The sequence below is a fragment of the Aquabacterium sp. genome, from assembly GCF_036279655.1.
In the GTDB taxonomy this organism is placed as follows: domain Bacteria; phylum Pseudomonadota; class Gammaproteobacteria; order Burkholderiales; family Burkholderiaceae_C; genus Aquabacterium.
In genome coordinates this window covers 1-57,084 of record NZ_DASUIT010000156.1, presented here as the reverse complement: position 1 = coordinate 57,084, position 57,084 = coordinate 1, and the positions used below count along the sequence as shown (strand labels likewise).

Annotated in this window: 51 protein-coding genes and 1 pseudogene (1 of these 52 only partly in view); 33 read left to right on the top strand and 19 right to left on the bottom strand. The window is 63.4% G+C overall.

Features of this window, described 5'->3' with window-relative positions; genetic code table 11:
• Positions 1–1,050, bottom strand: the 5' portion of a protein-coding gene (gene xseA / locus VFW84_RS16745; RefSeq protein ID WP_329681605.1) for an exodeoxyribonuclease VII large subunit. Its footprint begins 249 nt before the window's first position; 1,050 of the gene's 1,299 nt are visible here — the first part of the coding sequence; its start codon is at positions 1,048–1,050; its stop codon lies beyond the left edge, outside the window.
• Positions 1,051–1,511: 461 nt separating this feature from the next.
• Here xseA and VFW84_RS16740 point away from each other — a divergent pair, with 461 nt between their 5' ends.
• The 13 genes from VFW84_RS16740 (at position 1,512) to trhA (ending at position 17,575) form a co-directional block, all read left to right on the top strand.
• Positions 1,512–2,150, top strand: coding sequence for a MotA/TolQ/ExbB proton channel family protein (locus VFW84_RS16740; RefSeq protein ID WP_329681604.1), 639 nt, complete (start codon positions 1,512–1,514; stop codon positions 2,148–2,150).
• Between the two features lie 23 nt (positions 2,151–2,173).
• Complete coding sequence (locus VFW84_RS16735) at positions 2,174–2,665, top strand: biopolymer transporter ExbD (RefSeq protein ID WP_329681617.1); 492 nt, start codon at positions 2,174–2,176, stop codon at positions 2,663–2,665.
• 21 nt (positions 2,666–2,686) lie between these two features.
• The gene (gene lpxK / locus VFW84_RS16730) at positions 2,687–3,838 is read left to right on the top strand and encodes a tetraacyldisaccharide 4'-kinase (protein WP_329681603.1); all 1,152 of its coding nucleotides are present in this window, start codon (positions 2,687–2,689) and stop codon (positions 3,836–3,838) included.
• Positions 3,823–4,023: a Trm112 family protein gene (locus tag VFW84_RS16725; RefSeq protein ID WP_329681602.1), complete on the top strand. Its 201-nt coding sequence runs from the start codon at positions 3,823–3,825 to the stop codon at positions 4,021–4,023. Before lpxK ends, VFW84_RS16725 begins: the two co-directional genes overlap by 16 nt.
• Before the next feature lie 17 nt (positions 4,024–4,040).
• Positions 4,041–4,793, top strand: coding sequence for a 3-deoxy-manno-octulosonate cytidylyltransferase (gene kdsB, locus VFW84_RS16720; protein ID WP_329681616.1), 753 nt, complete (start codon positions 4,041–4,043; stop codon positions 4,791–4,793).
• Between the two features lie 121 nt (positions 4,794–4,914).
• A complete protein-coding gene (gene adk, locus VFW84_RS16715; RefSeq protein WP_329681601.1) occupies positions 4,915–5,571 on the top strand; it encodes an adenylate kinase in 657 nt (218 codons plus the stop codon).
• A 79-nt stretch (positions 5,572–5,650) separates the two neighbouring features.
• The gene (gene dnaG / locus VFW84_RS16710) at positions 5,651–7,804 is read left to right on the top strand and encodes a DNA primase (protein WP_329681600.1); all 2,154 of its coding nucleotides are present in this window, start codon (positions 5,651–5,653) and stop codon (positions 7,802–7,804) included.
• Between the two features lie 119 nt (positions 7,805–7,923).
• Positions 7,924–10,134: an RNA polymerase sigma factor RpoD gene (gene rpoD / locus VFW84_RS16705; RefSeq protein WP_329681599.1), complete on the top strand. Its 2,211-nt coding sequence runs from the start codon at positions 7,924–7,926 to the stop codon at positions 10,132–10,134.
• 68 nt (positions 10,135–10,202) lie between these two features.
• Positions 10,203–11,015, top strand: coding sequence for a lipase family protein (locus tag VFW84_RS16700; protein ID WP_329681598.1), 813 nt, complete (start codon positions 10,203–10,205; stop codon positions 11,013–11,015).
• 52 nt (positions 11,016–11,067) lie between these two features.
• Positions 11,068–12,000: an adenylate/guanylate cyclase domain-containing protein gene (locus VFW84_RS16695; RefSeq protein ID WP_329681597.1), complete on the top strand. Its 933-nt coding sequence runs from the start codon at positions 11,068–11,070 to the stop codon at positions 11,998–12,000.
• 66 nt (positions 12,001–12,066) lie between these two features.
• Positions 12,067–15,738, top strand: coding sequence for a PAS domain S-box protein (locus VFW84_RS16690; protein ID WP_329681596.1), 3,672 nt, complete (start codon positions 12,067–12,069; stop codon positions 15,736–15,738).
• Between the two features lie 23 nt (positions 15,739–15,761).
• Positions 15,762–16,859 carry a ferrochelatase gene (hemH, locus tag VFW84_RS16685; protein WP_329681595.1) on the top strand — a complete coding sequence of 366 codons (1,098 nt, stop codon included), beginning with the start codon at positions 15,762–15,764 and terminating at the stop codon, positions 16,857–16,859.
• Positions 16,860–16,900: 41 nt separating this feature from the next.
• Positions 16,901–17,575: a PAQR family membrane homeostasis protein TrhA gene (gene trhA, locus VFW84_RS16680; RefSeq protein WP_329681594.1), complete on the top strand. Its 675-nt coding sequence runs from the start codon at positions 16,901–16,903 to the stop codon at positions 17,573–17,575.
• Between the two features lie 7 nt (positions 17,576–17,582).
• On the opposite strand, the gene rmuC is transcribed toward trhA, so the two are convergent.
• From rmuC to VFW84_RS16650, 6 genes are all read right to left on the bottom strand, one after another.
• Positions 17,583–19,070, bottom strand: coding sequence for a DNA recombination protein RmuC (rmuC, locus tag VFW84_RS16675; protein ID WP_329681593.1), 1,488 nt, complete (start codon positions 19,068–19,070; stop codon positions 17,583–17,585).
• An 84-nt stretch (positions 19,071–19,154) separates the two neighbouring features.
• A complete protein-coding gene (locus VFW84_RS16670) occupies positions 19,155–19,799 on the bottom strand; it encodes a CoA transferase subunit B (protein ID WP_329681592.1) in 645 nt (214 codons plus the stop codon).
• A 2-nt stretch (positions 19,800–19,801) separates the two neighbouring features.
• Positions 19,802–20,509: a CoA transferase subunit A gene (locus tag VFW84_RS16665; RefSeq protein ID WP_329681591.1), complete on the bottom strand. Its 708-nt coding sequence runs from the start codon at positions 20,507–20,509 to the stop codon at positions 19,802–19,804.
• A gap of 164 nt (positions 20,510–20,673) precedes the next feature.
• Complete coding sequence (locus VFW84_RS16660) at positions 20,674–21,144, bottom strand: thioesterase family protein (RefSeq protein WP_329681590.1); 471 nt, start codon at positions 21,142–21,144, stop codon at positions 20,674–20,676.
• An 89-nt stretch (positions 21,145–21,233) separates the two neighbouring features.
• Positions 21,234–22,019, bottom strand: coding sequence for an SDR family oxidoreductase (locus tag VFW84_RS16655; protein ID WP_329681589.1), 786 nt, complete (start codon positions 22,017–22,019; stop codon positions 21,234–21,236).
• A gap of 115 nt (positions 22,020–22,134) precedes the next feature.
• On the bottom strand, positions 22,135–24,378 hold the full coding sequence (locus VFW84_RS16650) for a heavy metal translocating P-type ATPase (protein ID WP_414639032.1): 2,244 nt from the start codon (positions 24,376–24,378) through the stop codon (positions 22,135–22,137).
• Positions 24,379–24,610: 232 nt separating this feature from the next.
• Here VFW84_RS16650 and VFW84_RS16645 point away from each other — a divergent pair, with 232 nt between their 5' ends.
• On the top strand, positions 24,611–26,296 hold the full coding sequence (locus tag VFW84_RS16645) for an electron transfer flavoprotein-ubiquinone oxidoreductase (protein WP_329681588.1): 1,686 nt from the start codon (positions 24,611–24,613) through the stop codon (positions 26,294–26,296).
• Between the two features lie 68 nt (positions 26,297–26,364).
• Positions 26,365–27,522: a ketoacyl-ACP synthase III gene (locus VFW84_RS16640; RefSeq protein ID WP_329681614.1), complete on the top strand. Its 1,158-nt coding sequence runs from the start codon at positions 26,365–26,367 to the stop codon at positions 27,520–27,522.
• 13 nt (positions 27,523–27,535) lie between these two features.
• On the opposite strand, the gene tadA is transcribed toward VFW84_RS16640, so the two are convergent.
• Positions 27,536–28,126 carry a tRNA adenosine(34) deaminase TadA gene (gene tadA, locus VFW84_RS16635; RefSeq protein WP_329681587.1) on the bottom strand — a complete coding sequence of 197 codons (591 nt, stop codon included), beginning with the start codon at positions 28,124–28,126 and terminating at the stop codon, positions 27,536–27,538.
• 188 nt (positions 28,127–28,314) lie between these two features.
• Here tadA and VFW84_RS16630 point away from each other — a divergent pair, with 188 nt between their 5' ends.
• A complete protein-coding gene (locus tag VFW84_RS16630) occupies positions 28,315–30,519 on the top strand; it encodes a PAS domain S-box protein (protein WP_329681586.1) in 2,205 nt (734 codons plus the stop codon).
• 11 nt (positions 30,520–30,530) lie between these two features.
• Here VFW84_RS16630 and VFW84_RS16625 read toward each other — a convergent pair whose 3' ends face one another.
• Together VFW84_RS16625 and VFW84_RS16620 are read right to left on the bottom strand one after the other, a co-directional pair.
• Positions 30,531–31,502: a fumarylacetoacetate hydrolase family protein gene (locus VFW84_RS16625; protein ID WP_329681613.1), complete on the bottom strand. Its 972-nt coding sequence runs from the start codon at positions 31,500–31,502 to the stop codon at positions 30,531–30,533.
• Positions 31,503–31,682: 180 nt separating this feature from the next.
• Positions 31,683–32,375 (bottom strand): TetR/AcrR family transcriptional regulator, encoded by a 693-nt coding sequence (locus tag VFW84_RS16620; protein WP_329681585.1) that lies wholly within the window; start codon positions 32,373–32,375, stop codon positions 31,683–31,685.
• A gap of 210 nt (positions 32,376–32,585) precedes the next feature.
• Between VFW84_RS16620 and VFW84_RS16615 the strand changes: the two genes are divergently transcribed.
• From VFW84_RS16615 to VFW84_RS16600, 4 genes are all read left to right on the top strand, one after another.
• Complete coding sequence (locus VFW84_RS16615; RefSeq protein ID WP_329681584.1) at positions 32,586–33,635, top strand: VOC family protein; 1,050 nt, start codon at positions 32,586–32,588, stop codon at positions 33,633–33,635.
• Positions 33,636–33,830: 195 nt separating this feature from the next.
• Entirely contained in the window at positions 33,831–34,646 is an 816-nt protein-coding gene (locus tag VFW84_RS16610; protein WP_329681583.1) for a fumarylacetoacetate hydrolase family protein, read from the top strand.
• On the top strand, positions 34,643–35,680 hold the full coding sequence (locus tag VFW84_RS16605; RefSeq protein ID WP_329681582.1) for an alcohol dehydrogenase catalytic domain-containing protein: 1,038 nt from the start codon (positions 34,643–34,645) through the stop codon (positions 35,678–35,680). Before VFW84_RS16610 ends, VFW84_RS16605 begins: the two co-directional genes overlap by 4 nt.
• Before the next feature lie 18 nt (positions 35,681–35,698).
• Positions 35,699–37,321 carry a bifunctional 3-(3-hydroxy-phenyl)propionate/3-hydroxycinnamic acid hydroxylase gene (locus VFW84_RS16600; RefSeq protein ID WP_329681581.1) on the top strand — a complete coding sequence of 541 codons (1,623 nt, stop codon included), beginning with the start codon at positions 35,699–35,701 and terminating at the stop codon, positions 37,319–37,321.
• Positions 37,322–37,429: 108 nt separating this feature from the next.
• On the opposite strand, the gene VFW84_RS16595 is transcribed toward VFW84_RS16600, so the two are convergent.
• Positions 37,430–37,591: a DUF1328 domain-containing protein gene (locus VFW84_RS16595; protein ID WP_329681580.1), complete on the bottom strand. Its 162-nt coding sequence runs from the start codon at positions 37,589–37,591 to the stop codon at positions 37,430–37,432.
• A 193-nt stretch (positions 37,592–37,784) separates the two neighbouring features.
• Between VFW84_RS16595 and VFW84_RS16590 the strand changes: the two genes are divergently transcribed.
• Positions 37,785–38,420, top strand: coding sequence for a response regulator transcription factor (locus VFW84_RS16590; RefSeq protein ID WP_329681579.1), 636 nt, complete (start codon positions 37,785–37,787; stop codon positions 38,418–38,420).
• Here VFW84_RS16590 and VFW84_RS16585 read toward each other — a convergent pair.
• A complete protein-coding gene (locus VFW84_RS16585) occupies positions 38,398–40,269 on the bottom strand; it encodes an AI-2E family transporter (protein ID WP_329681578.1) in 1,872 nt (623 codons plus the stop codon). The genes VFW84_RS16590 and VFW84_RS16585 overlap by 23 nt on opposite strands.
• A 205-nt stretch (positions 40,270–40,474) precedes the next feature.
• On the opposite strand from VFW84_RS16585, the gene VFW84_RS16580 reads away from it, so the two are divergent.
• From VFW84_RS16580 to VFW84_RS16555, 6 genes are all read left to right on the top strand, one after another.
• Complete coding sequence (locus VFW84_RS16580) at positions 40,475–41,233, top strand: OmpA family protein (RefSeq protein WP_329681577.1); 759 nt, start codon at positions 40,475–40,477, stop codon at positions 41,231–41,233.
• Positions 41,234–41,315: 82 nt separating this feature from the next.
• Positions 41,316–41,498: a glycine zipper 2TM domain-containing protein gene (locus VFW84_RS16575; protein WP_414639034.1), complete on the top strand. Its 183-nt coding sequence runs from the start codon at positions 41,316–41,318 to the stop codon at positions 41,496–41,498.
• Positions 41,499–41,508: 10 nt separating this feature from the next.
• Positions 41,509–41,736: a hypothetical protein gene (locus VFW84_RS16570; protein WP_329681575.1), complete on the top strand. Its 228-nt coding sequence runs from the start codon at positions 41,509–41,511 to the stop codon at positions 41,734–41,736.
• Positions 41,737–41,834: 98 nt separating this feature from the next.
• Positions 41,835–42,122 (top strand): BON domain-containing protein, encoded by a 288-nt coding sequence (locus tag VFW84_RS16565; protein WP_329681574.1) that lies wholly within the window; start codon positions 41,835–41,837, stop codon positions 42,120–42,122.
• Between the two features lie 99 nt (positions 42,123–42,221).
• Positions 42,222–42,632 carry a response regulator gene (locus VFW84_RS16560; RefSeq protein WP_329681573.1) on the top strand — a complete coding sequence of 137 codons (411 nt, stop codon included), beginning with the start codon at positions 42,222–42,224 and terminating at the stop codon, positions 42,630–42,632.
• A 24-nt stretch (positions 42,633–42,656) separates the two neighbouring features.
• Positions 42,657–44,108: a CHASE3 domain-containing protein gene (locus VFW84_RS16555; protein WP_329681572.1), complete on the top strand. Its 1,452-nt coding sequence runs from the start codon at positions 42,657–42,659 to the stop codon at positions 44,106–44,108.
• 15 nt (positions 44,109–44,123) lie between these two features.
• Here VFW84_RS16555 and VFW84_RS16550 read toward each other — a convergent pair whose 3' ends face one another.
• Positions 44,124–44,678, bottom strand: a complete 555-nt coding sequence (locus VFW84_RS16550) for a hypothetical protein (RefSeq protein ID WP_414639031.1) — start codon at positions 44,676–44,678, stop codon at positions 44,124–44,126.
• 349 nt (positions 44,679–45,027) lie between these two features.
• On the opposite strand from VFW84_RS16550, the gene VFW84_RS16545 reads away from it, so the two are divergent.
• Complete coding sequence (locus tag VFW84_RS16545; RefSeq protein ID WP_329681570.1) at positions 45,028–45,618, top strand: luciferase family protein; 591 nt, start codon at positions 45,028–45,030, stop codon at positions 45,616–45,618.
• A complete protein-coding gene (locus tag VFW84_RS16540; protein WP_329681569.1) occupies positions 45,615–46,805 on the top strand; it encodes a serine hydrolase in 1,191 nt (396 codons plus the stop codon). Before VFW84_RS16545 ends, VFW84_RS16540 begins: the two co-directional genes overlap by 4 nt.
• A gap of 19 nt (positions 46,806–46,824) precedes the next feature.
• Here VFW84_RS16540 and VFW84_RS16535 read toward each other — a convergent pair whose 3' ends face one another.
• From VFW84_RS16535 to VFW84_RS16515, 5 genes are read right to left on the bottom strand one after another with little or no spacing between them, the layout of a single operon-like run.
• Positions 46,825–47,601: an SDR family NAD(P)-dependent oxidoreductase gene (locus VFW84_RS16535; RefSeq protein WP_329681568.1), complete on the bottom strand. Its 777-nt coding sequence runs from the start codon at positions 47,599–47,601 to the stop codon at positions 46,825–46,827.
• Positions 47,602–47,626: 25 nt separating this feature from the next.
• Complete coding sequence (locus tag VFW84_RS16530) at positions 47,627–48,823, bottom strand: acetyl-CoA C-acyltransferase (RefSeq protein WP_329681567.1); 1,197 nt, start codon at positions 48,821–48,823, stop codon at positions 47,627–47,629.
• Between the two features lie 34 nt (positions 48,824–48,857).
• Entirely contained in the window at positions 48,858–51,926 is a 3,069-nt protein-coding gene (locus VFW84_RS16525) for an efflux RND transporter permease subunit (protein WP_329681566.1), read from the bottom strand.
• Positions 51,926–53,038 carry an efflux RND transporter periplasmic adaptor subunit gene (locus VFW84_RS16520; RefSeq protein ID WP_329681565.1) on the bottom strand — a complete coding sequence of 371 codons (1,113 nt, stop codon included), beginning with the start codon at positions 53,036–53,038 and terminating at the stop codon, positions 51,926–51,928. The genes VFW84_RS16525 and VFW84_RS16520 overlap by 1 nt, the downstream gene beginning before the upstream one ends.
• Positions 53,035–54,507: a TolC family protein gene (locus VFW84_RS16515; protein ID WP_329681564.1), complete on the bottom strand. Its 1,473-nt coding sequence runs from the start codon at positions 54,505–54,507 to the stop codon at positions 53,035–53,037. The genes VFW84_RS16520 and VFW84_RS16515 overlap by 4 nt, the downstream gene beginning before the upstream one ends.
• On the opposite strand from VFW84_RS16515, the gene VFW84_RS16510 reads away from it, so the two are divergent.
• The 4 genes and pseudogenes from VFW84_RS16510 to VFW84_RS16500 all read left to right on the top strand — a co-directional run bounded on the left by VFW84_RS16510 (position 54,425) and on the right by VFW84_RS16500 (position 56,442).
• Positions 54,425–54,670, top strand: coding sequence for a hypothetical protein (locus tag VFW84_RS16510; protein ID WP_329681619.1), 246 nt, complete (start codon positions 54,425–54,427; stop codon positions 54,668–54,670). The genes VFW84_RS16515 and VFW84_RS16510 overlap by 83 nt on opposite strands.
• Positions 54,624–54,755: pseudogene (locus tag VFW84_RS17520) on the top strand (hypothetical protein); the annotation flags it as partial. The gene VFW84_RS16510 and the pseudogene VFW84_RS17520, both read left to right, overlap by 47 nt.
• A gap of 60 nt (positions 54,756–54,815) precedes the next feature.
• Entirely contained in the window at positions 54,816–55,244 is a 429-nt protein-coding gene (locus VFW84_RS16505; RefSeq protein WP_329681563.1) for a TetR-like C-terminal domain-containing protein, read from the top strand.
• Between the two features lie 163 nt (positions 55,245–55,407).
• Positions 55,408–56,442 (top strand): putative solute-binding protein, encoded by a 1,035-nt coding sequence (locus VFW84_RS16500; RefSeq protein ID WP_329681562.1) that lies wholly within the window; start codon positions 55,408–55,410, stop codon positions 56,440–56,442.
• A 22-nt stretch (positions 56,443–56,464) separates the two neighbouring features.
• On the opposite strand, the gene VFW84_RS16495 is transcribed toward VFW84_RS16500, so the two are convergent.
• Positions 56,465–57,040, bottom strand: a complete 576-nt coding sequence (locus VFW84_RS16495; RefSeq protein ID WP_329681561.1) for a TetR/AcrR family transcriptional regulator — start codon at positions 57,038–57,040, stop codon at positions 56,465–56,467.
• Between the last annotated feature and the right edge of the window lie 44 nt (positions 57,041–57,084).

Sequence of the window (57,084 nt, the reverse complement as noted above, 5' to 3'; positions counted from 1 at the left end):
CCAGGGTGCCAGGCTGTGTCGCATGGACACCACGCGCTCACGCAAGCTGGCATGGAGCCGTGCCTCCAGCGACCCCATGCGCTGGCGATGGACATGCAGCACCTGCCCTGGGCGTGACAGGCGCATGCCCAGTTGGTCCAGCCTCTGCGCATGCTGGTCCAGACGTTGTCGCAAACGCCAGCGCAGGGTCGCGGCCCAGGTGTCGAGATCGACCAGGGCTTCGTCGCGAGACTGCGCTACCAGCTCCGCCGCCGCCGTGGGGGTGGGCGCGCGCAGATCGGCCGCCAGGTCGGCCAGGGTGACATCGGTTTCATGCCCCACACCGCAGACCACGGGCACGGGGCAGGCCACCACGGCACGCACCACGCGCTCGTCGTTGAAGGCCCAGAGGTCTTCCAGCGAGCCACCGCCCCGACACAGGATCACGGCGTCCAGGCCCTGCCCTTGGACCTGCCCCTGCCGATGAAGCCATGCCGCACCGGCGAGGGCATCCACAATCTGGGGCGGCGCCTCGGCGCCCTGCACCGCGCAGGGCACGATCAGCACCTCGACATGGGGTGCTCGGCGTCGGAGGGCGGTCACCACGTCACGCAGCGCCGCTGCAGCCAGGGACGTGACCACCGCCACACGACGCGGAAAGGCCGGGATCTCGCGTTTGCGGCCCTCATCGAACAGGCCGGCGGCTTCCAGGCGTGCTTTCAGGCGCAGGAACTGCTCGTACAAGGCGCCGGCACCGGCGCGCTGCAGCCCGTCGACCACCAGTTGCAACTCGCCTCGGGCCTCGTAGACCGACAGCTGCCCGCGCGCCTCGACCAGCTGCCCCTCGCTGACGGGGAAGTCCACCTGCGAGAGCGCCCGGCGGAACATGGCGCAGCGCAGGCTGCCTTGCCCCAGTTCGTCCTTGAGCGTGAAGTAGCCATGTCCACTGGCCGCACGAGTGAAGCCGCTGATCTCCCCCCGCACCACCACCATGCCGTAGCGGGCGGACAAGGTGTCGCCCACCGCCTGCACCAGGGCCGAGACCCCCCAGACGCGACTGGCAGTACTCATGAACCCCTCCTGAGCGTCGATTCAAACACCTCTGATCCGGCGCCAGGCCGCATCGTTGCTGGCTTGTTGTGTCCACAAGCGCGCAGACACAGGGGCGCCAGGAGGATCCCTCTGCTGCAAAGCCTTGATGTCGTCATAAGTTATTGATTTTATTGAATAAAAAACTGCTCAAAAATTAGGCAATCTAGGAAATGGCCCGTTTTTTCGGGGGGCGGCATCGTCGTCCACCAGGTTTCCCACAAAGTTATCCACAGGAACGGTGGATGACTCATCGGTCACAGCCTGGCCATGTCCGGTGATCTCACCGAGAGAAAACCCTAGGTTCATGCTGCGGTGCGTCGAGACCCGGGTGGAGCTGGTTTCGACGTGATAATGCCGTGTTCCGGACGGCGTGCCCATCGCACTGACCGCTCGGCAAGCCCCTTCGATTTCGCCCTTGCTCAGACCCCCGGGAGAGACTGTTGCTGTCGATCTTACAAGCCGCTGGTTGGCCCATTATTCCTTTGCTGGTGTGCTCGGTGATCGCACTGGCCCTGATCATCGAGCGGGCCCTGAGCCTGCGCGCTGCGCGGGTGGCACCGCCCCGACTGGTCGATGAGGTCGTGTCGGTGATGCGCACGTCCATGCCCTCGCAGGACACCATCGCCAAGCTGGCCGACAACTCCACCCTGGGCATGGTGCTGGCCCATGGACTGCAGGCCGCCACCGAAGCCCGCTCCAGCGAGCAGCATCTGCGCGGTGCCCTGGAGTCGGCGGGGCGTCAGGCCGTGTTCGTGCTGGAGCGCAATCTCAACGCCCTGGGCACCATCGCCACGGCAGCGCCGCTGCTGGGCTTGCTGGGCACCGTGATCGGCATGATCGAGATCTTCGGCGCCTCGGGGGCCTCGGGTTCCGGCAGCGCGGGCGCCAGCCCGCAGGATCTGGCCCACGGCATCTCTGTGGCGCTCTACAACACTGCTTTCGGTCTGATGGTAGCCATCCCTTCCCTGGTGGCGCACCGCCATTTCCGCAGCCGGGTCGACGCCTTCATCCTGCAGATGGAGCAGGCCGCTGACCGCATCGTGCCGCACCTGCTGCGCCTGACCAACAACCGGCGTTGAGCCGCCAGGATGCGCCCATGCCGATGAATTTTCGCCACCGCCGCAGCGAAGAGCCCGAGATCAACCTCATCCCCTTCATCGATGTGCTGCTGGTGATCCTGATCTTCGTGATGCTGACCACCAGTTACTCGAAGTTCACCGAACTCAAGATCAACCTGCCCAAGGCCAACGCGCAAGCCGCCAAGGCCCGACCCAAAGAGCTGGTGGTGCTGGTCACCTCCGACGGGCGCTACATGCTCAACCAGCAGATGGTCGATGGCCGCAGCGTGGAGTTGCTGGCGGCGGCCCTGTCGCGCCAGGCCGGTGCGGCCAAGGACTCGGTGGTGGTGGTCAGCGCAGACGCTGCGGCCACGCATCAGAGCGTGATCAATGTGATGGACGCCGCGCGCCGTGTCGGCCTGTCGCAGTTGACCTTTGCCACGCAAGGACAACAGCAGGGCGATGCCGGAGCAGAGGCCAGCGACGGTGGTCCCGCTCAAAGCGCGCCCGCTGGCGATGCGGCCACCCAGCCTTGACCCACGCCTCGCCAGACCGCCATGCCCTCCTCTCGTGCGGCTGACTGGCTGACCCGGCAGTGGCGCCACATCGGCGTGGCGGCGGTGCTACTGTGGCCCCTGCATCTTCTGATGCTCGCCCTGGCCTGGGCCCGGCGTCTGGGGTTTCAGCGAGGGTGCCTGACCTCCCAGGCTGTGCCGGTGCCTGTCGTGGTGGTCGGCAACCGTGTGGTCGGCGGTGCAGGCAAGACCCCCACGGTGCTGGCGCTGATCGAGCATCTGCGCCAGCAAGGCTGGACACCCGGCGTTCTGTCGCGGGGCTATGGCCGCCAGCAGCCCCCTGATGGCCAGCGCGACAAGGCCGCAGCCTTGATTCTTGACGAACATCACCAGTCGGCCCTGAGCGCCCGGGACGTCGGTGACGAGCCCTGGTTGATCTGGCGCCGCACCCGGGCACCCATGGCCGTGGCCTCTCGTCGCGCAGTGGCCGGACGCGCCCTTGTGGCAGCGCACCCGGAGATCGACATCCTGGTCTGTGATGATGGCCTGCAGCACCTCGCACTGGCACGGCAGATCGAGATCGTCGTCTTTGACGAGCGCGGTGCTGGCAATGGCCTGCTCTTGCCGGCAGGCCCCTTGCGAGAGCCCATCAACACCGCCCCCGGCCCTGGCTGCACTGAGCCGGCACTGGTGCTCTACAACGCGGATCGCCCCAGCACCGCCCTGGCCGGTCATGTCGCCCACAAGCTGCTGCTGCCGCCACGGCCGCTGTCCCTCTGGTGGTCAGAGGACCGCCCCGCTCCGGAATCCGCCGCCCCAGACATCCGTGCGCTGCGCGCGGCATCGGCCCAAGACTGCTGGGCCCTGGCCGGCATCGCACAGCCGGAGCGCTTTTTCCAGCCTTTGCGGGCCATGGGTCTGAGCTTCACCCCCTGCCCCCTGCCCGACCATGATGCGCTGGACCCCCTCCCCTGGCCTGAGGGCTTGCGCCATGTCATCATGACCGAGAAGGATGCGGTCAAACTCTCGCCGGACCGGCTGGCTCGGCAGCGCCCGGGCACACAGGTGTGGGTCGCCCCGCTGGCGTTCACCCCTGTCCCAGGTTTCTGGCAGGATCTCGATGCGCGGCTGGCACCGCTGCGCCCTCACACTCATCACCCCAAAGATACCCCCACCCCATGGACACCCGATTGATCGAACTTCTGGTCTGCCCCATCTGCAAAGGCCCGCTGCACCGCAGCGATGAGGGTCATGCCCTGGTGTGCAAGGCCGACAAGCTGGCCTTCCCGATCCGTGACGGCATCCCCATCATGCTGGAGAGCGAGGCCTTGCCCCTGGAGCCCACCGAGCCGCCGCCTTCCCCGCTCGCCGCGGTCTGACCTCAGGGGACATGCGCATGCGCTTTTCCGTGCTGATTCCGGCGCGACTGGCCTCCAGTCGCCTGCCCAACAAGCCACTGGCCGACATCGGCGGGCGTCCCATGATCGTTCGTGTGGCCCGTCAGGCGGCGCTCAGCCAGGCCACACAAGTGGTCGTTGCCGCAGACGATGCCGCCATCGTGCAAGCCTGCGAGGCGCATGGCGTGCAGGCCGTGCTGACACGATCGGACCACGCCACCGGCTCGGATCGTCTGGCCGAAGCCTGCGAACTGCTGGGCCTGGACGGCGATGACCTGGTCGTCAATGTGCAGGGCGACGAGCCGCTGATCGATCCGGTATTGATCGACGAATGCGCCGCCATGCTGGCCCATCATCAGGACTGCGTCATGAGCACCGCAGCCCATTCGATCGAATCCCCCGATGATCTGGCCAACCCCAATGTGGTGAAAGTGGTTCTCGACGCCCGTCAGCGGGCGATGTACTTCTCGCGCGCGCCCATCCCGTGGTGGCGTGATGCGCCACAGCGAGGGGCTCTGCATCCGGACGCCTCGCCCTTGAGGCACATCGGCCTGTATGGCTACCGCGCATCGTTCTTGCGTGCCTTCCCGTCGCTGGCGGCCAGTCCACTGGAAGCCATCGAATCGCTGGAGCAACTGCGTGTGCTGTGGCATGGCCACCGCATTGCCGTGCACATCAGCCCCGAGGCCCCTGGCGTCGGGGTGGATACACCGGAGGATCTGGCGCGGGTGCGTGCACTGTTTGGCGCCTGATGCACCAAGCCGGGGCAACCCTGGTCAGTTGGCTGGACGCGCGTGCTATCCTCACGCGCTTGTTGATGGATGGCACGGCGCCTGCAGGCCCGCCCGAATCCATCGGATACCGAGGAACCACATGAAATTGATCCTGTTGGGCGCACCCGGCGCCGGTAAGGGCACACAAGCCGCCTTCCTGTGTCAGAAGTACGGCATCCCCCAGATTTCCACCGGCGACATGCTGCGCGCCGCCATCAAGGCCGGCACCGAAATGGGCCTGGCTGCCAAGAAGGTGATGGACGCTGGCGCCCTGGTCAGCGATGACATCATCATCGGTCTGGTCAAGGAGCGCATCGCCCAGCCCGATTGCGCCAATGGTTTTCTGTTCGACGGTTTTCCCCGCACCATCCCTCAGGCCGATGCCATGAAGGCTGCCGGCGTCAAGATCGACGTCGTGCTGGAAATCGACGTGCCCGATTCGTCCATCATCGAGCGCATGAGCGGTCGTCGCGTGCACGTGGCCTCGGGCCGCACCTACCACGTCAAGTTCAACCCCCCCAAGGTGGAAGGCAAGGACGACGTCACGGGTGAGGATCTGATCCAGCGCGATGACGACCAGGAAGACACCGTGCGCAAGCGCCTGGAGGTCTACCACCAGCAGACCCGCCCCCTGGTGGACTACTACAGCCAGTGGGCCGCCACCGGCGACGCAGCCGCCCCGGCCTGCCGCAAGATCAGCGGCCTGGGCACCGTGGACGAAATCACCACCCGCGCTCTGCAGGCCCTGGGCCAGTAAGCGCGGACGTCGGCCCATGCCGACCCTGGCCAGGCAGCCCCGCAGCGACGGGGCTGTTTTCTTTTGTATTCTCTGAGCCGTGATCCCTTCGTCGTTCATTCAGGACCTGCTGGCGCGCACCGACGTGGTTGACATCGTCGGTCGCCATGTCACGCTCAAAAAGGCCGGAATCAACTACAAGGGTCTGTGTCCCTTTCACGGCGAAAAATCTCCCAGCTTCGTCGTCAGCCCGAGCCGGCAGACCTATCACTGCTTCGGCTGCGGGGTGCACGGCAATGCGCTGGGCTTCCTGATGGAGCACGCCGGCCTGGGCTTTGTCGAGGCGGTGAAGGATCTGGCCCAGATCCAGGGCATGCAGGTACCCGAAGACGATGCCCGCCCGGAAGACCGGGAAAAGGCCAAGGCGCAGCGCGAGAAGCAGCAATCCATCACCGATGTGCTGGGCAAAGCCACCCAGCACTGGCGTGGCCAGCTCAAGCACAGCCCTCGGGCGGTCAACTACCTCAAGGGGCGCGGACTGAGCGGCGAGATCGCGGCACGTTTTGCGCTGGGCTATGCCCCCGAGGGCTGGAAGGGCCTGGCCAGCGTCTTCCCAAAATACGACGACCCCTTGCTGGTCGAAGCCGGACTGGTGATCGTGCCCGACGACACCCCGGCGGGCAACGAGGCCGAAGCCCGGCGCTACGACCGCTTCCGCGACCGCATCATGTTCCCCATCCGCTCGGTCCAGGGAGAGGTCATCGGCTTTGGCGGCCGGGTGCTGGACAAGGGTGAGCCCAAGTACCTCAACTCGCCCGAGACGCCGGTCTTCATCAAGGGGCGCGAGCTCTACGGCTTGTATGAAGCCCGCACCGCCCTGCGCAACAAGGGCTATGTGATCGTGACCGAGGGCTATATGGACGTCGTGGCCCTGGCGCAATGGGGCTATGCCAACGCCGTGGCCACCTTGGGCACCGCCTGTACAGCGGACCATGTGCACAAGCTGTTCCGCTTCACGGAACAGGTGGTCTTCAGCTTCGACGGCGATGCCGCCGGTCGCCGTGCTGCCGGTCGCGCGCTGGAAGCCTCGCTGCCCCATGCCACCGACACGCGTCGCATCACCTTTCTGTTCCTGCCAGCCGAGCACGATCCGGACAGCTACATCCGCGAGTTTGGCGCCGAGGCCTTTGAAGCCTGCGTCAAGCAGGCCGTGCCCCTGTCAAGGCAGTTGATCCTGCACGCCGCCCATGACTGCGATCTGGAAACTGCCGAAGGCCGCGTCAAGCTGCTGGCGCAGGCGCTCCCCCTGCTGGCGCAGATGCCCGATGGCGCCCTGCGCGATCAGATCGCCGAGGATCTGGCCCAGCAGGCTCGCGCGTCGGTGGACGATGTGCGCCGACGGCTGTCCCAGTGGGGGCAGGATGGTGGCGGACGGGGGGCGCGCCGCACTGGCAGTGCCGGCCATGGCGGTGGGCACGATCACCCTGACGGCGGGCCGCCCGACCTGGATGACGCCAATCAGGCTGCCTATGACAGCTATGCAGCGGCCGACTACGGACACGGCGACAGCCCAGGCCAGTCTGGCGGCGGCTGGCAAGGCGGCGGGGGACGCGGGCCGCGTCGTGATGGCCAAGGTGCCTGGCAAGGCAAAGGGCGCTCTGACTGGGGCGGTGGCAAGGGCCGCTGGCGACGTGATGGGGGTGGCTGGGACCGCCAGGCTCGCCCGCCCCAACGCCCCCTACCCCAGGCCGCACGCCCTCTGGAGCGCGCCGCTTGGCTGCTGCTGCACCGCAGTGACTTATGGGAGCAATTGCCCCCCGAGATCCATGATCTGCTGTGCGAGCAACCCATGCCCCTGGGCGCCTTCTTCAGTTGGCTCGATCGTTTGATCACCGACCAGGGCCCCCTGGCCGCACCGGCTTTGCTGGCCCAGTTGAGCGGCCAAGCCACCGAGGGCAGCGACGAGCACGCCATCGCGCCCTGGGCAGGCGCCGAAGGGGGGCGCGATGAAGCCCTCAGCGCACTGGCGCAACGATTGACCCATTTCCACGACGTGGTGGCCGACACCTTGTCCGTGGACGATCTGGTGGCCCTGATTCGTCCACTGCAGCTGCAGGCGCTGCGGGACGAGCTGGAGCTGCTGCTGCAATCAGGCGAGCTGTCCGAGGCCGCAGAGGCCCGAAAGTTCGAACTGATCCGACTCACCAATGCCCTCAAGCTGGAAATCACGCGATTGCGCCCCATCTCGGGGTGATCGGGTGACATTCAGCGCTCTCCACCTTGGGCCATCGCGTCATTTTTTTGACGCTATGGCCCGCTTGAAGGATAATGGAGAGTTCTATAGAGAACTGCCACTTCTTTCGAAGGATCCGCATGACCGCGAAGAAAACCGCGAAGACTGCTTTGGCCGATGCCGACGTGACTGAAACCAAAACGAAAAAGGCCAGCGCACCGCGTGGGGCCAAGGCGCAAGCCGCTGACACCGAGGCAACCACCGAGCCCAAGAAGCGCGGTCGCAAGCCCAAGGCCGCTGCCACGGCCACCGCGAAAGAAACCAAGAAGGCGTCTTTTGAAGAAGACGACATTGGTGACATCGAGGCCGATCTCGAAGGTGAGGTCGAGGCTGTCGAAGCTGAAGATTCCGGTGAGGACAAGCCCAAAGCCAAGCCTTTGCGCATGAAGGTCTCTCGCGCCAAGGAGCGCGCGCTGATGCGCGAGTTCGGCATCGACGAGACCGCCCTGTCCGAAGAAGAAGTCAACAAGCGCCGCCAGGAGCTCAAGACCCTGATCAAGATGGGCAAGACCCGTGGTTTCCTGACGCATCAGGAAATCAACGACCACTTGCCTGAAAAGCTCGTCGAGGCCGAAATCCTCGAGGCCATCATCTCCATGTTGAACGACATGGGTGTGGCGGTCTACGAGCAGGCTCCCGATGCCGCCACGCTGCTGATCTCCGGCAGCGCGCAGTCGACCGCCACCGAAGAAGAAGCCGAAGAAGCCGCGGAAGCCGCGCTGTCGACGGTGGATTCCGAGTTCGGCCGCACCACCGACCCCGTCCGCATGTACATGCGTGAAATGGGCTCGGTCGAGCTGCTGACCCGTGAGGGCGAAATCGAAATCGCCAAGCGCATCGAAGGCGGCCTGCAGGCCATGATGCTGGCCATCTCGGCCTCGCCCACCACCATCGCCGAGATCCTGTCCCTGGCAGACAAGATCCGTGCTGGTGAGATGACCATCTCCGAAGTGGTCGATGGTTTCGTCTCCGAGAGCGAAGCCGACGACTACGTGGCCGAAGAAGACTTCGACGAATTCGACGAAGAGGACGACGACGACGGCAACGGTGGCTCCAAGGCCCTGACCAAGAAGCTCGAAGAACTCAAGAACGTCGCGCTCGAGAAGTTCGACAACCTACGCACGCACTTCGAGAAGATGGCCAAGTCCTTCGAGAAGGACGGCTACAAGTCGGCCTCCTACAACAAGGCCCAGAGCGCCATCAGCGACGACCTGATGACCATCCGCTTCACGGTCAAGACCATTGAGCGCCTGTGCGATGTGCTGCGTTCGCAGGTGGATGACGTGCGTCGCTACGAGCGCGAACTGCGCAAGATCGTGGTCGACAAGTGCGGCATGCCTCAAGAGCAGTTCATCAAGACCTTCCCGCCCAATGTGCTCAACCGCGAGTGGGCCGTCAAGGAATCTCAGGCCGGCAAGAACTACAGCGCCGTCATGGGTCGCAGCCTGCCCGCCATCCAGGAGTTGCAGCAAAAGCTGATCGACCTGCAGGCCAAGGCCGTCGTGCCCATTGAAGATCTCAAGGAGATCAACAAGCGCATGAACGAGGGCGAAAAGGCCTCGCGCGACGCCAAGAAGGAGATGATCGAGGCCAACCTGCGTCTGGTCATCTCGATCGCCAAGAAGTACACCAACCGCGGTCTGCAGTTCCTGGATCTGATCCAGGAAGGCAACATCGGCCTGATGAAGGCGGTGGACAAGTTTGAATACCGCCGCGGCTACAAGTTCTCGACCTACGCGACCTGGTGGATCCGTCAGGCCATCACGCGCTCGATCGCCGATCAGGCCCGCACCATCCGCATCCCGGTTCACATGATCGAGACGATCAACAAGATGAACCGCATCTCGCGTCAGCACCTGCAGGAATTCGGTTTCGAACCCGATGCCCCCACGCTGGCCGCCAAGATGGAGATGCCCGAGGACAAGATCCGCAAGATCATGAAGATCGCCAAGGAGCCGATCTCGATGGAAACACCCATCGGGGACGACGACGACAGCCACCTGGGCGATTTCATCGAGGACACCAACAACACCGCTCCGATCGAGGCTGCCATGCAGGCCGGTCTGCGCGATGTCGTCAAGGACATCCTCGACAGCCTCACCCCCCGCGAAGCCAAGGTGCTGCGCATGCGTTTCGGCATTGAAATGTCCACGGACCACACGCTGGAAGAAGTCGGCAAGCAGTTCGACGTCACCCGCGAGCGCATCCGCCAGATCGAAGCCAAGGCCATCCGCAAGCTCAAGCACCCCAGCCGGTCGGACAAGCTGCGCACGTATCTGGACAATCTGTGAGGCCTGCTCGCCTCGCGCCTTGACCCCCAGCCCAGCCCTCGTGCTGGGCTTTTTCTTGCCCTCCGATCATGCACACCACCTGGTCCGACCTGCTCCGTCCCGGCGATGCCTCTGATTTTTTCAAGCGCCAGGCCATGCCTGCGTTTGACCCCGGCACAGCCGACTTTATCCCTGGCAATGCCTTGTGGCTGGCAGAACTCAGCCGCATCATCTATCGCCGCGACGTGCAGGAGCAGCGTGTCCCGCCCCATCCGCAGCGCAGCCGCTTTCTGGACGAAGTGGGGTTGAGAACCCTCGGCTTTTACGCCTGCGCACGGGTCGGCGCACAGGCCATGCTGGTTCAGTCTGATGTCCTGCCGACTTACGCCGCACTGGTTTTCAGGGGCACCGAACAGGACCCCAGAGACCTGATCACCGATCTGGACGTGGGCCTGGCCACCCTTTCGCGCCGATCCGTGGGCGTTCATCGCGGTTTCCAGCGCGCGCTGGACTCGATCTGGCCCAACATCGAGGCCCGCCTGCGCACCCTGACCTGTCCGGTGTTCTACACCGGGCACAGCCTGGGCGCCGCCATGGCCATCCTGGCCGCAGTCCGCCGCGCGCCTCGCGCCGTGTACGCCTTCGGCGCCCCCAGGGTCGGCAACGCGCTCTTTGCCGCACAGACCACAGACCTGACCATTCACCGCGTGGTGCACGGAGCAGACCTCGTCACGGCCCTGCCCCCGACGCTCCTGGGCTACCGCCATGTGGGAAGCCGTCACCTCCTGCCCGCCCAGACGATCCCTCAGGCGCCGCTTTCGCTCAGGTGGCGGCAGCCGCCCCGTCGGCTGGCAGACCATGCACCCATCCACTACGTCGACGCCCTGGACAAAAGCCCCTAAATCCAGGCATTTTTTCACGATGCATGGCCACGATTGACGACAAGATAGGCGCATGAGCACGAACAAGCACCGGGCCATCATGTTTGCCGACCTGCGAGGCAGTACGGCCCTGTACCTGCGCCTGGGCAACACCGAAGCCGCGACCGTCGTCACCCACAGCCTGACCATGCTCGGGCAGATCATCGCCCGCGGGGGCGGCACCGTGGTCAAGACCCTGGGTGACGGGCTGATGGCGGTCTTTGACGACCCCGAGCGTGCGGTGGAATCGGCCGCCGGCCTGCATGACTCGCTGGTGCGCATCGCCCCGATCCCCGACCCTCCGGCCAAAGCCCCAGCCCTCAAGCTCAAGGTGGCCCTGGCCTGGGGTGAAACCGTCGATGTCGATGGCGATGTCTTTGGCGATGCCGTGAATGTGGCGGCGCGCGTGCTGGATCTGGCCGGTGACAACGAGACCCTGGCCACCGGCCCTCTGGTCAACGAATTGCCCACCGATCAGCAGGAGCGCTTTCGCAGCCTGGATCGCATGCATCTGCGCGGTCGCGCCGAACCCGTGGCCGTGCTGCGCATGGAGAGCGTGCGCTTCGGCAACACCGTCTCCACCATGGAAATGACCTCGCCGGGCACCGAACTGCCCGATGGCATCCGCCTGCGCAGTGACAACCTGGAGCGCGTGTTCTCATCTTCGCAGATGCCGGTCGTCCTGGGGCGCAGCCCTCAGGCCTCCTTTTGCGTGGGCGACAGCCGTGTCTCGCGCTCGCATGCCCGCATCGAGGGGCACAGCGGACACTTCTACCTGGTCGATCTGAGCTACAACGGATCCTATGTGCAGTTCGAGCACGATGGTCAGGTGCTGGCCCTGCGCCGCAGCACCTGCACCCTGCACGGCAGCGGGGTCATCAGCCTGGGTTCGCCACCGCAGGACCCCCAATCCACCCGCATCCACTTCGAAGTGCTCAATTTCAGTGACACCATGCCTCAGTGGTGACCCCGACAGACCATTCGCCCGGGGTGCGCTAGAGTCTGCAAACCTCTCAGGCGATGTGCCTGCGCCATGAACACCGCCGCTCCCTCTTTCAGCGAAGCTGAACGCCTGGCCCTGCTGACCGCCACCCGGTTGCTGGACGCCGACCCGCCACCGGCGCTGGACGCACTGGTGCGGGCGGCCGCGCGTCAGTCGGGCTGTCCGGCCGCGCAACTCAATCTGATCGATGCCCACCGGGTCTTTGCCCTGGCTCGCCACGGCCAGCCGCAACGCCATTTCAGCCGGGAGGGCTCCTGGTGTGACCAGACCATCCTGAGTCGCAGGCCCATGGTCGTCTCTGGCGAGCCGGTCTATCCCTCCAATGACGAACCGAGCACAGCCGCATCGACATGGCGCTTTTATGCCGGTGTTCCCATCCTCGTGGATGACCTGGCCCTGGGCACGATCTGCGTGCTCGATCAACACCCCAGGGACGATGGCTCCGACATGATCGCCGGGCTGCAGGATCTGGCGGAGGCAGCCGCAGGACTGATCCAGGCCCAACTGAACGAGCACCGCCACCGTCGCCAGGAGGCCCGCATCCGAACGGCCAGCCTGACCGGCTCCGACTGGCTGTGGGAAACCGATCAGCACGGGCGCATTCAATGGGTGTCGGCCAGCCTGATCCAGCACACCGGGCTGGACCCGATGGCCGAAGTCGGCCTGCAGGCCCGTGACATCTACACCCCTCGCAACGACGAGACCCGCGTCAGTTGGGAGCGTTTCCAGCAGGCACGGGAGCGGCGCGAGCCTTTCAGCGATGCCATCGCCGATCGCATGACGCCCAGGGGTCGCATCTCGGTGAGCATCAGCGGCACGCCGGTGTTCAACAGCCGTGGGCAGTTCATGGGCTACCGCGGCTCCAGCCGCAACATCACCCGCCAACTGGCCCTGGAGCGCCAGACGCGCTATCAGGACATGCTGATGCGCCAGGCCTTCGATGCCATCCAGGGCGGCATCATGATTTCAGACCCGGATGGGCGAATCGTGCTGGCCAACCGGCGCTGGAGCGAGCACACCGGCATCCAGGACATCGCCCTGGCGCCCAGTTGGCCCGAACTGGTCAGGCAGTTGATCTGGCAAGGGCTGTACCCCGAGGCTCAGGGACGTGAAGAAGAATTTTTCCAATGGCGCATGCAGCTGGTCGAGCAGGATCACCCCGTGCCCATGCGCCTGCGTGATGCCGTCGTGCTGACCCGCGATCATCGGCTGCCCGATGGCAGCACCCTGCACTTTTCCACCGACATCAGCCGCAGCCAGCACGAGGCGGTCACCTTGCAGGACGCTCTGCAGGCGGACCTGACCCTGGGTCTGCTCGTGCTGGACGCCCGCGCCGAAGGGCACCCCCCCGTGTATCTCAACGCTGGGGCGGAACACATGCTCAAGGCCTCCAGAGAAGAGTTGCTGGGGCAGGCCATGGTGACGGCGCTGGGGAGGCTGCACGCCGACGAGGCAGCCCTGGATCAGATCCGTCAGGCCCTGGATGCCCGCAAACCGGCCGTGGTCCTGCTGGCCACCCACACCCAGCAAGGAGGCGCACGCACGCTGGAGTTGCGCCTGACCCCCTTGCGCAATGCTCAGGACGAACTGGTCCACACCATGGGGCTGCTGCAGGACGTGACCGAACGCGAAGCCGCCGCCGACAAGCTGCGCTTCAGCGAGGAGCTGTATCGCTGCGTGGCCGCCACCATCAGTGATGGCCTGCTGGTGGTCCAGCTCGATGGACGCCTGGTGGCCATGAACCCGGCCGGTGCGCGCATCCTGGACATGTCGCGTGCCCAGGCTCACGATTTATGTGGGCAGGAGCTGCGCATCGAGCTGCTGCAGGATGACCTGAGTGCCCCGCTGCCTCAAGCCCAGTGGCCCTGGTGGCACACCATCCAGAGCGGACAACGCGTGAACAATCAGGTCTACCCGGTGCGACGCGTTGACGGCGATCTGAGCTGGATCCAGCTGTCCTGCCACCCCCTGACCATCAACTCGGAGAGCACCCCATTCGCCGTGGTGGCCACCTTCCGGGACATCACGCAAGAGCGCGCCGCAGCGCAAGCCCTGGCTCGATCCGAAGAACGCTGGAAATTCGCACTGGAAGGCGCCGGTGACGGGGTCTGGGACTGGTCTGCAGGCCAAGGCGTGGTCTTTCACTCCAGCCGCTGGGCCATCATGCTGGGCTATGACGACCAGGCCACCCAGGAAGAGCTGGGCGACTGGATCGAGCGCATCCACCCTGAGGACCGCCGACCGGCGCTGCACACTTTCAACGAATACAGCCATGTGGGCGAAGGCATCCTGCAAGTCGAGATGCGCGTGCGCCATCGCCTGGGACACTACATCTGGGTGCTCGCCCGCGGCAAGGTGGTCCGCCGTGATGAAGAAGGCCGCCCGCTGCGCGTGGTGGGCACGCATTCCGACATCACGCTGCTCAAGGAGGCCGAGCGGGCCCAGCACGACAAGCGCTCGGCCGAGCTGGCCAACAAGGCCAAGACCGACTTTCTGTCGCGCATGAGCCACGAGATCCGCACACCGCTCAATGCCGTGCGTGGTTTTGCGCAACTGCTGGACCAAAGGCTCGACCCCGAGCTGGTCCCGGATGCGGCGGATTACGTCCGCCAGATCCTGATCAGCAGCGAGTTGCTCAGCGATCTGGTCAACGATGTGCTGGACCTGCAGCAGATCGAAAGCGGCGCCATCACCTTGCAACGAGAGACCGTGTTCATTGCTGACATGGTGCGGCAGTGCGCCACCATGCTGGCCCCCTTGTGCTCACGCTACCAGATCACGCTGCAGACGCAGATCGCCACAGGCTGTCGCCTCCTGGGCGACCGGCGTCGTCTCTCGCAGGTCACCTCCAACCTGGTGTCCAACGCCATCAAGTACAACCGTCCGGGCGGCTCGGTGCGGATCTCAGCCCACCATGCCGACGATCAGTCGCTGGTCCTGCGTGTCGAGGACACGGGCATCGGCATGGCACCTGAGCAACTGGCGCGACTCTTTCAACCCTTCGAGAGGCTTGGACGCGACACTTCCTCTATCGAAGGCACCGGACTGGGCCTTATCATCACGAAATCGCTCGTTGAAGCCATGGGAGGGCGTTTGGACATCCACAGTCAGCCTGGCGTTGGAACCCGCATCACGGTCACCTTGCCCGATCACGAGGCATCGTCGGCCATGGCGCGCGCCATGCAGACACAGGACGGACATGCCGGCGCGGTCGTCAACGAGACCCACCATCTCACCCCACCTCACACTGCGGCTGCTGTTTTGCCCACGTCCTCCTCCCTGCCCTCCGCCTCTCCCGAGCCCTGTACCGAGCACGCGCCCTTGCGGGTGATGTATGTCGAAGACAACCGCATCAATGCTTTGCTCTTCGAAGAGGCCCTCCGCCCTTATGCCGAATTGCTGCTCGAAGTGGCCGAGGATGGCCAGACGGCCATGACGGTGGCCCGCAGCCACCAACCCGATGTGCTGGTCATCGACGCCCATCTGCCGGGCATGACCGGCTTCGAGGTGCTTCGAGCCCTGCGCACCGTGCCCGGGCTGGAACAGGTCCCTGCCTACATGTGCTCGGCCGACGCCTTGCCCGAGGACATCAAGCGCGCCAACAACGAAGGCTTCGTCGGCTATTGGACAAAACCCATCGACATTCAGATGATCACCTCTGAACTGTGTCGACTGGCACAACAAGGGCGTGCAGCGAGCTGATTTGAGGGCCACAATGCGGCCCCATGAGCTTTGCCAAAGAACCTGCCTTCGATCACCAGCAACGCCCGCTCACCGGCGTGCTGATCGTCAATCTGGGCACCCCTGATGCCCCGACACCCGCGGCGCTGCGCCGCTATCTGGGGCAATTCCTCAGCGATCCCCGGGTCGTCGAGATCCCCGCCGTGGTCTGGAAGCTCATCCTGCACGGCATCATCCTGCGAGTGCGCCCGGCCAAGTCGGCCCAGAAATACGCCAGCATCTGGACCCCCGAGGGCTCGCCCCTGCGCGTCTGGACCGACAAGCTGGGCACCCTGCTGCAAGGCTATCTGGGCGAGCGTGGCCACCGCCTGAGCGTTCGCTGGGCCATGCGTTACGGCCAACCCTCGATTGCCTCGCAACTCGACGCGCTCAAGGCCGAAGGCGCGACCCGCATCCTGATCGTGCCGCTCTACCCCCAGTACAGCGGAGCCACCACCGCCAGCGTGATGGACGAGGTCTTCGCCTGGGGGCGTCAGGTGCGCAACCTGCCCGAGCTGCGCTATGTGAAGCATTTCCACGATGATGCTCGCTACATCGATGCCCTGGTGGAGAGCGTGCGCAGCTACTGGCAGCGTGAGGGCCGTGGTGATCAGTTGCTCATGAGCTTTCACGGCATGCCCGAGCGCACCCTGCACCTGGGCGACCCCTACCACTGCGAATGCCACAAGACCGCGCGCCTGCTGGCCGAGCGTCTGGGCCTGACGCGTGAGCAGTACCAGGTGAGCTTTCAGAGCCGCTTTGGCAAGGCCAAATGGCTGGAGCCCTACACCGAGCCCACCCTGATCAAGATGGGCCAGTCGGGCGTGGGCCGCGTGGATGTGATCTGCCCGGCATTTGTCTGCGACTGCATCGAGACGCTGGAAGAAATCGCCATGGAGGGCAAACAGGCCTTCCTGAGCCACGGCGGCAAGGAGTTTCACTACATTCCCTGCCTGAACGACCGTCCGCAGTGGGTCAGCGCCCTGGCTGCGCTGTGCGAGCAGCATCTGCAAGGCTGGCCGACGCGGGTCGAGCAACAAGCGACCCAGGATCAATTGCAGGCCACGCAACAGCGGGCCAAAGCCCTGGGCGCCAAACGCTGAGGCCAGTCGACCGTCCTCGTTGACGGTCAGGACATTGCGCCATGTCATCAAACCGTGACATGGCCGGGCGCATCATGGGCTCCTACTCCGGGAGCATCCCTATGTACCATGGTGAACGCCTGAACAGCGTCACCCACCTGCTGGGCCTGGCCCTGGCGGTGGTGGGCTCGGCCGTGCTGATCGCTCAGGCAGTCGAGGGTGGCGACACGCTCAAGATCATCAGTTTTTGCATCTTCAGCCTGACGATGATCGTGCTGTATGCCGCCTCGACGCTGTATCACAGCATCTCCGGAGTCACCAAGGAGCGTTGGGCCAAGGTCGATCACTGCGCGATCTATCTGCTGATTGCCGGCACCTACACCCCCTTCACCCTGGTGACCCTGCACAGCCCGCTGGGCTGGACCTTGTTCGCTTTTGTCTGGGTGCTGGCGGGCATCGGCATCGCCAAGGAGCTGTGGTGGGGGCGTGAGACCGTGCCCTCGGTGCCCCTGTACGTGCTGATGGGCTGGTGCGGCATCGCCGCGGCCACGCCCTTGATGGAGGGCCTGCGGGACTCTGGCTGGATGTGGCTGCTGGGCGGCGGCCTGCTCTACACCGTGGGCATCATCTTCTATGCGCTGGACACCCGCCTGCGCCATGCCCATGGCATCTGGCACCTTTTCGTTCTGGGCGGCACCGCCAGCCACTATGTGACGGTGCTGCGCTTCGTGGCCTGAGTGCCGCTCAGGCCAGGCCTTCGTCGTCGACCTCGCCCACTTCGCCGGGCAACAGGGCCTGGGCCTGGGCGTCCGGCATGGACTCGACCTGCTTGAGCGCACGGCCCATGACACGGGTGCGCGTCTCGACCGACAAGATGGTGTTGCTGGCCTCATCGAGCTTCTTGCGGGTCTTGGCCAGCACGTCGCCGAACTTGGCGAACTCGGTCTTGACGGCACCCAGCACCTGCCAGACCTCGGAGGACCGCTTCTCCAGGGCCAGCGTGCGAAAGCCCATCTGCAGGCTGTTGAGCGTGGCCAGCAAGGTGGTCGGCCCCGCCAGCATGACACGGTGCTCTCGCTGCAGGGATTCCATCAGGCCGGGTCGGCGCAAGGCCTCGGCATAGAGACCCTCGGTGGGCAGGAACAGGATGGCGAAATCCGAGGTGTGAGGCGGCGCCAGGTACTTGTCGGCGATGGTGCGGGCTTCCAGACGCAAGCGCTGCTCGACGGCCTTGGACGCAGCCTCCACGCCCGGCGCATCGGCGCGCTCCTGTGCATCGAGCAGGCGCTCGTAGTCCTCGCGCGGGAACTTGGCATCGATGGGCAACCACAGCGGTGTGTCATCGTTGCCCCCGCGCCCCGGCAGCCGGATGGCAAATTCGACCCGCGCACCGCTGCCAGGCACGGTTTCGACGTTGACGGCGTATTGCTCGGGCGTGAAGACCTGCTCCAGCAGCCCGGCCAGTTGCACTTCCCCAAAGATGCCCCGCGTCTTGACGTTGCTCAGCACGCGATTGAGCGAGCCCACATCGCTGGCCAGCCGCTGCATCTCTCCCAGGCCACGGTGCACCAGTTCCAGCCGGTCAGCCACCTGCTTGAAGCTCTCGCCCAGGCGGGCCTCCAGCGTGGCGTGGAGCTTCTCGTCCACGGTCTGACGCATCTGCTCCAGCTTGGTTTCATTGCCCACCTGAAGCGCCTGCAGGCGTGTTTCCACGGTACTGCGCATCTCGGTCTGCCGCCGGTCATTGGCCTCCGACAGCACGCGCAACTGCTCGGTCACACCATCGCCCAGGCGGCGCAGTGCGGCCTCCTGAGCCTCGTTGAAGCGCGCCAGGGCCGTGGCCTGGGCTTCGCGCAGGCCCGCAGCCTGCAGCCCCTGCTGGTGGGTGGTGTCGCGCAAGGCGTCGCTCAGGCCCTGCTGCATGGCGGCCAGTTGCGTGCGGAAACTGTCAAGCTGCTCGTTCTGGGTCCGGGTGGCGTCTCCCAACTGCGCCACCAGCGTCTGCTGGAAACCCGCCATGGCACTGCCCTGCTCCTGGCGCGTGGCACCCGCACTGCGGGACAGCTCGTCGCGCAGATTGCGCTCGACCTGATCGCTGCGCTGGCGCAGCTCCTGCGTGAGATCGGCACCCAGCTTGAGCAGGGCCTCGTCATTGTTTTGGGCGGGACGGCTCACCAGCCACAGCAAGAGCAGCAGGTTGAGCACCAACAGGGCAATCAGGATCCAGTTCATAAGGTGCATTGTCTCAAAGGCCGGGAACGAAACAGGCCGCCCGGAGGCGGCCTGCTGAGCTGCGCGGAGATGCCCGATCCGGCATCAACCCGTCAGGTGCGACAGATGCACGTGCGCACCGGTCTTGAGGCGGATCTCATCCGGGGTGACCCCCGGCGCGATCTCCACGCACTTGAAGCCTTCGGGCGTCACGTCCAGCACACACAACTCGGTGATGATGCGATCGACCACACCCACGCCGGTCAACGGCAGCGTGCAGTGCTGCAGCAGTTTGTGCTCGCCGTTCTTGGCGGCGTGCTCCATCAGCACGACCACGCGCTTGACGCCTGCCACCAGGTCCATGGCGCCGCCCATGCCCTTGACCATCTTGCCCGGAATCATCCAGTTGGCCAGATCGCCCTTGTCGGACACCTGCATGGCGCCCAGGATGGACAGGTTGATCTTGCCACCACGGATCATGGCAAAGCTCTCGTGCGAGCCGAAGATCGACGAGCCCGGCAGGCAGGTCACGGTCTGCTTGCCCGCGTTGATGATGTCGGCATCGACCTGATCATCGGTCGGGAAGGGGCCGATGCCCAGCATGCCGTTCTCGGACTGCAGCCAGACTTCGATGTCCGAGCGCACATGGTTGGCCACCAGGGTGGGCAAACCGATGCCCAGGTTCACGTAGAAACCGTCCTGGAGTTCTTGTGCGGCACGCGCCGCCATTTCGTCATGCGTCCAGGCCATGGTCAGACTCCTGCCTTTTCGGTGATGGTGCGTTTTTCGATGCGCTTTTCGGGGGTCGGGTTGTGCACGATGCGGTGCACATAGATCCCTGGCAGGTGCACGGCGTCCGGGTCCAGGCTGCCGGTCTCGACAATGTGCTCGACCTCGACCACCGTGATCTTGCCCGCCATGGCCGCGGCCGGATTGAAGTTGCGCGCCGTGCGGCGGAACACCAGATTGCCGGAGCGATCGGCCGTGTGGGCCTTGACCAGGGCCACTTCAGGGCACAGGCCGCGCTCCATCACATAGACCTCGCCGTCGAACTCCCGGGTTTCCTTGCCCTCGGCCACCAGGGTGCCCACCCCCGTCTTGGTGAAGAAGGCCGGGATGCCAGCGCCACCCGCGCGGAGCTTTTCAGCCAGGGTGCCCTGAGGGGTGAACTCCAGCTCCAGTTCGCCCGCCAGGTACTGGCGCTCGAACTCCTTGTTCTCGCCCACATAGCTGGAGATCATCTTCTTGATCTGGCGGGTGTTGAGCAGCTTGCCCAGGCCGAAACCATCGACACCCGCGTTGTTGGAGATAACCGTGAGATCCTTGACGCCGCTGGCCTGCAGGGCGTCGATCAGGGCCTCAGGGATGCCGCAGAGGCCAAAGCCTCCTACAGCCAGCAGTTGTCCGTCTTTGACGATCCCCGCCAGGGCGCTGGCGGCGTCGGGGTAGACCTTGTTCATCCAATCACTCCTTGGTAGTGCACCTGTGCAAGTGCTGCACTGCAACAATGGCAGAGTACACCGGCTTGCCAGATGATTTCCAGTGAATTGGCGGAAAAATCTGCCTTGAATCGCGGGGGTGTCAGGTCGTGGAGACAGCGGCCATGGCTATCTGGATGGGGGCGTCACTTCTCGGGCAAGGCGGGGGGCGTGTCCGCGCCCGGCAGCGCCGGCAGTTTGCCTTCCAGTGCCCGCAGGAAGCTGGGCAGCGGCAGGGGCCTGCCATCCTTCATGCTCACCCACACCAGGGTCGCGCCGCCAGCGGCGTAAGACACGCCCGGCTCATCGCGCTTTTCAATCGACACGAAGGTGTCGATGCTGGTGCGGCCAGGGTGGGCCACATAGAGCTTGACGATCAGGTCTCCGGGGAACACCAGCGGCCGATAGAAATTGCAGAAGGTGTTGGCAATGACCGGACCTTCATCGTCGTCATTGACCTGGCCGCTGATGGCTGCAATCCACGAAACGCGGACCTGCTCCATGTACTTGAAGTACACGGTGTTGTTGACGTGGCCCAGTGCGTCCATGTCGCCCCACAGGATGGGCATGGGCACCTCGTGGACCAGGATCTTGTGGTCAGGAATTTCAAATCGCATGGCAAAGCTCTCTGTCAGGCAGTCTGCCTCGCATGTGAGGCGCAGGGCCCTGATTTCAAGACCCCGCCCGCCTTGGGCTCAAGGCAAGCTCAGCTCACCAGCATGCCGTCATCCGCCGCGATGACCGCGCCATTGATGAAGTCACTTTCAGCGGCACACAGCATCACCACCAAAGCATCCAGGTCCTTGGGTTGTCCCACGCGCTTGCGCGGCAGCATGTTCACCAGTTTCTGGCCGCCATCGGTTCCCCAGTGGTGGTGGTTGATCTCGGTGTCGATGTAACCGGGGCACACCGCATTGCTGGTGATGCCAAAGCGGCCCCACTCCGAGGCCATGGCTTTGGTCATGTGCACGACGGCCGCCTTGCTCATGCTGTAGACGCCGATCTGGGGCAAGCTGCGCAGGCCGGCGGCCGAGGCAATGTTGATGATGCGCCCGCCCGTGAACGTGCCAGGTGCCGAGCCCTTGGCGCGTGCGAGCATGCGCTTGGCCACTTCCTGCGCCACGAAAAAGGCGCCTCGGGTGTTGGTGTCGAAGACAAAGTCATAACTCTCTTCGGTCACGTCCACCAGACGCTCGGTGGTGCTCACCCCCGAGTTGTTGATCAGGATGTCGATGGGGCCGACCTCGGTCTCGGCATGGGCCACGGCCGAGCGGATGCTGTCCACATCGGTCACATCCAGCCCCACCACGTGAGCATCACCGCCACCGGCCTCGATCTCGGAGCGCAGGGTCTTGAGCCGCTCCACCCGACGACCGGCCAAAACGACGGCCGCACCGGCCTTGGACAAGGTACGGGCGAACTGCATCCCCAGGCCGCTGGAAGCACCAGTGATGAAGGCCACGCGGCCAGACAGGTCAAGGTTGTAACTCATGGATGATTCCGTTGTGTTCGATGTCGATCTCAGTGCTCAAACCATAGCACGAACCCCCCTGACCGACCGATCTGAAGAACGCCCTGATCAGCGCCTTGTTGAGCCGCTTGAGGCGTCACACCCGCGGCCCCTGGAGCAATCTCAAGCCATTGGCCACCACCATCAAACTGGCCCCCATATCGGCAAACACCGCCATCCACATCGACGCGCTGCCCAGGACGGCCAGCACCAGAAACACCGCCTTGATCCCCAGTGCCAGGGTGATGTTCTGCCACAGCACGGCATGCGTGCGACGCGACAGGCGGATCAGCTCGGGAATGCGCCGCAGGTCGTCGTTCATGATCAGGACGTCGGCCGCCTCCATCGCCGTGTCGGTCCCGGCGCCCCCCATGGCGATACCGATGTCGGCCCGTGCCAGCGCGGGTGCATCGTTGATCCCGTCACCGGTCATGGCCACCGTGCCATGGCGGCTGCGCAGCGCCTCGATGGCTGCCAGCTTGTCCTGTGGCAGCAGGTGCCCCTGGACCTCGTCGATCCCGGCCTCCAGAGCCATGGCCTGTGCCGTCGCCTGGTTGTCGCCGGTCAACATCACACAATGCACCCCCAGCGCCCGCAACTCGACCATGGCCTCGTGCGCCGACGCCTTGACGGTGTCCGAGACGGCGTACACCCCCAGAACACGCTGCCCGTCGGCCAGCACGGTGACCGTGCAACCCTGCGCTTCGTGCACCTGCAGGCGCGCCTCCAGATCGGCGTGACACAGGCCCAACTCTTCGATCAGCCGGTGATTGCCCAGCACCAGCGTCTGCCCGCCGATCTGACCGCGCATGCCACGGCCGGGCAAGGCTTCGACGTGTGTCACGTCAAGGAACTCCCCCGGCAGGCCCTGCGCAATGGCCTGTGCCACAGGGTGGTCGGAGCGTGCCGCCAGGCTCGCCGCCAGACGATCGACACGGAGCGCATCCCCATCGCCCCACGCTTGCCGGGCGACCAGCCTGGGTTGCCCCTGGGTGATCGTGCCGGTCTTGTCGAACGCCACGACCCGCAGGCTGCGCGCCTGCTCCAGATAGGTTCCCCCCTTGATCAGGATGCCGCGGCGAGCCGCCGATGCCAGGGCACTGACCACGCTCACGGGTGTGGAAATCACCAGGGCGCAGGGGCAGGCGATCACCAGCAGCACCAGGGCCTTGTAGGCGGCCTCCATCCAGGAGGCCATGCCCAGCAGGGGCAGCCCCCCAGCCACCGCCATGGCGATGACAAAAACGGCGGGCGTATAGACCGCCGCAAAGCGGTCCACGAAGCGCTGCGTCGGTGCCCGAGACCCCTGCGCCTCCTCGACCGCATGGATGATGCGTGCCAGCGTGGTGTCGCCCACCAGTGCCGACACGGTGATGCTCAGCTCACCCGATGTGTTGATCGTGCCGGCGTAGACCTCGTCCCCTGGCGCCTTGTCCACCGGGATGCTCTCCCCCGTCACTGGGGCCTGATTGACTGCGCTGTGGCCTTGTAACACCACGCCATCAAGCGCCACGCGCTCTCCGGGGCGGATGCGCACACGCTGCCCCACCCTCACCTCGGCCACCGGCGTCACCCGCCACGACCCATCGGCCTGCTGCACATCGGCCTGTCGCGGTGACAGGTCGAGCAGACCCTGGATGGCGTTGCGAGCGCGGTCCACCGAGCGCGCCTCAATCAACTCTGCCAGGGCATACAAGGCCATCACCATGGCGGCCTCGGGCCACTGCCCGATCACAAAGGCGCCGCTCACGGCCACCGTCATCAAGGCATTGATGTTGAGCTTGCCCATCCGCAAGGCCGCCCAGCCCTTGCGATAGGTCTCCATCCCCGCCAAAGCGATGGCAGCCGCCGCCACGGCCATGCCCAGTCCTTTGAAGACCACGGTGTCCGGGCTGAAAAACCCGATCAGTTCGGCCAGCAGGGCCAGCACCAGCGCCCAGACCAGCCTTGACACCTGCGGAGCCGTCTCGTGATCGTGCTCAGCCCCTGACGCATCAGCCAGCGCAGCCGTCACGGGGCGAGGATCGTATCCAGCGCCTCGGATGGCGTCCAGCGCCAAGGGCAAGGCAGCCTGGCTGGCGCGGATCCCCAGCACCCGTGCACCGAGCTGAAAACGCAGCGCCGCGATGCCGTCGATCTTGTCCAGCGCACGGCGAATATCGGCCTCTTCGGCGGAACAATCCATGGTGGCGATACGGAACTCGCGCCAGCCAGACTCGGCGGCTGGCGTGGACAGGACCATGGGGGTGGACTCCCCCTCGCAGGCGCAACAGCCCGAACTGGCGCAGTGGGCGCCTTCGGGTGGCGGCGGGTTCGATGGTGATGTGCTCATGACCTCCATTTGAAACCCTGTAGCAGATGCAGAGTCAAGCGGCATGAAATTCGGTGATCCGGCCCGCCTGGCAGGCCCAGGTTCCTGCATCCCCCCTGTTCGAGGCTGACTTTTTCGAACGGTCGTGCTTTTTTCTGCCAGAATGGCGCGGCTGACCAGTCCTCACAACGAACTACAATGCCGGGCTTTGCATTTTGCTGTGCGCCCGCGCAGACACCTTTCTTGCCCCGAAGGAAACACGATGACGCCCCAGGAAATCCTTGAGCAGTTCGGCCCCCGCGAATCGATGGAATATGACGTCGTGATCGTGGGCGCTGGCCCCGCTGGCCTGTCCACCGCCATCCGTCTGAAACAACTGGCTGAAAAAGCCGGCAAGGACATCAGCGTCGTCGTGCTCGAGAAGGGTTCCGAGCCTGGTGCCCACATCCTGTCGGGCGCCGTGATGGACCCGATCTCGATGAACGAGCTGTTCCCCAACTGGAAGGAACTGGGCGCCCCGCTGACACAGCCGGTCACCGCCGACGAGGTCCTGGTGCTGACCGAGACCGGCGCCATGGCCACACCGCAAGCCCTGATTCCCAACAACTTCCACAACGAAGGCAACTACGTTATCAGCCTGGGCAATGTGGTGCGTTGGCTGGGTCAGCAGGCCGAAGCTCTGGGCGTCGAGATCTTCCCCGGCTTCGCTGCGGCTGAAGTGCTGTTCAACGACGACGGCTCCGTCAAGGGCGTCGCCACCGGCAACCTGGGCATCGACAAGACGGGCGAACCCACCGGCGACTTCCAGCTGGGCATGGAACTGCACGGCAAGTACACCATCTTCGCTGAAGGCGCTCGCGGCCACCTGGGCAAGCAGTTGATTGCCAAGTTCAAGCTGGACGACGGCAAGGACCCGCAGAGCTACGCCATTGGCATCAAAGAGCTGTGGGAGATCGACCCCGCCAAGGCCAAGCCCGGCCTGGTGGTCCACACGGCTGGCTGGCCCATGGACACGTCCACGTACGGCGGCGGCTTCCTCTATCACCTCGAAGACAACAAGGTCACCTTGGGCTTCGTGACGGGCCTGGACTACCAGAACCCCTGGCTGAGCCCGTTCGAGGAAATGCAGCGCTGGAAGACTCACCCCAGCATCAAGCAGTACCTCGAAGGCGGCAAGCGCATCAGCTACGGTGCCCGTGCCATCACGGCCGGCGGCATCCTGTCTCTGCCCAAGTTTGTGTTCCCTGGCGGCGCGCTGGTGGGCTGCGATGCCGGCTTCCTGAACGCAGCCCGCATCAAGGGCTCGCACGCTGCCATGAAGACCGGCATGCTGTGCGCCGAAGCCTTGTTCGAAGCCATCTCCGCCGGCCGCGAGAGCGATGAGCTGAGCGCCTATGTCACCGGCTTCGAAAACAGCTGGCTCAAGGAAGAACTCAACACGTCCAAGAACTTCAAGCAGTGGTTCAAGAAGGGCATGTACGTCGGCATGGTCATGACCGGCATCGAACACTGGCTGCTGCCCAAGCTGGGCATCAAGGAAGCCCCGTGGACGATCCACCGTGCCGAGGCTGATCACACCCGTCTGCTGCCGGCCGCTCAGTGCGCCAAGATCGATTACCCCAAGCCGGACGGCAAGATCACCTTTGACCGCCTGAGCTCGGTGTTCATCTCCAACACCAACCACAACGAGCACCAGCCGGCCCACCTGACGCTGAAGAACGCATCGGTGCCCGTGCAGACCAACCTGGCCAAGTTCGCCGGCCCCGAGTCGCGCTACTGCCCGGCCGGTGTGTACGAGTTCGTCAAGACCGACGACAACCAGGACAAGCTGGTGATCAACGCCCAGAACTGCGTACACTGCAAGACCTGCGACATCAAGGATCCCACCCAGAACATCGTCTGGATCACGCCCGAAGGCGGCGGCGGTCCGAACTATGCGGGTATGTGATCTGGCAGATCACGCAAAGGCAGCGTAAGCTGCCTTTTTTTGGTCCCTTCGAGAAGTAGATTTTGACTATGCGTCACGCGGCCATCACAGGTTGGGGCAAATGCCTCCCCCCCGCCACCCTGACCAACCACGACCTTGCCACCTTCATGGACACCACCGATGAGTGGATCGTCCAGCGAACCGGCATGAAAGAGCGCCGCATCTCGCACGTCAGCGGCAACGAAATGGCCCATGTGGCGGCCGCCCGCGCCATCGCCTGCGCCGGCCTGCAGCCCGCCGACATCGACCTGATCGTCTACGGCGGCTGCACGGGCGACGAAGGCGTGCCCAATGAAGCGTCCGGCCTGCAGGTCCTGCTGGGCGCCACCAACGCCGCCTGTTTCGACATCAACACCGCCTGCACCAGCTTCATGTACGGCTTGAGCACGGCCACCGCCATGATCCGCACCGGTGTCGTGCGCAATGCCGTGGTGGTGGGGGTCGAGCTGATCTCGCGCTTCATGGACTGGGAAAACCGCGGTGTGGCCGTGCTCTTTGGCGATGGTGCCGGCGCGGTCGTTCTGCAGGCCACCGATGCCGAAGAAGGCGTGATCGGCGAATCCCTGGGGTGCTACGGCGATGCCCGCCAGACCCTGCGTCTGCGTGGCATCGGTGGGCTCTATACCAACCAGGGCGCCTACCTGGGCGACAACTTCTGGGATTTTGAAGGCCAGGACATCTTCAAGCGTGCCGTTCAGGGCATGAGCCAGGCCTCCAGCGCCGTGCTCGACAAGTGCGGCGTCACCATCGGTGATGTGAACCTGGTGGTGCCGCACCAGGCCAATCTGCGCATCATCGAGGCCGTGGCCAAGCGGGCCGGCGCCGACATGGACAAGGTCTTCCTGACCGTGCACAAGTACGGCAACATGTCGGCCGCCACCGTCGTGGTGGCCCTGGTCGAGGCCGCTGAAACCGGCGTGATCAAACCCCACGACCTGATCCTGCTGCCTGCCTTTGGCGCCGGCCTGACCTGGTGCTCCCACCTCATCCGCTGGGGAGCGCGCGTGACGCCCCTGAGCACCACGGATCTAGACCTGCCGCCCTGCGACAAGTCGGCACTGGACATGGTTCAGGAGATCCGCCGTCGCAAGGGCACGGAAGGTCGCTCCATCGAGGCGCTCAAGCGCCCCCTGTTTGCTGAGGATCAACTGGCCCAGCGCTTCGGCGGTGTCGCCAAGGGCAACTGAGCCAGATAGGGCATCAGGGGGTCTTGAAGTCCCCTGAGTCCCCGGGGTCTACCTCGATCGCCTCACCCACGGGGATCGGCCCCGACAGGCCCTCCATCTCAGGCATCAGCCCGGCCGCACGGCGGGCATCCCGCTCTGCACGGATCTGCGCCCGCCGCTCGGCAAAGAAAGCCTTGAGCATGCGGCTGCTGGCCTCTGCCATCACGCCGCCTTGCACCAGGGTGTGATGGTTCAACTGGGTCTGCGCAAAGAGGTCCAGCACCGAGCCCGCCACGCCTGTCTTGGGATCGTGCGCGGCAAACACCACCCGCTTGAAGCGGGCATGCATCAGCGCCATGGCGCACATCGCGCAAGGCTCCAGCGTGACGAAGAGCTCGCATTCCGGCAGACGGTAGTTTTCCAGCAACTGTGCGGCGTGACGCAAAGCCACGATCTCGGCATGGGCTGTCGGATCGTGCGTCGTGATGGGCCGGTTGTAGCCCGTGGCCAACACCTGCCCCTCCCGCATGATCACCGCACCGACAGGCACCTCGCCGGCCAGCCAGGCGTTGTGCGCCTGATCCAGCGCGATGCGCATGGCGTATTCGTCGGAGGACTGGGTCATCAGGTCAAAGGCTCATTCAGAGGGTGGTGGATTTTATCTGCACGCGGCTTGATGTCAGACGGCTTGTGGCTCACACTCCATGACAGCCATCCGTGACGGAGTCCACCCACCTTTGTACATGAATGATGACGACTGCACCGCTCCCCTCTGACGAACACGAGAGACTGGCCGTACTTCATCAGCTCAAGTTGCTGGACTCACCCCCCGAGGCCGCTTTCGACTCCCTGACGCGCCTGGCGTCAACCCTGCTGGGCACGCCCATTGCCGTGGTGTCACTGATCGATGCGAGCCGGCAATGGTTCAAATCCAACATCGGACTCGAGGTTCAGGAGACGCCCCGCGAGGTGGCCTTCTGCGCCCACGCCATTGTGGAAGATGCCCCCATGGTGGTGCCTGATGCGCAGCAGGATGAACGCTTTGTCCACAACCCCCTGGTGATCGATTCACCCCACATCCGGGCATATGCGGGTGTACCGATACGCACCAGCGATGGTCACGCCATCGGCACCTTGTGCGTCATCGACCAGAAGCCCCGCAGTTTCACAGCACAGGAAATCGCCTTGCTGACGGACCTGGCCGATATCGTCAGACGCGAGATCCTCAACCGCGAAACCGCCGTGCGCGCAGGGCAACTCGCCGACGCGAGCTTGAAGGCGGTGTCTGAGCAGGAGAGCCTTTATCGCGCCACCTTCGATCACGCGGCCATCGGCATTGCCATCGTCAGCCTCGACGGCACCTGGCTTCGGATCAATCCGAAGCTCTGCGACATCCTCGCGCGGCCCCAGGATGAGCTTTTGCAGATCACCTTCCAGGACATCACCCACCCGGATGATCTCTCTGCGGACCTGGATCTGGTTCAGCAACTGCTGGCGGGTGACTTTGAACACTATTCACTGGAAAAACGCTATTTGCGCCCGGATGACTCTGTGGTGTGGTGCAACCTGACGGTGACCCTGGTGCGAGATCCCGGGGGCAAGCCGCTCCACTTTGTCGCCATCATCGAAGACATCACCGCCAGACGTGCCGCGGAAGACTCTTTGCGCCAGCTCCAGGTGGAGCTGGAGGAGCGGGTGATCCAGCGCACGGCCGAGTTGCAACGGGTCAACGATTCCCTGGCCGACCGTGAGGCCGATCTGCAGGCCGTGCTGACCTACGCCCATGACGCCTACATCTGCATCGATGAGGCCGGCGTCATCGTCGAATGGAATCGTCAATCCGAAGAGACCTTTGGCTGGTCAAGAAACGAGGCCGTTGGGCGAGCGCTTGAAGACCTCATCATTCCACCGTCCCTGCGCGACAGTCATCGCAAGGGCATGCATCACCTGAGCGAGACGGGGCAAGGACGCGTCCTCAACCAACGGCTCGAACTACCAGCCATCCAGCGTGACGGCACAGGCATCCCCTGTGAGGTGACCATCACCACCTTGACCTCGCGCAGTCGTGGCCGGGTGTATGCAGCCTTCCTGCATGACATCTCTGAGCGCAAGCAGGCCCAGCAACAGCTGGCAGAGGCCAACCAGCAGCAGCACCTGATGCTGGACAACGAATTGTTCGGCATCATCAAGCTCAAGGATCGACAGTGTGTGTGGGCCAACCGCGCGTTCGAGCAGTTGTTTGGCTATGCGTCTGGTGAATTGACCCATCAGCCCAGCCGCCTGTTTTATGCCACGCAGGAGGAACACGATCGCGTCGGCAAGGAGGCCTACCCCGCCATCGTCAAAGGCGATATCTATCGCACCGAGGTGGAAATGGTCAAGAAGTCGGGTGAACACCTGTGGATCGACCTGAACGGTGCCTTGCTGTCGGAAAAGACGGGCGAATCGCTGTGGATGTTCCACGACATCACCCGCATGAAGCACTACCAGCAGCATGTGGAGAGCATGGCCTTCCACGATGCGCTGACCGGGCTGCCCAACAGGATGCTGTTGACTGACCGGCTTCACCAGGCGGTCGCAACGGCCGAACGACGTGGGGATCTGGTGGCCATCTGCTTCGCGGATCTCGATGGATTCAAGGCGGTCAACGACACCTTGGGGCATGAAGCCGGGGATGACCTGTTGCGAGCCATCGCACAGCGCCTGATGGCCTGCGTTCGCGCTCACGACACTGTCGCGAGGCTGGGTGGCGACGAGTTCGTTCTGGTGCTCACACAACTGAAGGCCACCTCAGAAGCGCAAGTCGTTCTGGACCGTGCACGACAGGCCATTGCTCAGCCTGTGGTGGTGACAGGGGGACAGCAGGCCCGTGTGTCTTCCAGTTTTGGCGTTGTGTACGCACCCGCGATGGGGCGGGATCCGGCCACACTGATCGCGCAGGCCGATGCAGAGATGTACGCCGCCAAACGCCTCAGGAAAGCGTCGACTCATGCGGTGGTTGTGCAGACGTCAGGCTAACGCCGATCACCTCAAGTACCCCTGACCACCTTGTTGCGCTGCACACCCAGGTCAATCACGCCGTCCGGGCTTTGAATCCGTGCCTCCACCACATCCCCCACCTGGAGGTACTCCTGGCGACCTTCCTGTACCTTGTTGAAGATCGCCCATTTGGTCGCTTCTGGCAGCAACGCACCCATGCGTTGTTTGAAGGGCGATGGCACGGACAAGGCGCATCCTGCTGGCGTGCCGGTGGACAACAGGTCGCCCGCAAACAGGTCTTGAACGCCTGACAACTCGGTCAAGGTTTCCGCCGGCCCAAACACCATGTTGGCGGTGGTGTCCTTTTGCCTCACCTGGCCGTTGACGGTCAGTGTGAGTTGCAGCTGGCCCAAATGCTTCATGTCTTGTGGCGACAGCAGACACAGGAACGGACCGACGGGGCCAAAGGTGCGAAAACTCTTGCCTTTGTAGAACTGTGTCTCTGGAATCTGGATGTCCCGAGCCGAGTAGTCGTTGACGATGACAAGCCCCGCAACGAACTCATGCAGATGCTCGTCAGTGACCACGGTCTTGGCCAGCACATCGCGCTTGAGGATCAAGCCCAGCTCAATCTCATAGTCCAGAAACCGAACGCGCGCCGGTTTGACGAGATCACTGCCGGCCGGAACGATGCAACTGGTCGCCTTGGTGAAGATCATGTTGTAGGTCTTGGCATCGGGGTCCAAACCTGACTCGATCATGTGCTGGCGGTAGTTGGCGCCTTGGCAAAGAAACTGCTGGTTGCGCGTCACTGGCGAGAGGATCTGGACCTCACCCAGGGCCAGGGTGTTTCGGCTCGCCGCATTGGATGCCGCGAATTCACGCAAGGCGCCGACGTCATGGCCCTGGACGAAATCGGCCGTCGTGGCGAACTCACCGGGCAGTGGCGTGATGCGCTTGCCGGACACCAGACCCCATTGGATGCGGCCTTGGTAGGAAAAGCGAGCCGCGTGAATCGCCATGGCACGTGCCTTTGCAGAAGGTCTGGTGGAGGGCATGTCACCGTTGCCCGAGCGTGCCGTGGCCGCCACAGCAGGTGTGGGCAAGGACAAGGAACCCAGCACGGCAGCACCTGCCTTGAAGGCACTGCGGCGTGATGGTTCGTCGATCTCATGGAGTGATGGACTCATAAGCGGCGGGGGTCAGGCGTGTTGAGGTGATCTGTTCAGCGTTCGCACGAGCAGGGATTCAGGCGGGAGCTCCACCGCCCCGATGGGTTTGTCCACCAACTTGCGGGCGGCCGCGCGACTCATGCCCAGGCCCAGGAGGATGTGAAAAGTGATCTCCTGCGGGTAGGAATCGGTCAGGTCCGGGCGCATCCCCAGTGATGACAGTGCCGCACTGGTGGTGCCGACCACCAGATCCAGGCCCAGCATCGGGTCGGCCAGCTTGAAGCGCCCCGTTGCGGTGGCCTCCAGCAGATCGCGCAGCAGATAGCCCAGCGCTGGCAGATGGTCCAGGCTGCGGGTCACGCCCACCCGAGAGATGAAGCGCCCCGCGTGTGGGAAGTGCTTCGCCGTGTGTAGCACCATGCGCACGCCACAGGCCAGGCGCTCAGCCGGGTCCGCTCGATCGGCAATGGCCAGGTCCACCAGAGACAACAGTTCATTGCCCACCGCCTGCAGCACCGCCGCCATCACCTCTTCGGTGGTGCGGAAGTAGTTGTAGAAGGTGCCACGCGACACCTGCGCCTGCTCGATCAGGTCCTCAATGACCGTGGCGTCAACGCCCTTTGACGAGAAGACCTCCATGGCCGCCTCGATCAGGCGGGTGCGCATGCGCTCGCGTTTTTCTGCCGCCACGCGGGTGCGGAAATCAGGTTCAAGTGTGCTCATGTCGAGAGATTAGCTGATCTCGATCAGGGAAAACGACAAAAACGTCATAATGACATTTGTGTCATTATTAGTTCAATTCTTGAGCGACCACAAGCCCATCCGGCAAGCACCCACACACCTATGAGCCACACCCAGGTCTTGAGGACCCCGCCCGAATACCCCGAAAGCGCCTTGCCCGCGCACGTGCGCAAGCTTGCGCGCCCCCCGGCCATGCAAAAAGCCACCCAACTGGCCTTTCTTCGTTTTGACAAAGTCAACCTGGATGAGGCGCAGCGCTTCTGGACCGACTTCGGATTGATCACCGTCTCGCGCACGAAAGACCTGTTGGTGATGCGCGGCGCCGGCCCTGCACCGGCCGTCCTGATCGCCCGCAGGGCCAAGACCGCCCGCTACGTGGGTGCGGCCTTCACGGTGGCGCCAGACACCGATTTCGAGCGCCTCCAACGCGAATGCGGCGCTCAGTCTTTGCCGGCCCATGCCGTGCCCGGCGGTGGTCGTGGTGTGAGCCTGCTCGATCCGGATGGCAACGAAGTCTGGTTGATCACCGATTGGGGCACGGTGGACCCCTTGCCTCTGCGTGAGCCCATGCACCAGCACATGAATGCCCTGGGCCAGACGCTTCGCGTGAACACCACGGTCCGCACGGACATCGAACCGGCGACCGTGGGGCGCCTGGGACACGTGGTGATGCAAACCACAGACTTCCACACCATGGCGGACTGGTACATGCGCCACCTGGGTGTGATCCCCTCAGATGTCCAGTATCTCGATGACGGCGCCCCCTTCCTGACCTTCTTCCGCCTGGATCTGGGTGACACGCCCGCCGATCACCACACGGTGGTCATCGCCGGAGGGTTGGAAGCCTGCTATGAACACAGCGCCTGGGAGGTCAACGACCTGGATGCCCTGGGTCAGGGCCAGCAAGTGCTGCGCCTCAATGGACACGACCACATGTGGGGCATCGGGCGGCACTTGCTGGGCAGCCAGTTGTTCGACTACTGGCGGGATCCCGATGGCTATGCGTTCGAGCACTACACCGATGGCGACGTCTTCACGGCCGACCGCGAACCTCACTATGGGCCCTTCACCACCAGTGCACTCTGGACTTGGGGCGAGGACGTCCCCGCCAGCATGTTCCCCGCCAAGACACCCGCCATGCTGTGGCGGGTGATCCAGCTGCTGCGTACGGGCCGCGTGAGCTTGAAGCGCCTGCTGATGATGGGCCGGGTGATGGACACCCCGGCCCGCCCCTGGCGATGACCCCCGGTCATCTCATTCATTCCCATTCACATCACAGAGTCAAACATGGCCACTCCACTTGTTCGATACACCCCACCCGATCAGCCAGAGCATGCCCATTGGGGCGTCTTGTTTGACCGTCGCATCGCACCTTTGCCAGGCAGGTACGTCACAACGGCAGACCTCATCCGCCATGGGCAAATCGAGGCCCGCACCATGACGGTTGCGCAGGCCACCGTGCCCATCGATGAGGTTCAGGTCCTGTCACCCATCACGACGAACCAGCAGTTCCTCTGTCAGGGCGTGAACTACGGCAGCCACGTGCGCGAGTCCGGCATGGATCCGGCCGACATGCCCTTCAATACCTTCTTCACCAAGGCATCGTCCTCGCTGACAGGGCCCTACGACGATGTCGTTCGCCCTAACCACGTCAAGCTGCTGGACTATGAGATCGAGCTGGGCCTGGTGCTCGGGCGCGATCTGACTGCCGGCGTCCAGGTCCAGCCCGACCGACTGCATGAGGTGCTGGCGGGCATCACGATCGTCAACGATGTCTCTGCGCGTGATGTGCAATTGCCTCAAGGCCAGTTCTACAAGGGCAAGAGCTACCGCACCTTCGGCCCGACCGGGCCCGTGCTGCTCTTGCTGGAGCCAGCAGAGTGGCAACGCTGGCCCGAGTTGCACATGCAACTGAGCGTCAATGGCCAGGTCCGCCAGGACACCTATTGCCGAGACATGCTGCACCCACCGCACGCCACGGTGAGCGAGTTCTCCGCGCTGCAGAACCTCCATGCTGGTGACCTGATTGCGACGGGAACGCCCGCCGGTTGCGCGGCCAAAGCCCCTGGCAAGCTGTCCATGTTGGTGGCCAACCGTATCTTGTCAGAGCCCACCAAGTGGAAGTTCTTCATCCAGCGCGGCCTGCGCAACCCAAAGTACCTGCAACCGACCGACGTGATGACCTTGAGCATCCGCACGGATGACGGGGCATTGGATCTGGGGAGCCAGCGCAGCAAGGTGATCGCGGCATGACACATGCACAGCAGTTGCTCTGTGAGGCACCGGGCCGCCCGGCTCGATTTCTGTATCTGCCATGCGACCTTCCCGCCCCGGGACGAGGTCAGGTGCTGGTCCGCGTGGAGGCCAGCTCCGTCAATCCCATCGACGCCAAGCGGTCGACCGGCTATGGCAGACGGGTGCTCGCGCTCAAACACGCTGCCAGTTTTCCCCTGGCCCTGGGCAATGACCTGACAGGCATCGTTCAGGCGGTCGGCCCGGGCGAGCCCACATGGCGCCCGGGAGATCGTGTGTTCGGCCTGTTGCCAACGGGCCCTCGGGGTGCGCATGCCAGCCATGTTCTGGCACAGGCCAGGCACCTGCGGGCCGCACCGGCGAACTACAGCTCGCCAGAGCTGGCCGCCCTGCCCTACACCTTCACCACCTGTTGGCTGGCGCTTCAAAGCGTGGGCCTGGATCAACACAACGCCAAAGGCAAGGAAGTGCTGGTTCATGGGGCCTCGGGTGGTCTGGGACAACTGGCGCTGCAGGTCTTGAACCGATGGGGAGCACGGGTCACGGCCATCTGCAGCACACCGCATGTCCAGACCTGCAAAAGCCTGGGCGCAGCCAGCGTCTTGGATCGCACGCGTCAGGCCTTGTCAACCCTGCCAACTTGCCATGACGTCAGCCTCAATTTTGCGGCCTGGCCAGACGATGCGGCCTTGATCAGCCGCCTCAAGCCCGGCGCCATGGGCCACGCCACCACCGTGCACCCCCTGCTGGACAGCATCGACACGCATGGCTGGATCAGAGGCGGATGGCGGGCGTTTCGCGCATGGTCGGCGATGCGCGACCTGGCCTTGGCCACAGGAGGCCGCGGCACACGTTATGCCTGGACCATCTTTCAGCCCAGCGGCCAGGCACTGGACGCCTTGCAGCAACTGCTGGACGCCCAGATGGGCCTGCACTTGCCTCTGGGTTTGATCGTTCCACTTGCGCAGGGCGAGCAGGCCTTTGCGCACGTCGCCCAACAACGCGCGGGTCGCGCGATTCTCACGACTGCTTGAGCGCAGTCCGGAGCACACATGTCTCACATCCCCTCTGAAGTTGATGTCCTCATCGTTGGCATGGGGCCCGTTGGGGCTGCCTTGGCACAACTGCTGAACCGCTATGGCACCAAGACCCTGGTGATCGACAAGGCCCAGGACATCTTCCTGGCACCTCGCGCCATCGCCCTGGACAACGAAGCCCTGCGTGTGCTGCAAATGTGCGGCCTCGAGGACGACGCCTTTGACAAAGTGGCCATCCCCGAGGTGCGCATGCACTCGCCGTTGTTTGGTCAATACAGCCGCGCGGTCACGGCGGGCTCTGTGGATGGGCATCCCAAACTGGTCACGTTCTTCCAGCCGGAGCTGGAGCGTGTGCTGCGCGCTCGCTTGCAGGACAGCCGCCACGTGAGCGTCGCTCTGGGGGTGTCCCTGGCGTCACTGAACCAGCATGCGGACGGTGTCACCGCTGAACTTCAGACCGACGATGGCCAGTCGCGCCAAGTCCGTGCGCGCTACGTGGTGGGTGCCGACGGGGCCAACTCGCTGGTTCGCCGCATCCTGGGGCAGGAATTCAAAGGTAAGACCTTTGCAGAAGACTGGTTGGTGGTCGATGCCAAACAACTGCCAACCCCCATCGACCACGTCGAGTTCATTTGCGATCCACACCGCCCCACCCCTCACATGGTGGCACCAGGCGGGCGTCAGCGCTGGGAGTTCAAGCTCAACCCTGGCGAGACCCGGGAGCAGATGGAGCACCCCGACATGGTCAAGCGCCTGCTGCAGCCATGGACCCAAGGACAGGACATCGAGATCGAGCGCGTGGCGGTGTACCGATTCCATGCGCGAGTGGCCGATCAGTTCAAGGTGGGACGTGTGTTTCTGGTGGGCGACGCCGCGCACATCACCCCGCCGTTTGTGGGGCAAGGCCTGGTCGCCGGTTTGCGCGATGTGGCCAACCTGGCCTGGAAACTGTCCTGGGTCTGCCATGGTCGGGCTCAACCGAGCGTGCTTGACACCTACGACCAGGAGCGGCGCCCACATGCCAAGGCCATGATCAACCTGGCCAAGCTGATGGGGCGACTGGTCATGCCCAGCAACCATGCAGCGGCCTTCATGACCCATGGCCTGATGCGGGTCATGACCCGCATCCCCAGGCTGAGATGCTTGTTTGAAAACCTGGAGATCAAACCGGCCAACCGATTCAAGGCAGGGTGCTTCGTCAAGCCTGTGCGAGGAGCCAAGCTGCGGCGTGGGGAGCAGATGCCGCAAGTCTGGCTCAAACCTCAAGCCGGTGGCGAGGTGATGCTGAGCGACGATGTGCTGGGGACCGGTCTGGTCATGGTGGGCTTTGGGGTGGACCCCTCGGCAGGGATCGCGCCAGCGATCGCGCAGGCATGGGCGGAGCGCGGTGGCAGCTTCATTCAGATCAACCCACGTGGGCACATGGCACGAACATCCTCGCTCAGTCTTTGGGAAGACCTCGGCGGAGGCTTGATACCGTCGGTGGTGCCCGTCGGCTGGCTGGCCATTGTGCGACCGGACAAGGTCGTGATGCACGACGGGCCCGACACACAAGGGCCCTCACTGCTCAAGCACGCGATGAGCTTGTACGGCCACGCCCACGACCAGCGTTTGGCTTTGCGACGCTTAGCCACATAGCCTGCAGCGACGGCGAGTGCGGCACCGGTTGCTGAGGCCATCCGGGCGGACATGATGGGACCTTGCCGGATCATCGCGGAGAGTCCTTGACTGGATGATGTTGACGAGTCAGGCGCGAACCATGTTGATGAGGAACGAGATGACGGCCATGACCAGGAAGACCACAAAGAGAATCTTGGCGATTCCGGCGGCACCAGAGGCAAGGCCCCCGAAACCCAGCACGGCGGCAATCAATGCAATGACAAAGAAAACAACGGCGTAGTGCAACATGGTGAACTCCTGATGTAGAGGGGGGCCTCGAAGGTCGCCACCACGGTGATGGCGATGCATTCACTTTAGGCGCCGCTATCCATGGGCAGCGCCAGTCAGCACCGTGTCCGGAAGTCAGCCGGAAGGTCATCGACCTGTCAGACTGTGCCTACTTGCCGGTAGACTGCAGCGACTGCATCGAAGGAGCGGCAAGATGATTCGAGTTGGGCTGGTGGACGACCACATCCTTGTCCGTGCGGGGCTGAAGCAGTACCTGGTTGAACAGGTCGATCTTCGGGTGGTAGGTGAGGCGGCCAATGGCCTGGAAGCACTGGAGCTGGCCAGAGGCGGTGAGGTGGACGTCCTCATCATGGACCTGTCCATGCCCGACCAGAGTGGCGTGGACGCCCTGTCTGCCATCAAAGCCCGCTTTCCTGACCTGGCCGTTCTGATCCTGAGCGGCTATCCGGAACAGCACTACGCCACCCATCTGCTCAAATTGGGTGCCTCGGGTTACCTCAACAAGGAGTGCGATCCAGCCGAGATCATCCAGGCCATTCGCACCGTTTACAGAGGTCGAAAGTACATCACTGCGGCGGTTGCCGAGTTGCTGGCCAATGGTCTGGGCGAATCACAACGTGACAAGCAACCCCATGAATTGCTGTCCGAGCGAGAGTTTCAGGTGTTCCTCAGGCTGGCCAAAGGTGAAACCGTGGGCGCCATGGCCGATGCCATGGCCTTGAGCGTCAAGACCGTCAGCACCTACCGCACACGTGTCATGGAAAAGCTCAACCTGTCCACCAACAGTGACCTCACGTACTACGCGCTCAAGAATGGCTTGATCCAATGAGAGCCCTGTCGTCCACGTCAACGAGCCATCCGGTTATTTCCTGAGCTGATGGGCTCGTGTGAGGTGTCGTTGCGCTGCTGGCAGACGTCACCTCCGGAGGCAAAGGGCTCATCAGCAGAGACAGCTCCTCGAAGCTCAGAGCCTTGGACTGACGCCAGTCCCCCACCGCGCCATGGCTGCTCAGAGACACATCAGCGCCTTGCGGATGGTTGATGACGATACGGCATCTGAGATAGGCCCTCCGAATCTTGGTGACCATGGCCTCCAGCACCTTCGGATGGGGTTGCGCAAACCCGATCAAGATGACCGCCTCGGGCGGAGGCCATGGTGCGTCATCCTGCTGAAGTGCCGAGAGCTTGGCCTGCCGGGCCTGGAGCCCTTGTTCTGTGAGACTGCGGCACAGCATGCGTGCTGCCAGATCATCGGCGTCGCTTTGCATGCCGATGCACCAGATGGTGGCGTGCACCTCCTTGTTCAAAGACGGCACCTCCAGCGAGTCCAACAGTGAGCTCATCGCAGTGGTGACCGAAATGCGGTGAACGGCATCACAGCGGTCACGCTCCTGGTAGCGGCTCAAGGCCAGCGCTGGCAAGGCCACCTGGTCACAGAAATGGGCCCATCCATGTTCGGTGATGTGGCTCCTGGCGATGTGCTCGCTCTCGCCCTCGTCAGATGCCAGCAGCCTCTGGTACAGCCGAGTGGAGGCAGGCATGGCCGGTGAGTTGCCCAACAGGATGTCGAACGCCGCCAACTGATGAAAGTGACGCCCGAAGGTGCTCAGGCAAATGCTCAGCGGCATGGACAGGATCAGTCCGGCAGGGCCCCAAAGGGCTGTCCAGAATGCCGCTGACAGCAGCACCGACAAGGACCCCATGCCTGTGCTGTTGCCATACAACCAGGGCTCGAGCACATTGTTGGTGACCAGTTCCATCACGACGATGACCGCGATGACACCCAGGAACAAGCCCCAGTCGGGTTGCACTGCGACAGCCACCATCAGCGGGCAAATGGCTGCCACGATGGGGCCCACATACGGAATGAAACGCATGACACCCGAGAGCAGCCCCCACATGAGGGCGCCCGGCAAACCCAGCGCGCTGAAAGCCAGCACTTGTACGACGCCATAGCCCAGGTTCAAGCGCAATTGAGCACCCAGATAGCTCTGCAAGCGCTCGCCGGCCTCCTTGATTGCATCGGTCATGCGGTAGAGGCGTGTGCCAGACAGGCGCAGCAGACGGTCTCGCAGATCGTCCGGGTCGAGCAGCATGAACACCAGCAGAACCAGCACGATGCCGGCCGTGAGCAAAGGATCCAGCAGCGTTCCCACCAAGGTGACACTTTGAGAAGGTTTCTGGACCACCGTGACAGATCCTGCGATCTGACGTGTCGCAGTTGGCACGGACGCCGGTGTGAGCGATCTGGCCAGTGCCGAGAACTCCGTCTCGATGGCCGTGGTCATGCGCCCCAAAGACCGGAATGAGCCATTGGCACTGACGTCCTGCCTGACATGCTTGAGCTTGACTTCCACATTGCGCTGGTACTGCGCCATGTTGCGTCCCATGTCGATCACGTTGCCAGTCATCAAAAAGACACCGCCCGCCAGCAAGCCCGTGACCGTCAACGTCACGGTGGACACGGCCAGGCTGCGCGGCATGCCCAGCCGACGCAGGTAGTTCACTGGCGGATTCAGGCAAAACGCGATCAATGCAGCCAGGCACACAGGGATCAAGATGCTCTCGCCGAAGTGCAGGGCCAAGATGGCCAGTGCACCCGTCAAGGCCTTCAGGGTCAGCTTGAGGCCGGGCGGCAATACCAAGGTGGTTTGACCGTCTGGTGGATAGAGGGACATGCGGCTTCCACTTGTGATGTACAGGATGGCTTGATTGGGACAGCTCTGGCGCCGAGCCGCTGTCGGTGACCTCTAGCCTCGGGTGTAGGAATTCACTGACAACACGCGCGTTGTCGGACTGGTCCTTCAACGGCTTGCGCCCTTGGCTGGCATCCGACGGCGCCATACATCGACACACTGAAGCTGTCTTTCAAGGGAAACAAGCATGAAACATCGAATCCACACACGTCTGACCGCACTCGCCCTCTTCTCAACAGCCATGGCGGCGTATGCCCAGCCTGCGCTGGCGCCTATCAAGATCTCGCCTGATGTGATCAACAGCCCCTATCTCACGGACTCCGATCAGGTGATCGTTCGCAACAGCACAGGGCTGTGCTGGAGAACGGGCTACTGGACGCCCGAGAAGGCCGCCACGACTTCCGTGACAGGTTTGCCCCTGCCAGCAGGCTGCTACTGCGAAGAGTCCATGCAATCCAAACCCGTGTGCATGCCGAGCGCGCCCGTGGTAACGCCATCCGTGACACCTCCTCCTGTCACCGTAGCGCCTGCTCCACCAGCACCGACGTCGGAGAAGGTCACGATCCCGGCCGATGCCTTGTTCGATTTCGACAAGGCCTCATTGACAGCAGAAGGCAAGACCACGCTGGACGGTCTGCTCAAGAAGATGCAGGGCATCAACCTGGAAGCCGTGGTGGCGGTAGGCTATGCCGACCGCATCGGCAGCACCAGCTACAACCTGGATCTGTCCACCCGGCGTGCCGAGTCCATCAAGAACTACCTGGTCGACACGGGTGGCATCGCGGCCAGCCGGGTCTTCAAGGAGGGTCGAGGTGAATCGGCCTCGGTGACCGGAGACACCTGCAAGAACCTGGGCGCCGAGCGCGGCAGCAACAAGAAGTTGGTGGCCTGCCTGGCACCTGATCGCCGCGTGGTGATCGAGGCCGTTGGTGCCCCCAAGCCGTGAAATGACGCATCCCGGTGACAAGCACAACCCTGAAGGAATCATCATGAAAACACTCACCACTCGCACCGCTCAGGTTTTGTCCATGCTCGGACTGTGTGCCCTGATGGGGGCCTGCGCCAACATGAGCAACAGAGACCGCAACACGGCCGCAGGGGCCGCCATCGGCGCCGTCACGGGCGCCGTCCTGACCGGAGGCAGCTCTGTGGGGACCGTCGGAGGCGCCGCTGTGGGTGGCGTCATCGGCAATCAGGTCGGCAAGAAATAAGGAGACCGACATGAAAAGCATGAGCGGCATTCTGGGCGCGGCCTTGCTGGTCGTCGGCGTTCTATCGCTGATCTACGGCGGCATCAATTACACCGACGAGCGCACCGCCTTGAAGGTCGGACCGCTGCAGGTCGACGTTCAGGAGAACAAACGACTGAACGTGCCCGTCTGGGCTGGCGTGGCCTTGCTGGTCACCGGTGGCGGCTTGTTGATGCTGGGCATGAACAACAAGCGCTGAGATCCCCCCGCGCTACACGGCGCCATGACGGCCGTGAGCCACACATACCTCTGAAGGAGAAATCGATGAAGCACTTCCAACACTCACTGATCGCGGCCATGACCGCCGTTCTGGCCCTGCTTGTGATGCCCGGTTGCGCCGTGACACGCGGGCAATCCACTGTCGGCGAGTACATTGACGATGCGGGCATCACCACGCAGATCAAGGCAAAGCTGGTCGAAAGCAAACTGGTAGACGCCGCCGCAGTCAAGGTGGAGACCCTCAATGGCGAAGTGATTCTTTCGGGCTTCGCCAAGAACGAAGAAGAGCGGGCCATCGCAGGCCGACTGGCGTCTGAGACCAAAGGTGTCAGGAGCGTGAAGAACGCGCTGCTTGTCCGTCAGTAGGAATCGTCTGACACTCAGCAGGAGAGAAATCGTGGAACATACGCCATGAGAGGTCAAGCCCTCCCCCATTCCAAACCTGCTGAGCACGATAGGATCCACATGAATTCCGGCGGTCAAGAGCGTCAGGTCCGCTGTCTTCTGGTGGAAGACAGCGGATTGATCCTTCAAGGCTTGATAGACACCTTGCAGGAAATGCTGCCCTTGACCGTGATCGGCAGTGCCGCCGATGAAGCGGCGGCTTGCCAGTGGCTGGATCAGCACGGGCAAGATCTGGATCTGATGGTCGTGGACATCTTCTTGCAGCAAGGAACCGGTCTAGGCGTCCTGCAGCATGCCAATGAGCTCGATCTGAGCTGCCGTAAAGTGGTCCTCACCAACTATGCGACCCGCGAAATGCGAGCCCGGTGTTCCGCGCTGAAGGCCGACCAGGTTTTCGACAAATCCTCCGAGCTTGAAGAACTGGTCCAGTATTGCGCTGACATTGCAGAGCGCTTGAGTGCCCGTCAATGATGCCTTTGTACCTGGGGAGCTGGCTTGACTTCATGGACGGATGACACCTTCGGGAGCCGCATGCGGCAGGTGTTCGCAACCTGGTTCGCCAGGGGGCGCTACAGCAACCTCAGCATCCCCGTGGCCGTCATGGCGGCGGTGCTGCTGATCGGTATCACAGAGGTTTCCTACCAGGCGCAATCACGCGCCCTGGACCAGTTGATCCTGCAAGGACAGGCCAGGCTGCGCATGATCCACGCGTTCCAGCGTCTGTCGGCGGCCGAATCCGGCAAACGGGGCTATCTGCTGATCCAGGACAAGATCTACCTGCAGCCTTACCTCCGGGCGGCAGAGGACGTCATCCACGATCTCGACGAGATCGACAAGCTGGATGCCGATTCGGACGATCCTGCCATCGTGAAGATGCAAAAAAACATCCGCGACAGCATGGAGGACAAGCTGTCGGAGATGCGCGAGGTGATGCGCTTGCATGACGAGGGCCACCGGGAGCGCGCGATGGACATGGTGCGCTCCGGCATCGGGCGGGAAATGATGCAGACGCTGGGCGACGAAGTCCAACGGGTGATGACCCACCGCAATCGGCACATTGCAGAGGGGCTCGACGAGGTCAGGGACGTCTTTCTTCTGGGGCGCATCGGTGTCATCACGATGACCAGCCTGAGCACGATCATCCTCATGGCCTTGATCGTGACCAGCCGGAGGTTCGAGAAGGAAGGCGAGCGCCAACGGGTCGCCTTGCGTGAAGAGCGAGACCGCCTGGAGCAGGAGGTCAACGACCGCATGACGGACCTCCGTGAGTTGACGCTCCATCTGCAAAGCGCACGAGAAGATGAGCGGGCCCGCCTGGCGCGCGAGCTGCACGATGAATTGGGTGCCTTGCTCACATCGGCCAAACTCAACGTCACCTTCATGAAGCCCAAGGTCAACGCCGGGCTGCCAGAGTTGATGCCCAAGCTCAACCAGTTGGTGGAATCACTCAATGCAGGGATCGCACTCAAGCGACGCATCATCGAGGACCTGACGCCCTCCTCTTTGCGGACGCTGGGTCTGGTGCCCGCTTTGGAGATCCTGTGCAGTGAGCGAGCACAGAGTTGCGAGATCGACATCGTGCACCAGTTGGTCAAGGTGTCCTTGAGCGCAGAACGCCAGTTGACCGTGTACCGCTTTGTTCAGGAAGCCCTGACCAATATGGCCAAGTATTCGCGGGCCAAGCGGGCCATGGTGCTCATGAGCATCGAAGATGGCCGCGTGCGCGTTGAGGTCTGGGACAACGGTCAGGGCTTTGATGCCAGCAAGCTGCCTACCGGCAGCCACGGCTTGAGGGGCATGCGCTTCCGTCTGGAAGCGCTGGGCGGGAAGATGACCATTGCGTCCAGCCCCGACGAGGGCACTCGCCTGTCGGCCTGGGTGCCTTTGTCTGAATCGGGTCTGCCCGGCGCTGGACAGGCCGCCAAGGGCTCGGCAGGTATCAGGTGACTGCGCACCTCGCGCTCAACCGCGGCGCTTGGCCAGATTCAAGATGCCACCGGTCGTGAAGCTCACCATGTCCTCGTAATGCGACGCCAAGTCCGCGGACGATTCGATACCCCCAGACATCACATCAATGCGCCGGTTGTCAGAAAAAACTGCCATGGCCGATGACACCATCAACTGGTATGCGTTCATCTGCTGCCGTGGCGTCAACTGAGGCAGGATCTTGCCGATCCTGTCACTGAACATGGTGGCCATCGGGCTGAAGTGCTGCGCGATCAGAAGCAGCACGACCGACCGGCTGTTGGTGAGCTGAGCCAGCAGCCGAAGGTAGTTTCTCCAGCCTTCACTCTCCAGGCCACGAACCAGCAATGGCCTCCCGAAGGCCTCCACCACGGCCCGGATCTCGGCAGCCGGACTTCTGGAGGGCCGCACCGCACTCAACATGGCCAGCCTGTCGGCGTTGATCAGCGGAGCCCGCCGCGCGATGACCTCCTGGAACAACACTTCCTTGCTGCCGAACTGGTCGTTGATGTTGGCCAGCCGCGTGGATGCCATGGCTGTGATGTCTCGCATGGATGCGCCGTGAAAGCCATGCTCGGCGAACAACGCTTCCGCTGCGTCCAGCAAGCGTTCTCGGACACCAGGCGGCGACGGCCGTTTCTCCAGCGATCTTGTGCGTGTCATCACGCCCCTCACAAAATGGAACAATCGTTCCGACTGTGATATTCTAAGACTGGAACAAATGTTCCGAATCGCCGTCTGACATCACACTTTCCTGCCATCCATGCCAGCCCGTCTACTGACCCTGATGATGTGCGCAGCAGCGCTTGCTGTGGTCGTCCGCTGGATCGCCAGAGACTTTGCGCAATGGAAGGCCCTGGGGCCAGGTGGGCTGCCGCACTCACCCGCAGGATGGCTGGCGATGTCATTTTTGAGGTTGCTGAAACGCGATGGCCGAGATCCCAAGCGCCTGGCATCGGCGATGACGACTGAGCCCGTCGGCCATCTGGGCCCCCTGGATCCTCGCCAAGGCCGGCGTCCGGACGTGTCGCCGTACCCTATACCGCACCGCCAACTGAGTGACACGGCCTGCTCGGAGAACCTTGAGCGTCTGCTGCGTCTGTTCGACCAAGAGGTCGAGAAAAACAAGGACACCGTCCATTACGCCAAAAGCTTTTTCGAGAACCACCACGATGCGATCACCCTGAAACATCCGGAGTGCGGCCACGTCCACGCACTGGTGTCTCATGGGGAGATCGCTCACATCCATCCCTCTGATGGATCGATGCACATGATCCTGAGCGCCCGCGATGCCCAAACGGTGCTGGAGAGTCGTTGGGGAGAGCTGCACTCACTGGCCGGCCTGTTCAATCGGCTGCCAAGCTCTTACACCTTGGTGTATGCCCCTCGCAATGAAGCGGACCTTGATGCCATACAACGCATCCTGTCTGCCTCGGTGACCTTCATGACCACGCCACGTCTTCCTCCACATACACAGGAAAGTTCAACATGAAAATGACCTTCAGACCTCTGCATGCGCTGGCTCTCACGGCCGCCGCTGCGACGACACCCCTGGTCGTCAATGCCCAGACCTTGCCGCCCTCGCTGTTCCTGCCAGAAGTGGTGCTGCCGCGCGCTGACATCCCGGCATCGACGCAAGCCGTCACACTGAGCAAGGCCCGCTCGCCCAAGGACATCACCCAGGTCACCTACAGCTTCAATGGACAAGCCCGCACCTTCAACCAGTTCCTGAGCCAGGCCAAGGTCAAGAGCTTCATGGTGCTCAAGAACGGCCAGATCGTTCATGAATACCACCGATTCCCCAATACCCGCACCACCTTGCATCAGTCGTGGTCCATCGGCAAGCAGGTGTTATCCACCCTGGTCGGCATCGCACTGGAGGACGGCGCCATCCAGTCGATCAACGATCGCATGGACCGATACGATCCGCGCCTGGCTGCCAACGGCTTTGCCGGCGTGACCTTCAAGCAGGCACTCCAGATGTCCTCTGGCGTCAAGTACGACGAAGAGGCCGATCGCTACTCGCTGTTTTTCGATGTGATTGGCGACTTCTACAGCTTTGGCCGCAGCGGCAGCACCCTGACCGAAAAGGCGCTGGGGTCTGCATTGACGCCCGCATTCACACCCGGCTCGGCCTATCAATACGCCAGCATCAATTCTGAAGCCATCAAGTTGGCCCTTGAAAAAGCTGTGGGCATGCGCTATCAGGACTACCTCGCCACGAAACTCTGGCAACCCATGGGCATGCCAGACAAGGCCAAGGTCCTGATCGACAGGGAAAAGACGGCGTTCACCTTTTGCTGCCTGTACGCCACGACACGGGATTACGCCATGTTCGGGCAGATGTATGCGCAGGCGGGCTGGTTCAATGGCCGCCAGATTGTGCCCCGCGACTATGTACGCCAAGCCACCACGTTTGCCGGTGATCCCAGCAACTGGCGCGCCACCGATGTGCCCCGCAAGGATGGTTCAACCATTCGAGGGTTTGGTTACCACTGGTGGCCGCTGGAGGGCGAGCGCGAGGATTTCACAGCCGCCGGGGTTTACGGTCAATCGATCCACGTGCTGCCCAAGCAGAACACCGTGGTGGTGCGCTTGAGCAACGACTATGACAACGTGGAAGCCAGCGCCCATGAAGCCGTCATTCTCGGGCGAGCGATTGCCGATTACCTCGAATGAGAAGATGAGACCGTTCTCCTCAGCGTGGGGCCATGCGCAATGCGCCATCCAGCCGGATGACCTCGCCATTGAGGTACTCGTTGCTCACGATGGACTGCACCAGCGCCGCGTACTCGGACGGACGGCCCAGCCGGGCGGGGTGCGGCACTGTGGCGCTCAGTGAATCCTGCACTTCCTGTGGCAGGCCCATCAGCATGGGCGTTTCAAAGATGCCCGGGGCGATGGTGAGCACGCGGATGCGGTCGCGGGCCAGATCTCGGGCTGCCGGCAAGGTCATCGCGACCACGCCACCTTTGGAGGCGGCATAGGCCGTCTGCCCGACCTGACCGTCGAACGCAGCCACCGAGGCGGTGTTGATCACCACGCCTTGTGACGCCGAGGCATCACCCGCATCGCCAGGTGCCTGGCTGGCGATCATGGCGGGCACGGCCAGACGCATCATGTTGAAGGTGCCGATCAGATTCACCTGAACGACCTTGGTGAAGCTGTCCAGGCGGTGCGGACCGTTCTTGCCGTTGAGCTTCTCGGCGGGCCCGATGCCTGCGGCATTGACCAGCACGTCGAGCCGACCGAAGCGATCGACCGCCGTCTGCACAGCCGCGATGCCACTGTCCTCGTTGGAGACGTCCGTGCGCACCCACACCATGTGCTCGTGAGGCGGCAAGACCTCGGGCCGGGGTTCGGCCAGATCGGCCACCACGACGCGGGCACCGGCCTCCAGCGCCATGCGCACGGTGGCCGCACCCAGGCCGGAACTGCCGCCGGTGATCAGAAAAACGCTGCGAGACATGTCCATGTCCTGGTCCTCCATTCGTGTCTGGTCAAATCATCTCGATGGCCACCGCCGTGGCTTCTCCACCGCCAATGCACAAGGTGGCCACGCCACGCTGCGAGCCACGGTGGCGCAACGCCCCGAGCAAGCTGACGATCAGCCGAGCGCCGGTGGCCCCAATCGGATGGCCCAGCGCACAGGCACCGCCATGCACATTGACCCGATCATGCACCAGGTCCAGCTCCTGCATGGCGGCCATCGCCACCACGGCGAATGCTTCATTGATCTCCCACAGGTCCACCTCCGTGGTCTGCCACCCCACCTGCGTGAGCAGCTTGCGCACCGCCCCCACCGGTGCGGTGGTGAAGCGCCTCGGCTCCTGCGCGTGCCCGGCGTGGCCCACCACGCGGGCCAGGGGGCTCAAGCCCAGGGCCTTGGCGGTGGAGGCGCGCATCAGCAGCAGCGCTGCGGCCCCATCGGAGATCGAGCTGGCATTGGCCGCCGTGACCGTGCCATCGGGCCTGAAGGCGGGCTTGAGCGTAGGGATCTTGTCCACCTGAGCCTTCAAAGGCTGCTCGTCCTGCGTGACCACCGTCTCCCGGCCACGCACCACCTCACGTACCGGCGTGACCTCCCAATCGAAAGCACCTTGCTGGACCGCGGCCTGTGCACGGATGGTCGAGGTGACGGCATAGGCATCCTGAGCCTGACGGCTGAAGCCGAACTCGGCGGCGCATTCCTCGGCGAAGTGACCCATCAGTTGGCCTCGGGTCTCGGGCGCGTAAGCGTCTTCCAGGCCATCGAGAAACATGTGGTCCAGCACCTGCCCGTGCCCCAAACGCAGGCCCCCGCGCGCCTTGGGCAGGAGGTAAGGCGCATTGCTCATCGACTCCATCCCGCCCGCCAGCACCACATTCGCGCTGCCGCACAGGAGCGCATCGTGGGCCAGCATGATCGCCTTCATGCCTGAGCCACACACCTTGCTCACCGTGGTGCATACCGTGGCAAATGGCAGCCCGGCAGTGAGTGCGGCCTGGCGGGCAGGCGCCTGCCCCAGACCGGCAGGCAGCACGCACCCCAGGTAGACCTCGTCCACCTGATCTGAGGCAAGACCGGCGCGCTCCAGTGTGGCACGCATGGCGGCCGCCCCCAGCAAGGGCGCCGTGAGTTGCGACAACGAACCCTGAAACCCGCCCAGCGGAGTGCGGGCAGCGGACACGATCACAACGGGGTCTTCACGGCGCATGCAGGTCTCCAAACTTAGACCACACGCAGCTTACTCATCCGATCTGAACGTGTCCAGATGGTTTGATCCACACCAGATACAAAGCCGGAACAAACACCAGGGTCAGCACGGTGGCCGCGATCAGCCCTCCCATGATGGCCATCGCCATCGGCCCCCAGAAGACGCTGGTGGTCAAAGGCACCATGGCCAGCACGGCCGCAGCGGCCGTCAACACCACGGGGCGCGAGCGCCGCACGGTGGCTTCCACCACAGCCTGTGCCTGCGGCATACCCGAGGCGATGTCGCTGTCAATCTGGTCCACCAGAATCACGGCGTTGCGCATGATCATGCCGCCCAGCGCAATCACCCCCAGCAAGGCGACGAAACCGAAGGGTGCATTGAATGCCAACAAGGCAGGCACCACCCCGATAAGACCCAAGGGCGCGGTGAGGAACACCATCCACATGCGCGAGAAGTTCTGCAACTGCACCATCAGGATCAGCAGCATCACCACCAGCATGAGCGGAAACACGGCAAACAGCGCCTTGTTGGATTTGTCACTTTCTTCGATGGCCCCGCCTTGCTCGATGCGGTAGCCCGGCGGCAACTTGTCGATGATGGGCTGAAGGGAGGGCCAGATCTTCATGGTGGCCGAGGGGCCCTGCACGCCATCTTGCACATCACTGCGAACCGTCAGCACCATGTCGCGGTTGCGCCGCCACAGCACCGGCTCTTCAAATGTAGGCACCAGTGTAGCCACCTGCGACAGCGGCACCACGGCGCCGCTGCGCGTGAACAGGCTCACATCCCCCAGTTGCTCCAATGCGAGCCTTTCTCTGGGCGCAGCCCGCACGGTCACGTCGATCAAATCCTCACCACGGCGGATCTGCGTGGCAGGTGCCCCGCTCAGCACCGTCTGCATCATGGCCGAGACATCGGCACTGGTGATGCCCAACAACCTGGCCTTGTCCTGATCGAGTTGAACGCGCACGGTCCGCACTTGCTCGTTCCAGTCGAGCTGTGTGTCCCGCACCCATGGGCTTTGCCGCACGGCGTCGCGCACCTGATAGGCAATCTCACGGACCTTGGCCGTGTCCGGGCCCACCACGCGGAACTGCACCGGGAAGCCGACGGGCGGGCCGAACTCAAATCGCGTCACGCGTCCACGAAGATCGGGGAATGCCTTCTCGGCTGCGAACAGTTCCAGCAGACGACGCCGCACGGCTTCGCGGTCGGCCACATTGGCCGTCTTGATGACGATCTGAGCGTAGCTCGGGTTGGGCAATTCAATGGGCAAGGACAGGAAGAAGCGTGGCGCTCCCGCCCCTGTGTAGGAGCTGACGTGCTGGACTTGGGCATCTCCTTGCAGCAGCTTCTCGAAGCGTTTCACCTGCGCTTCGGTGGCTGTGAACGAGGCACCCTCACGCAGGCGCAGATCAACGATCAGCTCCAACCGCGAGGCCGTCGGGAAGAACTGTTGCTGCACCAGCCCCATGCCCGCCACCGCACTGACAAAGAGAACGCCTGTGGCCACCAGCACCAGTACGCGGTGCGCCATGCACCACTGCAGCAAGCTGCGCAGGCGTTGATAGATGCGCCCCGCATAGGGATCGTGCGCTGCGCCGCCATGCGCCGTCATGGTCTTGGGCAAGAGCACGATGCCCAAGTACGGCGTGAATACCACCGCAACGAACCAGGATGCGATCAGGGCCACGCCCACCACCCAGAAGATACCGCCTGCGTATTCACCGCTGATGGACTTGGCAAAGCCCACCGGCATGAAGCCGGCCACCGTGACCAGGGTGCCGGTCAGCATGGGAAAGGCCGTGGAGGTGTAGGCAAAGGTTGCCGCGCTCACGCGATCCCAACCTTGCTCCATCTTCACCACCATCATCTCGACCGCGATGATGGCATCGTCCACCAACAAGCCCAGGGCGATGATCAAGGCGCCCAGAGAAATTCGATCCAGACTCCAGCCCGCAGCCAACATCACGATGGCCACGATCGCCAGCACCAGGGGCACGGACGCGGCCACGACGATGCCCGTGCGCCACCCCAGGAACAGGAAGCACACCGCCAGCACAATGACCAGCGCCTCCAGGAAAGAGCGCTCGAACTCCCAAACGGACTCTTCCACGATGTTCGGTTGATCAGCCACCTTCTCGACCACCACGCCCAAAGGCAGGCCAGCCTGGATGGCCCTCATGCGGTCCTCCAGGTCGCTCCCCAGCTTCAGGATGTTGCCGTGCTGATCAAAGGTGATCGCCAGCATCAGCACCTGCTTGCCATCGTGGCGCACGGTAAAAGATGGCGGATCTTCCAGCCCTGCGCTGACCTTGGCCACATCACCCAGGCGCAGCAGCTTGCCACCGGCCGTGATGGACACGTTGGCCACGTCGCGCGCATCGCGCAGGGTGCCATCAACCCGCACAAACACCTGGTCACCACGCCCCTCGGTCGCGCCCGAGGGGCTGAGCACGTTCTGGCGCGCCAGAGCCTCGATCAGGGTGTGCACGCTGATGCCAAGAGAAGCCAGACGCTGGCTTGAGAACTCCACATGGACTTTCTCAGCCTGGCGCCCGAAGACATCCACCTTGGTTACCCCGGGCACGGCTTGCACCTGGCGCTTGATGTCCTCGGTCAGCACTTGCAGTTCGGGCCAACTGAGGTCGGCCGCACTGATGGCGTACATCACGCTGTAGACATCGCTGAACTCGTCATTGAAGATCGGGCCGAGCACACCTTCCGGGAACTGGTGGCGCACATCGCCGATTTTTTTGCGGGCCTGATACCAGGCGCGCTCCAGCTCAGCCTTGGGCGTGCCCCCCTTCATCCACAGGTTGACACCGCCATAGCCCTGACGCGAGAAGCTGCGAATGAAGTCCACGCCTTCGATCTTCTGCAGTTCCCGCTCCATTCGGTTGAGCACCTGATCCTGTACCTGCTGCGCCGGAGCGCCAGGCCATGCGACCACGGCGGTCATCGTCGGCACCATGAACTGCGGGTCTTCCAGGCGGCCCAACCGCGTGAACGCGAAGACACCGGTCAGCAGACTGCCAATGATCAGGAACAGGACCATCGCGCGGTGTGTGACGGCCCATTCGGAGAGATTGAACGACTTCATCACAGGCTCCCTGGGCGCATGGCTGTCTGCACCTTCATGCCCGCATCGAGCTTTTGTGCGCCCGCCGACACCACCAGAACGCCATCAGGCAGGCCGGTGACACGCACTCGATCGGTGGACTGCGACAGCAGCGCCACAGGTCGGCGCGTCAAGGTGCCAGTCTGGTCATTGACCACCCACACCGAGGGCTTTTGGTTCGTGCTTAGCAGCGCACCTGCCGGCAGCTCAGCCGATGCAATGGCCCCTTTTTTTGCCAACTGGACATCGGCCGTGACACCCATGCGCAGCCCAGGCGGAGGAGACGCGAGCGCATAGCGGGCCTGAAACGTACGGGTCAGCGGTGACGCGCTGGGCGCCAACTCGCGCAGATGGAGTTTGACCCAGTCAGGGAAGCCCGCAATACGTGCGTGGCTCACCTGATCTCGTGTACCTGCCACGAGCGTCTCAGGGACATCCACCACCACCTCCAGCTCTCCGGGTCTGGCCAGCACGACCACGGGCTGCCCCTCCCCCACCATCTGACCGGCCTCGACGTGCAGCCCGGTGACGACGCCATCAAAGGGCGCCGCCAACACCGCGTAGCTGGCTCGGTTGCGCTGCAGCTCCAGTTGCCGCTCCGCCTGAACCAGGCGTGCCGCCGCAGCATCAGCGCGGGCCTGCTGCCGCTCATGATCGGCTGCGCCCACCGAGCCATCGAGCAGCAGGCGCTTGAAGCGCGCTGCATCGCTGGCCGCTTGTGTGGCATCCACCTGGGCCGCACGCAGTTGCTCGGCGGCGGCGTCTACAGCAAGTTGGTAGTCGGCGGAATCCAGGCGCGCGAGGGGCTGACCCGCGCGCACCGGCTGGCCGACATCCACCAGCCGGGCAGTGACCTTGCCCCCGGTGCGAAACGAAAGCTGGCTCTCGATGCGCGGCCGAACCGCACCGCTCAGGATCCGGACCTCCTCACCTTGGTCGTTGCGCACAGGCGTGACATAGACCGTTGGCAGGGGCGCTGCTTTCTCGACATGGGGCGAGCAGGCACTCAGCGCCGCAAGCACACAGAGAACCAGACTGATCGAAGTGAATGCGCGGGCCTGCTTCGACAGGCGAAAGTGGGTTGGGGCAATCATGGCAAGCTTTCAGGGGAAAGGCTGGGAGATGTCTGGGTGCTGGTGGTGGGCGCGTCCTGCCATCCGCCACCCAAAGCCGACGCGAGCTGGACGGTGTTCAGGGCCATCTGCGTCTGGCCATCGATGGCCGACAGTTCGGCCGCCAGTACGGACCGTTGAGCATCGAGCATTTGCAGCAGATCAATCTGCCCTTCCCGGTAGAGCGACTCCGCATGGCGCAGGCCCTTGAGCCGCTCCTGGGTAGTGGCGTCCAGCGCCGCCGAGCGATCGCGCTCCTGGGCCAGGGCCACAAGGCTGTCGTCCACATCCTTGACGGCACCCAGCACGGCCTTCTCGTACTTCAAAGTGGCCATGCGCTCTTTGGCCGACTGCTGCTCGACCGCCGCGCGCAATCGACCCGCGTTGAACAGTGGCATGGTGAAAGCCAGGGCCGCCGTGCTGTAGCGCACCGGCGTCAGGTCCAGTGCGTTGAGACGCAGATCCTGGCGCCCAAAGGCCGCAGCCAGGAAAAACTTGGGCCATCGGTCCGCCTCGGCCTCGCGCAAACGGGCGGCTTCGGCCATGAACTGCTTTTGCGCCACGCGCAGATCCGGACGGCGCAGCAAGAGTTCGGCAGGTTGTCTGGCAGACAAACGTGGCGGAGTCGGCAGCCAGGGCGCAGCGGCGTGATCCAACTCAGGCAGTGGCCGGTTGGGATTGGCGCCCACAAGCAAGGCCAACTGAGTCTCCGTCACCGCGATCCAGGTTCTCAGGGGCGGCAACTGCGCCTGGATGGATTGCACCTCACCTGCGGCCCGTGCAACGTCAAATCGGCTGGACAGACCCGCGTCCGCCCGACTTCGGGTGAGCCGTTCGGTATCCATCTGTGCCTTGTGCAGAGCCTCGAGCTTGGCCAGGCGCAGACGCGCACTTTGCCAGACGATGTAGTGCCGTGCGACTTCGCTGCTCACCATCCAGCGCGCCACGTCTGCGGCCTCCTCGGTGGTCAGCGCATCCAGCTCGGCAGCATCGGCTCCGGCGCGTGCCGCACCAAACACATCCAGCTCCCATCCCAGATCCACTGCGCCTCGGTAGGCCCGAGTGTCTGGCTTGCCTTGTTTGACCGGGTCGGGAAGGCCACTGCGCTCGTCAGATGCAGAGCCAGTGAGTGACACCGTCGGCCACAGTCTCGATGCCATTGCCGTTTGACCCGCGCGCGCTTGTCGTACACGCTGCACGGCGATGCGAACATCGTGGTTATCCGACTGTGCTCGTTGAACCAGGGCCTCCAGCGCTGGCGCGTCGAAGCGTCGCCACCATGTCGAGTCGATCCCGGGGAGCGGCTCGGAGTCCTGGCGAAACAGTGCGTCTTGTGTGGCAGACACATCGGGCGGCTCAGGGGTCGACGTGGCACAACCCGACAGTAAGGTGATCAGACACACGACCAAAACAGGCCGGATCTGCGTGAGCCGCGATGGCGAAAGAGTCATGATTTCACAGCCATGGTTGACGGTGTCTACCAGTGTGCTCAAAGATGTAGACAATGTCAACCTCGGTTTTGCCAAGTACTACACTGGCGTGTCCATCAACCCGAAGACACCACCGTATGACCAAGAAGAGCTCACCGCCAGCAGCACCTCTCGAACTGCGTGAGGCTTGCGTCATTGCCGCCAGGGACGTCATCGCCGAAAAAGGTGTGGAACACCTGAGTCTTCGCGATGTGGCCCGCAGGCTCGGGGTTTCGCATCAAGCCCCCTATAAGCATTACCCCAGTCGCGACCACTTGCTGGCGGAGGTGATGCGCCGTTGCTTCCAGAAGTTCGCAGCGCACCTTGATGGCCGCGGCCAGTTCGATGATCCCAGGGAAGACCTCGCAGCACTGGGGCGCCAATACCTCAGCTACGCGAGGGATCACGCACTGGAGTACCGCCTGATGTTTGACACGCCGTGGCCAGCCGAGTCCGAGGAGCACCCGGATCTGATCCGGGACGCCATCCACACCTACGACATCCTGCGCAAGGTGCTGCGCCGCCTGCATGGCAACTCCCCGGCCATGGATGACAGAGTGGATCTCGACGCGCTCTACATCTGGTCCACGGTGCATGGCCTGGCTGGCGTGATGAATGGCAATTGCATTGACAAACTGAACCTCAAGCCCACCGTGCTGGAGCAGTCCATCGAACACGTCATCCAGATGGTGGAGCTTGGGCTGATGGCCAAGCAGTGAAGTCACGCTTCATGCCTCATTGAGTCACACTGGAAATGCTTAGTTGACAGCGTCAACCTTGGTGTTGATAATTGTAGACAGTGTCAACTTTTCACAGATGGAGATGTTGAGCAACGCTGGTTTGCAGGCCAGGGTTCAACACCATCCTCATCCAGGAACTCACATGATCAAGAAAGCTTTCGCACTCACCCTGTCGCTGCTCACCTTGTCGGCGCAGGCCCAATCGGACAAACCCCTGTTTTGCGTCTGGGACATCCTGGGCAAGTCAGGCGACATCTACAACCTGATGCTGGACCAGAGCCTCCACATGGCCAAGCTGGGCATGCCCTTCGAGTTGCGGGCCTACACCGACGAGCGTGTTGCCGTGGAAGACTACCGTGCAGGCCAATGTGCTGGCGTGGTATCGACAGGATTTCGGGCTCGGCCCTTCAACGCGATCTCAGGCTCGATGGACAGCATGGGCTCGGCCCTGGTCATCAAAGGAGGCAAGGTCGACATGGCGGGCAGCCTGGATGTCATGCGGCGCGTTATCACTGCCTTCTCCAGCCCTCAGGCTGCAAAGCTGATGCGAGAGGGGCAGCATGAGGTGGGTGGCATCCTGCCCGTTGGCGCGGCCTACCCCATGATCAGAGACCGCACTCACACGCGACTGGACCAACTGGCCGGCAAGCGCATCGGTGTGTTCGATCAGGACAAACCGCAAGCCCTCCTCATCCAGCAACTGGGCGCACAGGCGGTGTCGCTGGACATCTCCAACGTCGGCACCAAATTCAACAATGGGCTGGTGGACATGATCCATCTTCCCGCCATCACCTACAAACCATTTGAACTGGCCAAAGGCATGGGTACGCAGGGGACCGTGGTCCGAGTACCGGCCATGTTCCCTACTGTGCAAATGGTGTTCAACGCCGACAAGCTGCCAACGGGTTTTGGCGAAGCATCCAGACAGTTCTGGTTGGCCAAGTTCGACCGCCAGATACAGGACATCCAGCGGGCCGAGGCTTCGATTCCCACGAAGGTCTGGAGTGACGTCGAGCCCCAGGTCCTGGCGAGCTACGTGGCCTCTTTGAAAGAGGGGCGGCTCATAGGGGCCAAGCAGGGTCTGTATGCCAAACGTACGCTGAACCTCTTCAAGAAAGCCCGTTGTGCAGCCAGCCCGGAGAACGCCGAGTGCGCTGTGGCCTCAGAAGTGGACTGACGCCGCCCTCATCCCATGGCAGCTATGCTGACTCGGCAACATTGGAACTGCCTGGCATGTCCAAGCCCAAACGAGCCTTGACACTCGAGCGAGCCGTGGCCAGAAACTGCTCACCCAGCGCCGAATTCGGCACTGCTCGAGACAAGGCCACGGCACCGACCATCTCGGAAATCGTCGACGTGGCCAGCACATCGGGATGAGGGTGATCCAGGGCCTTCAACACCTCGGTGATCGCGTCGATCAAACGCGTCATGCCCACTGAGAATCGCTTGCGTGCAGCCAGCGGCAAGCGCGCCATGTCACCAGACAGACTGACCAGCGGGCAACCCATGTCACGGCGATCGCGGTGCTGCATGCTGAGGTACAGGTCAATGTACTTGTTCAGCCCCTCAGCCTTCGAGACGCCGTGAAAGCACTGTTGAAAGGTTTCATAGCGCTCATCGAACATGTGCGTGATCGCTTCGGCAATCAGCTCGTCCTTGGATTTGAAGTGCGCGTAAAAGCCGCCATGCGTCAGACCCACCTTGGACATCAGTGCCGCCACCCCGATCCTGTCCGGCCCTTGCAAGCGGATGGCATTGGCCGCGGCCTTGACCACCTTGTCATGGGTGCGTTGTTTGTGCTCTGTGTCGTAGCGCATCA

What these genes read in the sequence shown, in the direction of transcription:
- VFW84_RS16735 (WP_329681617.1), top strand. Translation starts at nt 2,174, where the DNA reads ATGAATTTTCGCCACCGCCGCAGCGAAGAGCCCGAGATCAACCTCATC.
- lpxK (WP_329681603.1), top strand. Translation starts at nt 2,687, where the DNA reads ATGCCCTCCTCTCGTGCGGCTGACTGGCTGACCCGGCAGTGGCGCCAC.
- VFW84_RS16725 (WP_329681602.1), top strand. Translation starts at nt 3,823, where the DNA reads ATGGACACCCGATTGATCGAACTTCTGGTCTGCCCCATCTGCAAAGGC.
- kdsB (WP_329681616.1), top strand. Translation starts at nt 4,041, where the DNA reads ATGCGCTTTTCCGTGCTGATTCCGGCGCGACTGGCCTCCAGTCGCCTG.
- adk (WP_329681601.1), top strand. Translation starts at nt 4,915, where the DNA reads ATGAAATTGATCCTGTTGGGCGCACCCGGCGCCGGTAAGGGCACACAA.
- rpoD (WP_329681599.1), top strand. Translation starts at nt 7,924, where the DNA reads ATGACCGCGAAGAAAACCGCGAAGACTGCTTTGGCCGATGCCGACGTG.
- VFW84_RS16700 (WP_329681598.1), top strand. Translation starts at nt 10,203, where the DNA reads ATGCACACCACCTGGTCCGACCTGCTCCGTCCCGGCGATGCCTCTGAT.
- VFW84_RS16695 (WP_329681597.1), top strand. Translation starts at nt 11,068, where the DNA reads ATGAGCACGAACAAGCACCGGGCCATCATGTTTGCCGACCTGCGAGGC.
- VFW84_RS16690 (WP_329681596.1), top strand. Translation starts at nt 12,067, where the DNA reads ATGAACACCGCCGCTCCCTCTTTCAGCGAAGCTGAACGCCTGGCCCTG.
- hemH (WP_329681595.1), top strand. Translation starts at nt 15,762, where the DNA reads ATGAGCTTTGCCAAAGAACCTGCCTTCGATCACCAGCAACGCCCGCTC.
- trhA (WP_329681594.1), top strand. Translation starts at nt 16,901, where the DNA reads ATGTCATCAAACCGTGACATGGCCGGGCGCATCATGGGCTCCTACTCC.
- rmuC (WP_329681593.1), bottom strand. Translation starts at nt 19,070, where the DNA reads ATGAACTGGATCCTGATTGCCCTGTTGGTGCTCAACCTGCTGCTCTTG.
- VFW84_RS16670 (WP_329681592.1), bottom strand. Translation starts at nt 19,799, where the DNA reads ATGGCCTGGACGCATGACGAAATGGCGGCGCGTGCCGCACAAGAACTC.
- VFW84_RS16665 (WP_329681591.1), bottom strand. Translation starts at nt 20,509, where the DNA reads ATGAACAAGGTCTACCCCGACGCCGCCAGCGCCCTGGCGGGGATCGTC.
- VFW84_RS16660 (WP_329681590.1), bottom strand. Translation starts at nt 21,144, where the DNA reads ATGCGATTTGAAATTCCTGACCACAAGATCCTGGTCCACGAGGTGCCC.
- VFW84_RS16655 (WP_329681589.1), bottom strand. Translation starts at nt 22,019, where the DNA reads ATGAGTTACAACCTTGACCTGTCTGGCCGCGTGGCCTTCATCACTGGT.
- VFW84_RS16650 (WP_414639032.1), bottom strand. Translation starts at nt 24,378, where the DNA reads ATGGAGGTCATGAGCACATCACCATCGAACCCGCCGCCACCCGAAGGC.
- VFW84_RS16645 (WP_329681588.1), top strand. Translation starts at nt 24,611, where the DNA reads ATGACGCCCCAGGAAATCCTTGAGCAGTTCGGCCCCCGCGAATCGATG.
- VFW84_RS16640 (WP_329681614.1), top strand. Translation starts at nt 26,365, where the DNA reads ATGCGTCACGCGGCCATCACAGGTTGGGGCAAATGCCTCCCCCCCGCC.
- tadA (WP_329681587.1), bottom strand. Translation starts at nt 28,126, where the DNA reads ATGACCCAGTCCTCCGACGAATACGCCATGCGCATCGCGCTGGATCAG.
- VFW84_RS16625 (WP_329681613.1), bottom strand. Translation starts at nt 31,502, where the DNA reads ATGGCGATTCACGCGGCTCGCTTTTCCTACCAAGGCCGCATCCAATGG.
- VFW84_RS16620 (WP_329681585.1), bottom strand. Translation starts at nt 32,375, where the DNA reads ATGAGCACACTTGAACCTGATTTCCGCACCCGCGTGGCGGCAGAAAAA.
- VFW84_RS16615 (WP_329681584.1), top strand. Translation starts at nt 32,586, where the DNA reads ATGCAAAAAGCCACCCAACTGGCCTTTCTTCGTTTTGACAAAGTCAAC.
- VFW84_RS16610 (WP_329681583.1), top strand. Translation starts at nt 33,831, where the DNA reads ATGACGGTTGCGCAGGCCACCGTGCCCATCGATGAGGTTCAGGTCCTG.
- VFW84_RS16605 (WP_329681582.1), top strand. Translation starts at nt 34,643, where the DNA reads ATGACACATGCACAGCAGTTGCTCTGTGAGGCACCGGGCCGCCCGGCT.
- VFW84_RS16600 (WP_329681581.1), top strand. Translation starts at nt 35,699, where the DNA reads ATGTCTCACATCCCCTCTGAAGTTGATGTCCTCATCGTTGGCATGGGG.
- VFW84_RS16595 (WP_329681580.1), bottom strand. Translation starts at nt 37,591, where the DNA reads ATGTTGCACTACGCCGTTGTTTTCTTTGTCATTGCATTGATTGCCGCC.
- VFW84_RS16590 (WP_329681579.1), top strand. Translation starts at nt 37,785, where the DNA reads ATGATTCGAGTTGGGCTGGTGGACGACCACATCCTTGTCCGTGCGGGG.
- VFW84_RS16585 (WP_329681578.1), bottom strand. Translation starts at nt 40,269, where the DNA reads ATGTCCCTCTATCCACCAGACGGTCAAACCACCTTGGTATTGCCGCCC.
- VFW84_RS16580 (WP_329681577.1), top strand. Translation starts at nt 40,475, where the DNA reads ATGAAACATCGAATCCACACACGTCTGACCGCACTCGCCCTCTTCTCA.
- VFW84_RS16575 (WP_414639034.1), top strand. Translation starts at nt 41,316, where the DNA reads ATGCTCGGACTGTGTGCCCTGATGGGGGCCTGCGCCAACATGAGCAAC.
- VFW84_RS16570 (WP_329681575.1), top strand. Translation starts at nt 41,509, where the DNA reads ATGAAAAGCATGAGCGGCATTCTGGGCGCGGCCTTGCTGGTCGTCGGC.
- VFW84_RS16565 (WP_329681574.1), top strand. Translation starts at nt 41,835, where the DNA reads ATGACCGCCGTTCTGGCCCTGCTTGTGATGCCCGGTTGCGCCGTGACA.
- VFW84_RS16560 (WP_329681573.1), top strand. Translation starts at nt 42,222, where the DNA reads ATGAATTCCGGCGGTCAAGAGCGTCAGGTCCGCTGTCTTCTGGTGGAA.
- VFW84_RS16550 (WP_414639031.1), bottom strand. Translation starts at nt 44,678, where the DNA reads ATGCGAGACATCACAGCCATGGCATCCACGCGGCTGGCCAACATCAAC.
- VFW84_RS16545 (WP_329681570.1), top strand. Translation starts at nt 45,028, where the DNA reads ATGTCATTTTTGAGGTTGCTGAAACGCGATGGCCGAGATCCCAAGCGC.
- VFW84_RS16540 (WP_329681569.1), top strand. Translation starts at nt 45,615, where the DNA reads ATGAAAATGACCTTCAGACCTCTGCATGCGCTGGCTCTCACGGCCGCC.
- VFW84_RS16535 (WP_329681568.1), bottom strand. Translation starts at nt 47,601, where the DNA reads ATGGACATGTCTCGCAGCGTTTTTCTGATCACCGGCGGCAGTTCCGGC.
- VFW84_RS16530 (WP_329681567.1), bottom strand. Translation starts at nt 48,823, where the DNA reads ATGCGCCGTGAAGACCCCGTTGTGATCGTGTCCGCTGCCCGCACTCCG.
- VFW84_RS16525 (WP_329681566.1), bottom strand. Translation starts at nt 51,926, where the DNA reads ATGAAGTCGTTCAATCTCTCCGAATGGGCCGTCACACACCGCGCGATG.
- VFW84_RS16520 (WP_329681565.1), bottom strand. Translation starts at nt 53,038, where the DNA reads ATGATTGCCCCAACCCACTTTCGCCTGTCGAAGCAGGCCCGCGCATTC.
- VFW84_RS16515 (WP_329681564.1), bottom strand. Translation starts at nt 54,507, where the DNA reads ATGACTCTTTCGCCATCGCGGCTCACGCAGATCCGGCCTGTTTTGGTC.
- VFW84_RS16505 (WP_329681563.1), top strand. Translation starts at nt 54,816, where the DNA reads ATGCGCCGTTGCTTCCAGAAGTTCGCAGCGCACCTTGATGGCCGCGGC.
- VFW84_RS16500 (WP_329681562.1), top strand. Translation starts at nt 55,408, where the DNA reads ATGATCAAGAAAGCTTTCGCACTCACCCTGTCGCTGCTCACCTTGTCG.